This is a genomic window from Idiomarina sp., from assembly GCF_048265525.1.
In the GTDB taxonomy this organism is placed as follows: domain Bacteria; phylum Pseudomonadota; class Gammaproteobacteria; order Enterobacterales; family Alteromonadaceae; genus Idiomarina.
Genome location: NZ_JBLXBI010000003.1, coordinates 230,193 through 287,863, shown reverse-complemented (window position 1 = coordinate 287,863; position 57,671 = coordinate 230,193). Strand labels below are relative to the sequence as shown.

The window sequence follows — 57,671 nt, the reverse complement described above, 5'->3', positions numbered from 1 at the left end:
GATGGGCAACACGATATTGAAGAACTACATGCAATGGGCGTCGACGGTATTTTTACCAATCACCCAAGTTATGCGCAAAACGTTGTTGCCGGCCTGACCACTGCCGGCAACGAACCTATTCTTCATTATTAACGCCGCAGACCATCAACTATGATGGTCTGGGTAATCTTCCTGTAAAGACTCCAGCTTACGCGTAATTGCCATAGGGGAGCTGGTATTCTTCGCTAGTGCAATATACAGAGCAGGAATCACAAATAACGTCAAAAACGCTGACACGGCAACTCCGGCAAAAATAACCGTACCAATAACCATACGGCTTTCTGCTCCCGGACCAGAGCCCAGAATCAATGGCATGGCGCTCATTAAGGTCGTGAAGGCTGTCATCACAATAGGTCGTAGACGCTGCTGTGCGGCCTTAAGCACCGCTTCTTTGAACTCCATACCAGAGTCACGCAACTGGTTCGCAAACTCAACAATGAGAATACCGTTTTTCGCGGCCAGACCTATAAGCATCACAATACCTATCTGACTGTATATATTAATGCTCATTCCGGTTACATACAGCGCCAGTAAAGCCCCAACTATAGCCATTGGCACAGCCAGCATAATAACCAATGGGTGAATAAAGCTTTCAAACTGCGCTGCCAGAACCAGGAAGGTGATGACCAATGCCAACCCGAAAACAAAGACGATTGAACTGCCACTCTCTTTGTACAGTTGAGACTCACCTTTGTAATCAATTGAAACGTCTTCCGGCAGTTTTTCCTGCACCACGCCTTCCAGATAGCTTAATGCTTCACCCAGTGAATAGCCTTCAGCCAGATTCGCCTCAATGGTGACACTCCGCATGCGGTTGTACCGGTTCAGCCGGGCTGACGTCGCCTGCTCAGTAATGCTTACAAGGTTAGAAAGCGGAATCAATTCATCACTTTTGCGTGAGCGAACATAGATATTATCGATAGCGCTGGGGCTACGGTAATCCGCTTTCTCACCTTCCAGCATCACGTCATACTCTTCGCCCCGGTCAAGGTAGGTTGTCACTCGTCTCTGACCTAACACAGACTGCAAGGTAATACCAATGTCCTGCACCGACACGCCCAGGTCGGCAGCACTGGCTTCATCTACCTGAATTAATAGCTGTGGCAGAGTTTCTTTATAATCACTGTCCAGATTCTGCAACCCGGGGTTCGTAGAGGCTTCTTCTATCACAATGTCACGAAACTCCGCTAAGCGCTCATAGGTATTCCCCTGCAACACAAACTCGACTGGCCGGCCGCCTCCGCCACTAATGCCGCTACGCATAAAGGCGAATGCCTGAACGCCGACAACCGAGTCCAGCTGAGAGCGCATTTCTTCCATAAGATCAAAACTTGACCAGTCGCGCTCATCAAACGGAACAGCGCCAACAATGGCAATACCTGCACTACCACCCCAGCCTGGCGCACGAACAATCAAACGGTCAATCTTGCCTTCATCAATGTAAGGCAGAAGAATTTGCTCTATTTCATCCATATGTCTGGAGCTGGACTCAAAACTTGCTCCTTCGGCACTGCGCACCTGAATGTAGAAAGTACCTCGGTCTTCAGGTGGCGCAAACTCCTGGGGAATAAAGCTGAATAATCCGAACGCAACAACGCCCGACATCACCACCAGCACTATCGCCATCATGGGGCGCTTCACGCTTTTCTCAAGCACACGGCGGTAGCCTTGTTCCAGCCAGTTGAAAGTGGCATCAAAAGCCTTGCCAAATTTACTGGTACGCTCTTTTTTACTCAGTATTTTAGAGCTCAGCATTGGTGTTAACGTCAGTGCGGCAATACTGGAGAAAGCAACCGCTGCGGCTATGGCAAGAGCAAACTCAGTAAACAGCTTACCGATATTTCCGTCTAAGAAAGCCAGAGGTACAAATACAGAAATCAGTACCAGAGTCGTCGCAATAACCGCAAAGCCTACTTCTCTGGCCCCACGGTAAGCCGCCAGAATAGGAGGCTCTCCCTCCTCTATACGGCGGTAAATGTTTTCCAATACCACAATGGAGTCATCAACCACCAGACCAATTGCCAGTACCAGCGCCAGCAGGGTTAACAAGTTGATGGAAAAGCCCAGCGCAAATAGCACCATGTAGGAAGCGATAATAGCCACAGGTACTGTCAAGGCCGGCACTATGGTTGCCCTTATATTCCCTAAAAACAGGTAAATAACGACAATAACCAGCGCCATCGCCACAGCCAGAGTGTTATAAACTTCATCAACTGAGCCCTGAATGAATATCGATGAGTCGTAACTGGGTGCCAGGTACATGGTTTCAGGCAGGGTTTCCTGAATTTTTTTCATTTCCCGGTGAACGTTCTTCACCACGTCCAGGGTGTTACCTTTCGACTGCTTAATGACACCCACACCAACCATGTTAACGCCGTTACCACGGAAGTCGGTTTTATCATCTTCTGCACCCAGTTCTACCCGGGCAACCTCACCCAAACGGACTAAATAACCATCGTCGCCTTGTCGTATCACCAGGTTTTTAAAGTCTTCCGGCGATAGATAAGCACGCGCCATACGAACCGAGAATTCTCTGTCCGTTGACTCGACTTCACCCGCCGGCAGCTCAACGTTCTCTTCACGCAAACGGCTAACAATGTCAGTTACCGTTACCTGCCTTGCGGCCATTGCATCACGATCCAGCCAGACGCGCATGGCATAACGACGATCGCCACCAATGACGACCCGCGCAACACCGTCGGCAACCGAGAGGCGGTCAACGATGTATCGTTCCGCATAGTCAGTCAGCTCCAGAATCGACATGCTCTCACTGCGCAGGTTATACCAGACAATGGTACTTTCATCGCTTGACGCTTTTGACACTTCGGGTGGGTCAGCTTCTTCCGGCAGATTATCGAGCACCCGTGAAACACGTTCACGAACGTCATTTGAGGCTGCATCGATGTCGCGAGTCAGATTAAATTCAATGCTGATACTGGAGCGTCCGTTACTACTACTGGAGCTGATGTTTTTAATGCCTTCTATGCCGCTAATGCGGTCTTCGACCAGTTGTGTTACCTGAGTTTCGACAACTTCGGCAGAGGCTCCGGGGTAGTCTGTATCAATAGAGACTATGGGACGGTCAATGTCCGGGTATTCGCGCAACGGCAGCATGGTGAAAGCCACGATACCGAAAACCACCAGCAGAATATTCAGTACGGTTGCAAAAACCGGACGTTTAACAGAAAGGTCAGACAGCAACATGACTTAACCTCCCTGCACAGAAACAGGTACACCGTCACGAAGGCGAACAATGCCTTCTATAATGACTTTTTCTCCCGGCTTAAGACCGTCAGTAATTTCTACGATTCCCGGCTTACGACGGCCAATGGTCACTTCTTTTTGACGCGCCCGGTTATCTGGCGTTAACACATAAACATATTGTCTGTTCTGAATAGGAATGAGCGCTTTTTCCGGCAACAACAGAGCTTCATCAATGCTTCGTAGCAAGGTAATTTGCAAAAGCATCCCCGGACGCAGACGTTCATCATCATTGTTAATTTTTGCCCTGACTTTTACTGATCGCGTTACCGGATCCACACGAGAATCAATGCTTGAAATACGCCCAATAAATTGCTCGCCCGGATAAGCCCGGCTGCGGGCTATCACTTCCTGATCTACCGCAATACTGGCGAAGTAACGTTCAGGAACGCTGAAGTCGACTTTGATAGGCTTGATATCATCAAGAGTTGTAAATACATCACCCGGGCTGACCAGAGAACCTGCGCTTATTTCGCGAATGCCTACTCGGCCTGAAAATGGCGCATAAATCTTCATTTCTTTTAAAGTTGCTTCAGCAACTTCTAAGTCAGCCTGAAGTCCATTAACTCGTACTTGCTGTTCATTAAACTGTTGTTGCGAGGCTGCATTACCGCGACGTAATTCGGTTACCCGTTCCAACTGACGTTTGGCTTCGTCTAAGCTGAATTTGAGCTGCTGCACACGAGCCACTTCTTTACGCGCATTTAGCTCAGCCAGCAGTTGTCCTTGCTCAACTAAGTCACCGCTTTCAAAATAGATTTTTTCGACAACGTCCTGAGTTTGCGCAGTAATACGAACCGTTTCATTGGCCATGGCGGTGCCTAACGCTTCGATAGTATCGCGGAACTCACTAATTTCAGCCGTCTGAATTTTAACCGGAACTGCCTGTTCCTTCCCTTCTTCCACCTTAGTTTCGGGCGGAAACCCAAACAAATACACAGCTGCCGCAATCAGGACAACGACAACAATAGTAATAGGGTTAATCCAGGAACGTTTCGCCATGCTTACCTCTAGGTTCTTAGTACAACGGTTTTAACATAGACCATTGTACGCAAAACACCGCCCGAAGGCGGTGCACTTAACGAGGATTCTGGCGGTTTAATCGCAAATTCAGTCGTTTGAATGAAATGCCGGGCTGTATTTATGAATAGCTTCAATAAAAGCAGCGGCATGTTCAGGATCTACTTCGGGATGAATTCCATGCCCCAAATTGAACACATGACCAGTACCTGAGCCATAGCTTTGTAATATAGTTTGTACTTCTTGTTCAATACGCTCTGGTTTTGCATAAAGCACGCTGGGGTCCATATTGCCTTGCAGAGCAACTTTACTGCCAACACGAGCTCTGGCATCGGATAAGTCAGTGGTCCAGTCCACACCTAATGCGTCGGCACCGCTGGCAGCCATAGCTTCCAGCCATTGCCCGCCATTTTTGGTAAATAAAGTCACAGGCACTTTACGTCCGTCAGCTTCGCGCGTAAGGCCTGCCACAATTTTTTCCATATAAGCCAGTGAGAATGCCTTGTAGTCACGTGGCGATAAAACGCCGCCCCAGGTATCGAATATCATGACCGACTGCGCACCTGCGGCAATCTGTGCGTTCAGATACTGAGTAACGGACTCAGCCAGAACATTCAGCAACGTATGCATAGCTTCAGGGTCAGCAAACATCAGTTGCTTCACTTTGGAGAAGTTTTTGGTGCTGCCGCCTTCAACCATGTAGGTCGCCAGTGTCCACGGGCTGCCAGAGAAACCAATAAGTGGCACACTACCATTCAGTTCGCGACGAATAGCACGGACAGCGTCCATCACGTAACCCAGCTCGTCTTCCATATCGGGCACAGCCAGGTTTTTAATAGCGGCCATGCTGCGCACAGGGTCTTTAAACTTAGGGCCTTCGCCGGCTTCAAAATATAAGCCCAGACCCATAGCATCGGGAATGGTCAAAATATCACTGAAGAGTATAGCGGCATCCAGGTCGAACCGGCGCAACGGTTGCATGGTTACTTCGCAGGCAAGCTCGGTGTTCCGGCATAATGACATAAAGTCGCCAGCCTGCCCGCGCACTTTTTTATACTCAGGTAAATAGCGTCCAGCCTGACGCATCATCCAGACGGGCGTGCGATCAACAGGTTGTTTTGCTAATGCACGAAGGTAACGATCATTTTTAAGCGCCGGAGCGGTCATAGCGAATCCAATTATTTATCAACATCAATGCCCGGCATTTTATCAGTCCGCAGGCATTGGCTCCATGAAAACTTATGCTTACCTCTTTTGAGATAGGTCAATCAACGTTCTTGCTATGGTCCCTTCAGGCGGAATATCCGGCAGGTCGTCAAAAGCAAACCAGTCGCCTGTCACTAATTCGTGCGGATCAATATGCAGTTCGCCCTCTGCCCAGTCTGCGGTGTAACCCATCATTAGCGAATGAGGAAAAGACCAGGGCTGGCTTAAATGATACTGAATGTTCTTAACGCGAATGCCGGCCTCTTCATAAACCTCGCGCTCTAACGCCTGCTCCAGACTTTCGCCAGCTTCAACAAAGCCTGCCAATATAGAGTGCAAGCCGGGTTTATGGCGCTTACCCTGAGCCAGCAGAATTTTGTCATCTTTGCGGATAGCCACAATAATGCATGGCGACACGCGCGGATAACAACGGTGCTGGCACTGATTACAATGCATTGCCAGCTCCCATTCTATGGTTTGCATACGGGCACCGCAGCGGCCGCAAAAGCGATGAGTATTCAGAAAGTCACTGAATTGCCGGGCTCTGCCTGCCATCGCAAACTTTTCCATGTCATCCACGGTAAGTAATTGCCGTAAAGGCGCGAACTCTCCACCAATGAACTGCTCGTCCATATAGTCGGCCATAATTAAATAACAGCTGCGCTCCCGCAGTTCACCTATTTCCACTACCCGGTAGTCATTTAAGTCTGGAAAGCCTAAATCTTGTAAGCAGCCAAAAGGGACTTCTCCGCTTTCATCCAGAAAGAGATGGTCAGAGCTCACCACAAACCACCAGGCAGGTTCATCAGCCGCCGGTTTTGAATACAAAGTCGCCATATTAATCCCGCGTATCAAATGCGTTTGGTTTTCTGTAAAATCAGTTGAGTTCTAATGCTTCTGAATTTACATTAGGTACTGAAACTATAGACGGAGAGTATCATGTTAAGCCGTAATGAGCAGGCAAAAAAGCGCTGGGGCGGCGCTCATAAAAGTATCGACCTATGGCTATCCGAGCGCCAGGACTTACTGGTAAATTATTTTAAACTTGCCGCGCTCCCGCCTTATGAAAGCATTCGCTCGGGCTTACCCGAAGTCACTGATATCCGTAATTTTTGCGGTCAATTGGTCGACTATGTCTCAAGTGGTCACTTTGAAATTTATGATCAAATTGTGCGCGAAGCTTCATCTCAGGGAAACTCAGTTGATGATTTAGCTGACGAATTATTCCCTTTAATTTCTGACACCACTGAAATTGCATTAGATTTTAATGATAGATATGGCGAGATAAGCTCAACTGACCACTGTGAAACCTTCGATAGAGATTTATCGGCACTGGGTGAAGCACTGGAGTTGAGAATGGAGTTTGAAGATAAGCTTCTCCACCATTTAGACGAACATAATTTAATAACGGCTTAAGCTAACTTTTATTGAATTTATAAAGACGCCGGCATTTCGCCGGCGTCTTTTTGTATAGATGAAAGCGCAACGGAACTTATTCGTTATCCAGTTCGTCTTTTTGTACGTTAAGCAATTCAACAGTAAAAATCAGCGTTGAATTTGGTGGAATTTGGCCATCACCCAATTCACGATCACCGTACGCCAGTTCAGATGGGATCACGAAACGGTATTTAGCACCTTCCTTCATCAACTGCAGACCTTCAGTCCAGCCTGGAATAACGCGGTTTAGCGGAAATGATGTTGGTTCGCCACGCTCATATGAGCTGTCAAACACTTCGCCATTAACCAGCGTACCTTCGTAATGAACTTCTACCATGTCGGTTTCTGCCGGGCTAACACCGTCACCCTCTTCAAGAACTTCATACTGAAGACCAGAGTCGGTTGATTGCACACCCTCTTTTTTCGCATTTTCCGCTAAGTAGGCTTTCCCTTCCTCAGCGGCTTTTTTACCCAAAACGTTCTGACGATGTTCCATGACTTCTTCGCGCATAGCGTTCAGGATTTTTTCAGCTTCTTCTTCACTCAGTTGAGGGTCACCTTTAACCGCATCGACAAAGCCGGCAATAACAATGTCACGTTCCAGCATATAGTCCGCTTCTTCCTGGCGGTCCAGGTTACGCGCAATAAATCCACCAACAGAAGAGCCTAAAGCGTAAGCCTGCTTGTCTTTCTCTGTTTTTAATTCCGTATCATTCGCCGGAAATTTTTCTTGCGAGCAAGCAGTCAGTACCAGCGCGATGGCTGAAATAGCTAACGGCTTTATCAGTTGTTTCATCGTTTTCTCCAATTATCGTCTTGCATCCTTTCGGACTATGCCATAATAGTGTTATCTAACAGAACCATACTACACAACCACAAGGAACTTGCCTATGCCTTTTCTCAAGCTGTGCGGTGCGTTTATGTTGCTGGTTGTACTCACCGGTTGCCAACCTGCACCGGAGAAGGTCAATAAAACAATTCACGCTGAAAACGGCACTTACGCCGCTGATATTTCAGACGACGGCCGCTTCAGTCTGGTGTCTACAGACGAGACGGGGTTGCTGCTGTGGCCACGTTATGCCACCAATGCCAAGTACCAGTGGCAACATAATGAAAACGACGTCTCTCAAATTATCGACGTTGATATTAGTGCCGACGGCGAAGTCGCAGTTGCTGCATCGCGTAAAGAATTTTCCATGTGGGATATTAATAGCGGTGAAAACCTGGGTTTCTGGCAAATAGGTTCGGGTGATATACAAAAACTCGTGGTCAGCAAAAAAGGCGGGACTGTGGTTCTGGGCAAACGGGACGGTACACAAGTTGCGTTCAATCCGGCATCGGGTCGGCGTATTGAGTTTTATGGTCATACCGAAAGTATTAACGTTCTGGATATTTCGCCCAATGGTTTTTATGTTCTGAGCGGTTCAAACGACCATTCGGCTATTCTGTGGGATACCCGCAGCGGGCAAATTGTGCACCGCTGGCCGCTGGAAGGACGTATAACACAAGTTGCCCTGCACCCTGAAGGCCATTTTGCCTTCACTGCCGATGCAACAGACAACGCCATTATTCGTTCACTACCCGATGGCGAAACCGTTTCGGAATTAAAATTCATGGAGCGCCATAAGATTTTTAGCGCTGCGCGCTTTAGCGCATCAGGTAAGTATCTCATTACCGGATCTCCATCACGTAAAATCTCAATCTGGGACACGGCAACAGGAAAACAACTCTCGAATTGGCGAGTAGACTTACGCGATGGTGGCCGACCCAGCAACGCGGCGGTATTATCCGTGTTGTTCGACGAACAAGAGCAAATGGTTATTAGTGAGAGCTCTGCAGGTCTTGCTGAGTGGTGGAATATTGATTTAACAGGTAGTAAAGAATGACAGTAGAGAAGATAGAAGCGCAATTGACTAACTTGGAAATGCAGCTAACGTTTCAGGAAGACACTATTCATTCATTGAATAAACTGGTTACTGAGCAGACTCAACAAATGAGTGAAATGCAAAAGCAAATTCGCTGGTTAGGAAAGCGCATAAAACAAATACAGGAGAATCAGTCGACTGACTCAGATCCAGCAGACGAACCACCCCCTCCTCATTATTAAAGCGTTGGGTTTACCTTGACCTTAGTAAATCAGGTCAGTATAACAACTGTTCTTATTTAGTTTGCGAGAATGTTATGTCATCAAAGCACCCGATTATTGCCGTTACCGGCTCATCAGGAGCAGGAACAACCACCACCGGCCAGGCCGTACGCCATATCTTTCGCTCGTTAGATGTGAGTGCAGCTTTTGTGGAAGGTGACAGCTTTCATCGCTACTCTCGCCCTGAAATGGATTTGGCTATTCGCAAAGCTCAGGAACAGGGTCGTCATATCAGTTATTTTGGTGCCGAAGCCAATGACTTTGACCGGTTAGAATCCTTATTCCGCTCTTATTCACAAACCGGCAATGGCAAAGTACGTCGTTATTTACACAGCTTTGATGATGCCGTGCCCTATAATCAGATGCCCGGCACTTTCACGCCCTGGGAAGAGCTCCCTGAAAATACCGATGCGCTTTTCTATGAAGGCCTGCATGGCGGTGTTTGCGGTGACGGGTACGATGTAACTCAGTATGTCGATTTATTAATCGGCATGGTGCCCATTGTTAACCTTGAGTGGATCCAGAAGTTGATTCGCGATACATCAGAGCGGGGCCATTCACGTGAAGCGGTTACCACCAGCATTATTCGTGGCATGGAAGATTACATTCACCATATTGTTCCGCAGTTTTCGCGTACTCATATCAACTTCCAACGAGTGCCTACGGTTGATACGTCCAACCCTTTCAGTGCCAAGGATATTCCGTCACTGGACGAGAGCTTTGTTGTTATTCGTTTTCGGGGTATTAAGAATGTCGACTTTCCGTATTACCTGCAGATGATAGACGGTTCGTTTATGTCGCGTACCAGCACTCTGGTTGTGCCCGGCGGGAAAATGGCCTTAGCCATGGAGCTGATTCTGACACCACTGATAGAACAAATTATGGAAAGGAAAAACCAGGTTCGCCGTCAGGTTGACTGGATATCAAGTAAGTAACTACTCACCAACTAGCCAACGGCTGTGAAAATTAGCGCCTTTGTCCTGAGCCAGAGTCTTGCACAAGACAGGTAACAGATGCTCGCTATCCTGCACCACGCCATAAGGCGGATTAACCCAGAGAAAACCACAGCCGTGGAGCCCTTTTCGCTCATCGTTGGTGCGTATATTCAGTTCCATGATCAGAGTCTTAGGCAGACCAGCCAAAGCGCCAACATCACGGTGAAAAGCAGCCGTTTTTAATTCATCTTTAATCGGGTACCAAACCGCAAAGCTACCGCTTTGCCAGCGTTTTAAGCCCTGTTCAAGCGCGCTGACCACATCGTCAAACTCCGTGGTGTTTTCAAAAGGCGGGTCAATAAGTACCAACCCGCGCTTTTCAGCTGGGGGCAGTTGCGCACGCACAGCCTGATAACCGTCCATAGGGGCCAGAATTTGCACTTGTTTGTGCTGACCCAAAGGTGTGTTTTTAAGGGTTTCCGCGTCTTCTTTATGCAGTTCACAAACAACTAGCCGATCATTTTCACGTAAAAATTCAGAGGTTATGACTGGTGAGCCGGGGTAATACCTAAGCTTATCTTGCTCTTCGTTTAATTTACGCACGGAGTTTAAGTAAGCGGCGGCTAAAGGTTCTTCAGCTGACTGCTCAGCAAAACGGACAATGCCCTGTTCAGCTTCGGCGGTTCTTACTGCCTGATCGCCTTGCAAATCGTAGTAACCGATACCGCCGTGGGTATCGAGTACAAAGTAGGGCTTATTCTTTTGCTGAAAATACTCCAGCGCACGCGCCAGAAGCAAATGCTTAAAAACATCGGCAAAATTGCCGGCATGAAAAATGTGTCGATAATTCAAAGATCAGTCGTCTTGTTGAGGAAATTCAATACGGTAACTGTGGGTAATATTAACCGAAGCTTCCAGCATTTTAGCCACCGAACAGTACTTGTCGGCCGACAGTTTCACCGCACGCTCTACGTGCTTTTCGTTGATATCCGTACCCACGACCACGAACTCAAGGTGAATGTCGGTAAAAACCTTTGGTACTGAATCGGCACGTGTTCCTGACAACTCACAATAGCAGCGCTGAAGGTTCTGCTTAGCTTTTTGCAATATACTTACCACATCAACAGACGCGCAACTTCCCGCGGACATTAGTACCATTTCCATAGGACTCGGGGCTTTACCGGGGCTGTCACCATCCATAACCACCTGATGACCACTATCTGAGGTAGCTACAAAAGTCATGCCGTCTACCCAGGTGACCTTTGCATTCATGCTATTTGCTGACATTGAAGATCCTTGCTGAACTCAATAAAAGACTACAGTCGGTAACTTTGCAGACGCTCATCGAAAAGGTTTTTTACCAGACCGACAAACTCATTAATGAAGGCTTCCTGCTGCGGAGTCGGGTGTGTATCCAGAACTTTGGATAGCACTTCTTCTAAATCGTAAACGATAGCATCCGTTTCCCGGACAATATCCAGCCGCACAGCCTCATCAAGCTCATTCTGCTCAAACACTGCCATCATACTTTCTGACAGGCGTTCTTCCATAAAGTCGCGCAAAGTGTAATCCGCAGTTTTTGCGCTGCTACTCTGTTCAGTGAAGACCGGTAACTGACCTGTCAGGTACTGGATTAGCTCAATGTATCCGTCTGTTTCAACTATCATCGGTTTCTCTTTGTCACGCGGCCAGGCAACCCATACGCTGCCCAGCCACTAAACTAGCACAGATTGCGATTAAAATTTAAGCCCTGGCGCTAAACTCTCAGGTAAGCTCATGCTGTCAGCTTCCACAGAGGCAACCGGGTAAGCGCAATAATCCGCCGCATAATACGCACTAGCACGGTGATTACCGCTTGCACCGATACCACCAAAAGGCGCGGCACTGCTGGCACCAGTAATCGGCTTATTCCAATTCACAATACCTGCGCGAATGTGTTTAAAGAAGTAACGATAGGTTTCCTCATCGTCACACAAAACACCGGCAGACAGACCATAACGTGTGTTGTTCGCTTCTTTGATAGCCACATCGATATCTTTAAAGCGATACACTTTCAGTAATGGTCCAAAATGTTCCTCGTCCGGTAAATCCTCAACTCCGGTTACATCCACAATACCCGGAGTGACAAAACCTTTCTTCGAGTCAGCCTGCTTCATACGAACTAATGACTTAGCTCCTTTATGCAACAGCTCATTCTGTGCATCGACCATTTCGCCCGCAGCTTTAGCTGAAATCATAGCACCCATAAATGGCTGCGGATCAGCTTCGTAGTCGTCGACCAGAATATTCTCGGTTACTTCAATGAGACGTTCCAGTACAGCACGGCCTTGCTCTGAATCTTCTATAAACAAGCGGCGCGCACAAGTGCAGCGTTGACCAGAGGTAATAAAAGCCGATTGAACAATGTTATGAACCGCGGCATCAATATCAGCCACATTAGTCACCAACAATGGGTTATTGCCGCCCATTTCCAGTGCCAGAATCTTATCCGGACGACCACCAAATTGTTTATGCAACAAGTGGCCGGTGTTTGATGAGCCAGTGAAATACAGACCATCAATTTGTGGGTGCGCTGACAATGCTTTACCCGTGTCGACTTCGCCCTGAACCAGGTTGAGAACACCCGCCGGGATGCCTGCTTTTTCCCATAACTTCACGGTTTCCTGAGCCACCATAGGGGTCAGTTCGCTTGGCTTAAATACCACGGTATTACCCGCAATAAGCGCCGGTACAATGTGCCCGTTAGGCAAATGTCCCGGAAAGTTATAAGGGCCATAAACAGCGACCACACCGTGCGGCTTGTGGCGGATAAAGGCTTTTGCGCCCGGCATGTCATTTTCCACGGTACCGGTACGTTCATGGTAGGCTCGTTCTGAAATAGCCACTTTACCCATCATAGCGCCAACTTCGGTGCGGGTTTCCCAAACGGGCTTGCCGGTTTCTTTGGCCATAGTACGAGCCAGGTGCTCTTTATTTTCTTCCAGCAATTCAGAGAACTTTTGGCAGATAGCCAAGCGTTCTTCAACACTGCGGCCAGACCAATCCGGAAATGCCGCCCGTGCTGCCAAAATGGCTTTTTCAACCTGAGTTTCACTGGCAGCTTCGCCACTCCAGATAACTTCGTTTCGTGCTGGATCAATCGATTTGAACAGCTGGCCTTCACCAGCTTCCCAACAACCGTCAATAAATTGAATACTGTTCGTCATACAAATACTCCTGCTTAGAGTGCAACAATGCGGGCTTCATCGCCGCTTTCTAAATGCATTGCCTGGGCTTGTTCTGTCGTCAATATGAGTTCGTCTGCACCGGCCGGTAAAGACAGTTTGGTTGCACGGAAGTTCTTCAGCTGCGTGTTGCAGACAATATGAGGAATGCCTTCATCTTCCGCTGTAGATTCGCTTACAGTTACCGTCACTAAACGACTGTTACGGACACTGTTAAGATTACACACTTCGGCTTCAACTGTTGGCCCTGCATCAAAGATATCGACGAACCCGCGGAAGCGGAAGCCTTCAGATTCCAGCAATTTCAGTGCCGGCCGGGTATTGTCGTGAACTTTACCGACAACCGCCTGTGCTTCTTTACTCAACAAGTTAGTATAAATAGGGAAGCGAGGCATCAGTTCAGAAATAAAGACTTTATCGCCAATGCCGCTTAAGTAATCGGCTTTAGGAAAGTCCATTGAGAAAAAGTTCTCTTCCAGCCAGTTCCAGAACGGCGAATCTCCATTGTCATCTGAAACACCGCGCATTTCGGCTATTACCCAGTCGCTGAAACGCTGTTTAAATTCTGCTAAAAACAGCATACGGAAACGAGACAAAGTACGTCCGTTCATGTTGTGCCGGTAAGGTTCGCGCAAAAATAGGGTGCATAGCTCAGAAACACCTGTGTAGTCATTACACAAGGTTAAGGTTTCCAGCGCATTATAAATATTGAGCTTTTCTGAATGATGCACAACTTTACCCAAACGGTAATGCCAGAAGGCTTCATTCAAACCCACCGCAGCTTCAATACCACTGACACCTGCAATAGTACCGGTTTCGGTATCTTCCATAACAAACAGGTAGCTTTCATCGCCCGGTGTTTCAACGGTATCTTTAGCGAATGCTTTTTGCGCCGCATTAATGCGACGCTCCAGCAGCGACTGGTCTACCGGTAAAGAAGTAAAACCATGACCGGACTCAATCGCACACTGGTATAACGCTTCGTAATCTGACGGCTTAATGGGTCTGATTAGCAACATAAAACAGCCTCAGTTATTGACCGACGACCTGAGCAACAGCTTTTTCAAAGCGCTGCAGGCCTTCTTTAACGTCTTCTTCAGAAATAACCAGTGACGGGGTAAAACGCACCACATTAGCACCGGCAATCAGTACCATCACGCCATGCTCCTGACCGGCCAGCAAGAAGTCGCGCGCACGCCCTTCGTACTCTTTATTCATTGCCGCGCCAAGCAATAAGCCCTGACCTCGAATTTCGCTGAACACGTTGTATTTTTCATTAATTGCGGCCAGTTGCTCTTTGAACCATTGCTCACGTTGCTTCACGCCGTCCAGCGTTTCTTTAGTATTCACAACATCAAACACTGCTTCTGATACAGCGCATGCCAGTGGGTTACCGCCGTAAGTACTACCGTGTGTACCCGGCTTAAGATGCTCCGCAATTTCAGTTGTTGTTAGCATAGCGCCGATAGGGAAACCGCCGCCCAAGGCTTTTGCTGAAGTCAGAATGTCCGGCGTCACACCCAGCTGTTCATAAGCATAAAGGCTACCGGTACGGCCAAAGCCAGTTTGTACTTCATCAAAAATCAATAACGCGTCGTTTTCATTACACAGTTCACGTACTGCTTTAACGAATTCTACGTCAGGGCTTACTACGCCACCTTCACCTTGCAATGGCTCCATCATTACGGCGCAAGTTTTATCGGAAATCAGTTCTTTTAGCGCGTCGATGTTGTTGTAATCCACATGCTCAATAGCACCAGGTTTTGGACCAAAACCGTCAGAGTAAGCTGGCTGGCCACCCACGGTTACGGTAAAGAAGGTGCGCCCATGGAAACCTTTAGTGAAAGCAATAATTTGTTGCTTATGCTCACCGTGCTTTTCAATTGCCCAGCGACGCGCCAGCTTTAATGCCGCTTCGTTAGCTTCAGCACCCGAGTTAGCGTAGTAAACGCGATCAGCAAAGGTGGCTTCGGTTAATTTCTTCGCCAGACGAATTGCTGGTTCGTTGGTAAAAACGTTACTTAAATGCCACAGCTTCTGGCTCTGTTCCTGCAGGGCTGACACCATCGCAGGGTGGCAATGACCAAGACAGTTCACAGCGATACCGCCAGCAAAGTCGACATACTCACGACCTTCCTGATCCCAAACGCGAGCGCCTTCTCCTTTGACAGGAATCATCGATGCCGGGTTGTAGTTTGGAACCATTACATCATTAAACATTTCACGGTTTACTGTCTTATTGTCTGTCATTACTCTCGTCCTTATCGCCTTAGCGAGTTAACAAAGGTGTCAACAAATTCATCTCTAAAAGTAGCCAGCTATTATGCCAAAATTTGTGCAGTTTGTCTGTGATAATTCGGTTATAAATCCCTAAACCCGAGGGGTTGCGCTTTTCTTGCATAAGATACGAATAGTTATGCTAATGCATACTGAAACCATGAATCTTTAGTCATTATTTTTTAGGCCACGAAAATGTGTTCTCTGAATTAACATTTAACTACGCAGAATTACATTGATTTTTAACTGGTGTTAATTTAGCCTGATTTATTGAATAAATGTTCGGCAACAGAAGACGTTATGGAAAATCAGACTCCGCCCTTGAACGCCTCATCTCAACCCCAGTTAAAGCTTACCTATTTACGCCCGGGCGACGTAATTGATGTTGAGTTTTCTTCGGCGACAAAGGTGCGCACCAAGCTTCAGGTTGTGGGCTTTGATACCGGTAACTATTTATTGTTGAAGCAGCCGAATCCGCGCACCGATGGCAGCTACGCCGATGTGTTATATGAAGGTAACCCGGTTATTGTTCGCTTGGTTTTAGAGGGAGAAGCGGGTGAGTGCCTGGCTTTTAAAACAAAGATCCGGGCCGTCTCTAATATTCCTTTCCGGTTGCTGTACCTGGATTATCCAAAACAAATAGAGAATCGCGCATTGCGGGCACAACGCCGTGTACGAACTCATATTCCAGTTGATGTTACTGCTGATGGCAGTCAGACGAAAAGCAAGAAGAAGTTAGCCAGTGGCGTTATTGTCGATATCTCTTCTGCCGGTTGTCGAATTGTGTTTAAGGCGCAGAACCAGACGGGTAATGTCACTCATATGAATATAAAAATCAGTATAGGGTCAGGTTCCCAGAAAGACCCTCTGACCCTTTCAGGTCAAATTATGAATCAACGCAAAGAGCATGCAATGGTAAGTGTTGGCGTGCGCTTCACCGACGAAGAAGCGCATATCAGTAATGTGTTCGACCATTTATTAATCGACACCGAGTTTGAGTGCTGAAGCTTCTATTCCGGCACAACAATTGGTGGGCGTTTTAAGCTCACATTGTGCAAGCGAGCAACAGTTTCTGACGTTATTGAATGCTTGTTTAGCAGGTGTTTACCCTCTTCCAGGCTGGCAAGGTCCACTTCGCGCAGCATTCTGAATTCGCAATAAGCATTGGCCTGAGCTAAGGCTTCCGCGTATTCAGAGTCATAGCCTTTGTCTTTCGTTTTGCTTTGCGTAAAAGCCAATAAGTGTTTGCTTACCGGAACACGCTTTAACCCCCAGCCTTCAGCAACCAGGTAACTTACGTCTTTATCCTTTTCCAGCATTAAATCGCGCAGAAAGCGCTCATCCGGAGTCAAGGTGACAATAGTATTGTGGCGCTCTGGTGACTTATCGTTAACGCTTTGCATAGCGAATTCACGCTGCACATCATCAAATAAACGCAAATACAGCTTGGTTAAGGCTATTTTCCCCAGCTCATGGAACATACCAATGGTATAGGCTAAAACCGGATCTCGCAGGTTACGCTCTACCGCAATATTGTGCGCAGCAATAGCCGTACCCAGCGAATGCTCCCAAATTTTCCGACGGAATAAAGTGAACGGTTGCGTGGCCGGCGGCAGCCAGTTTTGCATAATATAAGCAGGAGCCAGCAGGCGTAGGTTTTCTGTGCCAACAAAACTCATGGCCACCCGAAGGTTATCAATTTTCATCTGCTTATTCCGATCAATAAACGGTGGTTGATTGACCGTACGGATTAACCCCGTATGAAACCAGTCCATACCTTGCACAACGGACTCAATCCGGCGCATAGAAGCGGCTTTCATGCTAAGCGTATCGAGCAATTCAGGTAGCTTTTCAGGTAGTGGGATCAAGCGCTCGCGTATGTAGTCACCATCTTCGATGGTTTTCAACGCACGATGATAAATCTCTTCATGCAATTCATCAGAAATACGATCGGCGTAACGTTGACGCGCCTGCGCTTTGCGATCGCGCTCTTCGTAATTCAAACGCTCCACTTCTAAAAGCTTACGTCGCTGCTCATGCTCTTCGTCGTCGGTACCATCTTCTTTTGAGCGAGTTTTACGCGCAAACGGGAAGCTTATCAGATAGTTGATAAAGCGTTTTTCTAAGCGCAGAGCGGGGTCATTACTACCGCCTTCTGTGGTACCCGCAAAAAAGTGGAACATGTTACCTCGGTATTAGCTGAACTGCGGCAGTATTATGTTGAATAAGCAGAGAAAATACTACTTACTGATTATCGTATATAACGTAAAAAATTCGCTAACAGATTATGTCCTTGAGCTGTCATAACAGACTCAGGATGAAACTGAACACCAAACAGCGGCAAATGCCGGTGCCTTATTGCCATAATCTCGCGCTGGCCTTTTTCGGTTTCTGTATCGGCATCAATGACAAAATCTGCTGATAAGCTTTCAGGAGAAACAATCAGGGAATGGTAGCGGGTCACTTCTAAAGGGTTATTTAGCTGTCGGAATAGTCCCTCGCCGGAGTGTTTAATTACACTGGTTTTCCCGTGCATAACTTTTTCTGCCCGAACAACGTTTGCACCAAAAACCTGTGCCAATGCCTGGTGACCAAGACACACACCTAATATTGGCAGCTTAGTTTGAAAGTGCTCAATAGCAGCCAGAGATATCCCCGACTCGTCAGGAGTACAGGGACCCGGCGATATAACAAGCGCCTCAGGAGCTAACTGTTCTATGTCGGTAAGGGTTAATTCATTGTTCCTGAAAACACCAACGTTTTCGCCTAATTCCCGAAAGTAGCGTGCCAGATTGTGGGTAAATGAGTCAAAGTTATCAATTAAAACAATCATACTGCTAGGACAGCCGCTCGCTTAGCCAGTCTTTAAAATGGACTGGCCGGGCAAAATAGAATCCCTGCAATAAATCAGCACCATTTTCTTTCAGCAATTTAACCTGAGCTTCAGTTTCTACGCCTTCGGCTACCGAAGAAACCAATAGAGATTTAGTCATATTCAGCATAGCCAACAGCAGCCCCATGTGTTTGTCATTCACTTCCGCCAGTTGAACAAACTCCCGGTCTATCTTTAGCTCGCCTATTGGCAGTTGCTGAATGCGCATGAAATTAGAATACCCGGTACCAAAGTCATCAATAGAAAATACGACGTCGAGCTCGGCAAGCCGCGACATTGTTTGCTCAACTATTTCAGGGTCAGCCAACAATAAGTTTTCGGTAATTTCAATGGTCAGTTGATTCAGCGGCGCATCCTGTTCGGTAAATATTTTCTGTACCGTCTCGACATAATCGTCTTGTAAAAACTCAATCGGACTGACATTCACAGCTATGCGATCGTTAAGCCCTTTATCGCTAAGCTGCCGCACAACGAAAGCGACCTGACTCAGCAATTCTTTAGCCATAGGAATAATCAGCTTAAAACGCTCCGCAATCGGGATAAATTGATCTGGAGGAATGATCTCCCCGCCTTCATTGCGCCAACGCATTAGAGCCTCTGCACCACGAACAACACCGTTGGTATCCACTTTAGACTGCAACCAACATTCGAACTGCCCTTTACCCAAAGCCGCTCGTAAGGCCACTTCGGTTTTGGCATCGGTTACAACTGAATTAGATATTTCTGCTCTGTATACCGCAACTTTATCCCGGCCACTATGCCGTGCATTAGACGTTGCCGTATCGGCTTGTGACAGCAGTCCGGACGCGTTTTCATTGCCTCCACTTAAACTGACACCAACACTTGCAGTGAGGTAATGCGTCTGGAACGCCGTTTTAAAGGGCTCGCGCAGTACGCCATGAAGCTCGTCAATAATAGCCAGGCTGGTCTCGGTGGAGTCCTGCATAACCCCCACCCAAAATCTGTCACCAAGATCTCTCGCTATCCAGCCCGAATCGCCAACTGTTTTTCTCAGTCGCTGTGCAATTAACTGAATAACACGGTCACCTTCATCGTGTCCGTGAATTGTATTAACGCGGTTAAAGTAATCAATATTAACGGCTGCGACAGCAATGGGTAATTGGCTGTCAATGCGTTTCTCAACCAGATCAAGAAAACGGTGACGATTTGGCAACCCCGTTTGCTCATCGAAGTTTGCTAAATATTCCAGCTTACGGGCATTTTCTTTTTGCTCGGTAATATCCCGTATAACGCCGACATACTGCGTTTCACCAGAATGAGTTATCTCGGTTACCGCCAAATCAATAGGAAACACTTCTCCGGTTTTGCGCTTCGCCTGAACTTCGCGGCCAATACCAATAATGCGTGCACGACCTGTTTTTTGATAAGCACGAATGTAACGGTCATGTTCCCGGGCATAAGGCTCGGGCATTAACACGCTGACATTTTTACCTTTCACTTCAGCGGAACTGTAACCGAACATGCGCTCAGCCGGCGCACTAAAATTAATAATAATGCCGTTACTGTCGATGGTAATAACCGCATCCAGTAAGTTGTCCAGTGTGCTGCGTAAGGTATTGGTTTGCTCTTGTAACTGCTGCAAACGGTACTTTTTAATCGTAATATCCTGAATTGCACCAAATAGTGCCATGTCACCATTTTTCAGCGTTCGGGTAATGCCTGTAATAGCAACCCAGTGAATTATTCCGCTTCTGTCTTTAAGACAACTTTCTGCTGACCAGCTATGGTGATTTTGAAAACTTTGCTCTACCAGTTGTTCAATATTTTCACGGTATTCAGGAAGGTGAAACGCCATTGCCTGTTCATAGGTAATGGGTTCATCCTGGGCTACACCATGAATTTCTCTTAACTGAGGGCTCCAGTATAAGTCTCCGGACGCGGGTTCATACCAAAAGCTGCCAATGTTTGCCATAGTTTCAACACTGGTTAGCAACTCCTTTTCACGCTGTTCCGGAGATTTATCTGCCATAGTTAAATTTATCCCGGGTAAGGTACAAAACCTACCGCTTTATAAACATCTGACAAAGTTTTTGCTGAGGCTTCACGTGCCTTATCAGCGCCTTGTTTCATGACCTGCTGCAAAAATGCCTGATCATTACGCATTTCGTGATACCGCTGCTGTATCGGTTCCAGCATGGCCACCACAGATTCCGCCACATCTACTTTTAAATGCCCGTACATTTTGTCTTCGTAGTCCGGCACAAGCTCGTCTATCGACTTACCGGTAGCGGCTGACATAATGCTCAGCAAATTCGAGACACCCGGCTTTTCTTCCTGATTAAAGTAAATGCGCGCCTGCTCATCAGAGTCAGTAACGGCTTTCTTTATTTTCTTCAGAATCTTCTTCGGTTCTTCCAATAAACCTACAAAGTTATTCGGGTTATCGTCCGACTTTGACATTTTCTTAGTCGGCTCCTGCAATGACATGACCCGCGCACCGACTTTCGGAATCATTGGCTCCGGAATCGTAAAAATATCGCCATACAAATTATTAAAACGCTCAGCAACATTACGCGTCATTTCCAGGTGCTGCTTCTGGTCATCGCCCACCGGCACTTCATTCGCCTGGTACAACAGAATGTCTGCCGCCATTAGCGCCGGATAAGTGAACAAACCCGCATTAATATTACTGGCGTGACGCTGAGACTTGTCCTTAAACTGAGTCATGCGGTTCAGCTCACCCATTTGCGTGTAGCAGTTAAGCACCCAGGCTAATTGAGAATGCTCCGGCACGTGCGACTGAATAAACACCGTACTCTTTGCCGGGTCAAGACCACAAGCCAGATACAAAGCCAGTCCATCAAGGGTTGCCTGCTGCAGTTTTTCAGGCTCCTGCCGTACAGTAATGGCGTGCTGATCAACCAACATAAACTTACAGTCGTGAGTGTCCTGCATCTTAACCCACTGACGTAATGCGCCAATATAATTACCAATAGACAACTGTCCCGACGGCTGACAACCACTTAACACAATTGGTTTCGACATTACTGTTTCCTCTAAAAACCTGTTACCGCAGCGATTTCATCGCGCATTGTCTGGATGACACTGGCGTAATCATCCGCATTAAAAATAGCTGAACCAGCAACGAACATGTCCGCGCCAGCTTCTGCAATTTCACCAATATTTGAAACCTTAACACCGCCATCCACTTCCAGACGTATGTCGCGGCCACTTGCTTTAATTCGTTTACGCACCGCTCTGAGCTTCTCAAGCGTTGACGGAATAAAAGACTGCCCGCCAAAACCCGGGTTAACCGACATCAGTAAAATGACATCCACTTTATCCATAACATGATCAAGGTAATGCAGCGGTGTTGCTGGGTTTAGCACTAAACCCGCCTGGCAACCCTGTTCGTGAATAAGCTGTAAAGTCCGGTCAACATGGTCGGATGCTTCCGGGTGGAAAGTAATGATAGAAGCCCCGGCTTCGGCAAAATCAGGAATAATACGGTCAACAGGCTTAACCATTAAATGCACGTCAATTGGCGCTTCAATTCCGTAATCACGTAACGCTTTGCATACCATAGGACCTATCGTCAGGTTAGGCACGTAGTGGTTATCCATCACGTCAAAGTGCACGACATCGGCGCCAGCATTCAATACCGCGTCAACTTCCTCACCTAACCGCGCGAAGTCCGCAGACAGTATCGACGGTGCAATTAGTGGTTTCATTGTTCGTTTTCCTGACCTATTTCAAAATGATGCTTATTGTAGCAGTTAACCCATGACAAAAAAATTCGCAATGATGACTAGAATTTTTACAAAATCGCTGATAAATTAGTCAATCAAGACTTGAGAGGGACTTTCATGCGATTACTCACAATAATAACGTCACTGGCATTAGCTGCGTTTACTGCGCTTGCTATTGTGAGTCCTTCCTCGCTCGTTGCTGAGCAAAACGCCACCCAGCGCTGCCAGCAGCTTGTCACTGAAATGGAACCCAGTAACACCTCTGTTGAGTGTCAGTTAGCTGCAGAGCAAGTAACATGGTTTAGCTGGTTAAAAGGCGACAGCCGTTCCGTACAATTTCACTTCTTCGACTTGATTGAGTTAATCTCAAGTTCAAGCGACAGCAACAAAAAACATTATCAAAACGAATACACTGATTAATGTCTGAATCTACCGAAAACAAAACCTCTAAACCAGGTGTCTTTAGTATGGTTATGAGTGTGTTGGCGGCATTTTTAGGTGTGCAAACAGAAAAAAACCGCCAACGAGACTTCCAGCATGGTAGTCCGAAAGCCTACATCATCATTGGCGTTATTCTTACTATTTTATTCGTGTTTGGTTTAGTCGGCCTCGTCAACCTGGTCATGGCTATCGCAGCCTGATGTGAACATCAGGCTGTTATGCCACTATGACGTAACAAAGCTTCGGCATTCGGTTCGCGACCACGAAATTCCTGGAATAAATCTGCGGCTTTACGGCTGCCACCACGTTCCAGAATGACATGTAAAAAGTCTCGCCCGGTTGCGGCGCTGAATATGCCTTCCTCTTCAAAGCGTGCAAACGCATCAGACGACAGCACTTCAGCCCATTTGTAACTGTAATAACCTGCCGCATAACCACCAGCAAAGATATGACCAAAGCTGTGCTGAAAGCGGTTGTACTCCGGTGGAATACGTACCGAGGTTTGTTGACGCACTTCACTCAGAATTTCACTAATACGCGCACCCGTGTTCTCGTCAAACTCATGGTGAATACGCATATCAAACAGCGAAAATTCCAACTGTCGCATCATTTGCATAGCCGACTGATAATTGCGCGCAGCCAGCATTTTCTCCAGCAGCTCCTGTGGCAGCGGCTCACCGGTTTCATAGTGTCCGGATATTAATGCTAGTGCTTCGGGTTCCCAGCACCAGTTTTCCAGGAATTGACTCGGCAACTCAACAGCGTCCCACTCAACACCGTTAATACCAGACAAACCAGCGGTATCGACCTGAGTTAACATGTGGTGCAAGCCATGACCAAACTCATGGAATAATGTCAGCACTTCATCGTGAGTAAAGAGTGCAGGCTTACCACCCACCGGCTTACTAAAGTTACAGGTTAAAAAGGCCACCGGGTTTTGCAATTTGCCGTCGGCGTGCACTCTGCGGCCGACAAAGTCCGCCATCCATGCTCCGCCGCGCTTGCCTGAACGCGCGTAAAGATCCAGATAGAAACTGCCTCGCAAATGTCCGTCGGCGTCGTGAATGCGGAAGAATCGCACATTCTCATGCCAGGTTTTTACGTCTTTTTGCTCGCTAACCGTCATGCCAAACAGGCGCTTAACCACCTCAAACAAACCGTTCAGCACATGTTGCTCAGGAAAGTACGGACGTAATAATTCATCAGAAATAGAATAGCGCTGCTGTTTTAACTGCTCACTAAAGTAAGGAACATCCCAGGCTTCCATTTTCTCCACACCTTGCTCTGCAGCAAAGGTTTCAATTTCAGCATACTCGGCTTTCGCCTGTGCTTTAGACTTATTGGCAAGATCCTGCACAAAATCTAACACCTGCTCCGGCGACTCGGCCATTTTCGTCGCCAGCGACATTTCGGCAAAGTCGTTAAAACCTAACAGCTCCGACATTTCATGACGCAAAGCCAGAGTTTCGTTCATAATCTCAGAGTTATCGAACTCCCCGCCATTAGGCCCGGTTTCCGACGCACGGGTCACAAAAGCCTGGTACATTTCCTTGCGCAGCTCCCGGTCTTCGGCGTACAGCATTACCGGCAGATAACTTGGAATATCTAAAGTGAACAACCAGCCTTCTTTTTCCTGGTCTGCTGCAGTTTCTTTTGCAGCTTCTTTGATACTTTCCGGCAAACCAGCAAGGCGGCTTTCATCAGTAATCAGGCAAGTCCATGCATGGGTGGCATCCAGCAAGTTGTTGCTGAAGGTTGAAGACAAGTCAGACAGCCGCGATGAAATTTCAGCATAACGTTTCTTTTTATCTTCAGGTAAGTCCACACCCGACAAACGAAAGTCACGTAAGGTGTCGTTAATGAGCTTTTGCTGCGCTTCGGTCAGCCCTGCAAATTCGTCACTTTTACGCAGTGCCTGATAAGCGTCAAACAAGCCTTTGTGCTGTCCTACATAGGTCGCGTAGTCAGACAACAATGGCAGGCAGCTGTCATGCGCTTCACGCAGTTCTGGTGTGCTTACTACCGAGTTCAAATGCGAAACCGGCGCCCAGACATGCTCAAGCTTTTCATCCGCATCGGTCAAAGGTTCAATCATACCATTCCAGCTAAAATCACCACGCTCCAGTACTTCATCAATGGTTTTTCGAGCATGCTTTATGCACTCTTCAACAGCGGGTTGAATATGTTCGGGTTTAATTTGCTCAAAGTCCGGAAGCTGGCTCTGTTCTAATAGCGGGTTATGGCTCATTTTTACCTCAATTTTTCTAAATGCTTACAGTGGATATTGGGGCTTTGCGCTAGTCTTCAACCACGCTTATGTGGTTTCCTGCGTTTTTTACGGTATTATCAGTTCGTTAATAAATCAGAATAAAGGTAAATGTCATGTCTGACACCTCTTTTCGATCTTTGCGCTTATTGGCCGGATTAACGGCCATTATCACCTTAAGTGCCTGTAGTAACCTGGGTGGACAATCCACTGCGGACTCTGGCGAAGCTGAAGTAACAGGCGTTAGCCAGCTGACAGCGGAGAAAATTTTCGCCAGTGATACCTTCAGTATTGACCGCCCGGCGCCAACCCGCTGGCTGGAAGACGGTTCAGGTTACACGACTTTAGAGCAGTCCGGTTCGGCAGATGGCCGCGATATTGTTCGTTACCACCCGGAAACCAACGAACGCACGGTTTTAGTCAGCGCGAAACAGCTGACACCCGAAGGCAAAAGCAAAGCGCTGGATATTGCCGACTACGTATGGTCAGACGATGGCGAGAAAGTACTTATTTTCACCAATACCAAGCGTTCGTGGCGCACCCATACTCTGGGCGATTACTGGGTGCTGAACCGCAACAACAACGAATTACGCCAACTGGGTGGTAATGCGCCCGAGTCGACTTTGCAGTTTGCCAAGTTTAATCCGCAAGGTACAAAAGTCGCGTTCGTTATGCAGAACAACATTTATGTGCAGGATCTTAGCAGCTTCACTGTCAGCGCGCTGACCAGCGACGGCAGCGACACTATCGTTAACGGAACCTTCGACTGGGTTAACGAAGAAGAGTTTTTCCTGCGCGACGGTTTCCGCTGGAGTCCGGATGGCCAGCACATTGCGTACTGGCAGCTGGACACCGAAGGCACACCAGTATTCACCATGATCAACAACACCGACGAACTCTATCCAACGTTAAAAGAGTTCCCCTACCCGAAAGTAGGTGAAACTAATGCCGCTATGCGCATTGGGGTAATGCCGGCCAGTGGCGGTCAGACAAAATGGATGAATATTCCCGGTGACCCTCGCCAGCATTACCTGGTGCGCATGAACTGGGCAGGCAACAGCGAAAAACTGTTAATTCAACAACTGACCCGCAAGCAGCACATTAACCGTGCCTTTATCAGTGATATTGAAACCGGCCGTAGTCAAGAGCTGTTACGCGAAAGCACCGACTCGTGGGCTGAGTATGTCGACGACATTTACTTTTTAAATGATGGTCGCGAATTTACCTGGTTAAGCGAGCGCAGCGGTTACCGTCATATTTACCGGGTGCAACGCGACTCGGGCAGAACCACCGCCATTACCCGCGGTAACTGGGACGTGGTTGAAGTACTGCGGGTAAACGAAGAAAACGGCTGGGTCTATTTTATTGCATCACCGGAAACACCTCTGGAGCGTTACCTGTTCCGCGCCAGCTTAGACGGTAGCGGTCGCTTAGAGCGCCTTACACCGGACATGGACGGCACCCACAGTTACAGCATTTCACAAGACGCAAAATACGCTGAACACACCTTTAGTTCGGTTAACCAGGTTCCGGTTACTAATATGATTTCACTGCCGGATCATGAGGTGATTCGTACGGTGGTTGGCAATAACGAGGCACAGCGGGCAGTTGAACAGGTACAGAAACAACCGGTTGAATTTTTCCGGGTGGAAGCTCGTGACGGTTTAGAGCTGGACGGCTACATTATGAAGCCAACTGACTTCGACCCCAGCAAAGAATACCCTATTTTGTTCTACGTTTACGGCGAACCCTGGGGACAGACGGTTGCTAACCGCTGGGGCGGCTCATTGTATTTATGGCACACCATGCTGACACAGCAGGGCTATATTGTTGCATCTATTGATAACCGCGGCACCAAATCACCACGCGGCTTTGACTGGCGCCGTTCTATTTACAAGAACCTGGGCGTTGTTACCGTACGCGATCAATACGATGCGCTGCAACAAATGCTGGAACGCTGGGACTTTATTGATGAAAGCCGTGTAGGCATTTGGGGACACAGCGGCGGCGGTTCACAAACCCTGAATGCGTTATTCCGTTACCCGGATAGCTACCACATGGGTATGGCGCTGGCGCCGGTACCCGATTTAACGCTGTACGACACCATTTATCAGGAGCGTTACTCTGGTTTACTGCCCGAGTCAGCCGAGCGTTATAAAGAAACCTCAGCCATTACGCACGCTGAAAACCTCGAAGGCGACTTACTGTTAGTGCACGGTACGGGCGACGACAACGTTCACTTCCAGGGCAGCGAGCGCCTGGTCAATGAGCTCATTAAACACGGTAAGCAGTTTGAGTTTTTCGCTTACCCGAACCGCTCTCATGGTATTTACGAAGGTGAAGGTACAACCCTTCATTTACGCACCATGATGACCGAGTTTGTAAAAGAGAACTTACCAGCCGGCGAACGCTCGTCATCTGAGTAATGAACTGATCTTTCGATTACCGCTATCGGTATAAAAAGCATGACAACCCCGTGTCTTTATTTGCAAGATACGGGGTTTTTATTCAAGATATCCGCAGTTTTTGAATTAAGTACAGGAGTTAAGCAATATGACCAGACATTATGACTATCTTGCGATAGGCGCAGGTAGTGGCGGCATAGCCTCAGCCAACCGCGCAGCGATACGTGGCGCAAAAGCCGCGGTTATTGAAGCAAAGGCCGTTGGCGGCACCTGCGTAAACGTAGGCTGTGTTCCCAAGAAAGTCATGTGGTACGGCGCTCATATTGCTGAAGCCATAAAGTACTCACCTTCATACGGTTTCGAGCTGGAGCAAAAAGGTTTCGACTGGGCCACTATGGTTAAGAACCGCGAAGCGTATATTGAGCGCATTCACGGTGGTTACCATCGCGGCTTTCAGGGCAACGGTGTAGAGTTTATTGAAGGCTTTGCGAAGTTCGTTGACCACAAAACAGTAGAAGTTAACGGCGAAAAAATTACCGCTGACCATATTACCATTGCCACCGGCGGGCGCCCCATGATCCCCGAAATTCCGGGTGCTGAGCATGGTATCGACTCCGACGGCTTCTTTGCCCTGACGGAACAGCCTAAAAAGGCCGCCGTTATTGGAGCCGGCTATATTGCGGTGGAAATTGCCGGTGTCTTCCATGCCTTAGGCACTGACACTCATTTAATGGTACGCCGTGACCGCCCTCTGCGCAGCTTCGATAAAGATATTACCGATGGCTTGCTGGAGCGCATGAAGCAGGACGGCCCTGAACTTCATACAGAAACCACCGTTCGTGAAGTGGTTAAGCAAGACGACGGTACATTAACCCTGCACTTTGAAGGTGGTCAGACAATGGACGGCGTCGACTGCTTAGTCTGGGCTATAGGCCGCGTACCATCCACCGATAAAATTAACCTGGAATGCACCGGTGTAGAACTGGATAGCGAAGGCTTTATTAACGTCGATAAATTCCAGAATACCAACGTACAAGGTATTTACGCTGTAGGCGATAATACGGGTGCCGCAGCGCTTACACCGGTTGCTATAAAAGCAGGACGCTTACTTGCGGAGCGCTTGTTTAACAACATGCCGAACGCGCACATGGACTTTGAAAACATTCCGACCGTTGTATTCAGCCACCCAACCATTGGCACCGTTGGTCTGAGCGAGGAAGACGCTAAGCTCAAATTCGGTGAAGACAACATTACTGTGTATAAGTCATCGTTCGCAGCCATGTACAATGCCGTTACCCCGCACCGTGCTCTTAGTTATTTCAAGCTGGTATGCCATGGTAAAGAAGAGAAGGTTGTAGGCATTCACGGTATTGGTGAAGGCATGGACGAGATATTACAGGGCTTTGCCGTTGCTCTGAAAATGGGGGCAACGAAGGCCGATTTAGACTCTACGGTTGCGTTGCATCCGACTAGTGCTGAGGAGTTTGTTACCCTGAAATAGGGAACTTCAAACTGATTTCAAAGTAAGCTTTTAAGAGCATTCTGAAAGCAGCCGACAACGGAAACTCTTCGGTTGAACGCTGCTTTCAAATTGCTCAAAAAACCAATCAGTGGATTTAAGGTGCCAAATTAGGGGGCGAATCTAAGATTGGTAGGTAAAAAAGCGAGGCATAATTGAGCCATAAATCTTCAACGAAGATTAGCTCATGGCTCAATTATATCGCCACAAACAATTCAGACTTTACACAGACGTTCGCGTTGTTGACGGAAAAGTTCGTTTCTCTGGTGGAAAAACAACGGATCAGATGTACTTCCTTCGAGATAAAAACGGTGCCACAGTCGATGTGGCATTGGATTACTTCACATTCCTTATTCTTGTTCGAAACCTGAAGAAATTTGGCTCTGAGGCAAATGCCATTAAGCGCTTCTGGAGCTTTCTAGAGGGAAATCAAAAACGCAAAAGAACCAAAATACTCAAAAGCAGGACTATCTCCTTAAAACGAGACATAAAAAAGCTAGAGGCTGAAAGCGAGGTGCTGACATCGGAAAATGAACGATTACAAACTGAGTTTGATAAATTGAGTTTTGAATTCAAGCTTGTAGTGCGTAAAAAAAAGAACTTCAGGGTGAACTAAATATTAGCGAAGATTCCCGGAAACAGGCAAACCGGAAGATTGCTGAGTTGAAGCGCAATAAAGTTGTTCTGTTGGATTAACAGAACTAGAATTTTGATTTTTACCTTCTTTAAAACATTGCAATTTGAAACTGTTTTTCACCAAGACTCGCGTATATAAGCGAATAAGCTGTTTACTCTAAATAGCTCCAGCTGAACTGGAATCTTAGGAATCGTATCCATTACTGAAAACGTAAACTCTGGACTGAGCTTTTTATCTTTTACGAAACCTAAATATAGATTAGCAAGATATAAAGCTGCCAAAGACCGTAAAACGTTTTCTAAATTTGCTCTATTATAAAACTCCTTCCGCTGATGCTTTACTTTATTGTGACTACTCCACCACTCTGGAGTGATACTGTTCTTCCAAGACTTCCATGGCGTAAAACTTAAATCAAACTTGCAGCAAATAACTTCTTGGCTGTTAAAGTCTTTCAGTTCGTTCACAATAATTTTTCTATAAGCATTTATGTTGTTCGCATTAAGCTCTGGAGATATTTCCTTGCATAGCTCCTTTAATACCACATCAATTTCCGAACAAATTGATAAGTACAGCCTAACCATTTCAATTGAGTATGTTGAGAAGTTGCTCTCAGTAAACTCTACATAGCGGGATAACTTATCAACATCCGACTCTAGAGCAAAGAAATAAGGCCAATACGACTGCATAGTGTTAACAACTCCTGTAACCCTTAAACCGCTAATAAGATGGCAAAATTTCGTTAACCACTACAGCATGATAGCACCTCTAATTAGGTGGCCAAATTTAGTTTGCCACTACAGAAGTAACTTTAATAGTTATTATATTAATTTGAACCTACATATGCTAAATTTAACTCTTTCGAAGAACAAAAAGCCGACAGACCTGCACTTCATAAAGAAAAATAGCCTATGAATTTCACAAACAAGAAAATTACTGGTAAATTTATAGAACTCAAATCAATTACAATGGAAGATATACCTCTAATACATTTAATTTATCAAGATGAAAAAACAACTGAGCAAGCGAAGTACTACTATAAAATCAGTATTGATAAGATTTCAGATATATATAGGAAGCGAATTGAATCTTCTAAAGAAGGATGTAATATAGACCTTCTTATTCGTAAAAAGAGCAATCAAAAAGTAGTTGGAACCTGTACGCTTAAAGAGATAGACTTCAAAAGTATGTCAGGTGAGTTTGGTATAATGGTTCATCACAAGTTTTGGGGAAGTAGAGTCGTTATAGAATGTTTTTTTCGATGTTTTGATTTTTTTTACGAAACTCTTAAATTAACTAAAATTAAAACAGCAGCCTTCACTACTAATAAACGATCACTTGCTCTTATGCAACACTTGGATATTCCCCTTCATTCCATTAAAAAAGATGTTATGGTTTTAGAGGGCGAACATAAGGACGACGCCTGCTATGTTATTACTATCGAACAATGGCCTAAGATTAAAGATTATTTAAAAAAACTATTATACTCGTAGAGATTAATAAGGTTTATTGCGGCCTAGATTCACTAGGTGTAAAAAGTTACCCAAATTTTACTTTATTCAATTTTTTTAATTTCATCAAAATGACGCTTTTTTGGATTGTAAAACATCTCGATAAAATTAAATTGTGCTCTTTCATGAACGCCAGATAATCAGAGCTGCCATATTGGCTGCCCTGATCGCTGTGCACCAACACTTTCTCTTTCGGGCGTCGCTGATAAACGGCCATGAGCAGTGCACTGATAACCAAGTGTTTATCCATTGACCAGCCAACAACGCGTCTGGAAAACAAGTCGATAACCGTTCCCACATAAAGAAAGCCCTCGTAAGTCCGCACGTAGGTAATGTCCCCACGAGGTATTTGGCGTTTTAGGGTTAAACTGCCGTTCAATTTCAACACCCGGCACATGGCCGAAACAGAGAACTGATTTTGGTGATCACGGATAAAGGCGTACTTTACTCGGACTCGCCTGCAAAGTACTTTGCGGTCTTTTTTAATATATCCCGTTCCTCCTTAACGCGTTTTAGCTCAGCCTCAAGCTTTGCTATGCGCAGTTATTCATCGGAGGACTGATTGGTTTTATTATCCTGACCGTATTTAGCACGCCAGTCGTAAAGTGACTTGACGGAAATGCCCAGACGATCAGCGACGTCCCTTAATTTCGCCCCTATACTAAAAGTATGCTTTAACTCTCACAACCTGTTACAAAATAGTCAACAAATAATTAAATATCCCCCTCAACAAGCAGGGTAGTCCTCGTTATTATATTGAGGTCATTTTTTAAGGGATATTTTTATGAAGAAGTTATTACTCGCAAGCTCTATTAGCTTCGCTCTTTTAGCCGCAGGCTGCAGTCAGCCAGTTACCGAAACCAGCACCTCCCAAAACGCCGTTGCCGGCGAAGTCATTAAAAGCCCAAACGATGAGCGCGAGTATCGCGTTGTGACTTTGGATAACAATGTTGAAATTATGTTGGTTTCTGATCCAAGCACAGATAAATCAGCTGCCGCTTTAAGCGTTGGCGTTGGTTTATTGCAGGACCCGGAAGCTCAACAGGGGCTGGCACATTATCTGGAGCACATGTTGTTTCTGGGAACCGAAAAGTATCCTGATACCAACGAATACAGCGAGTTTATGAGTAATAACGGCGGTAGTCAGAATGCCTCTACCTGGCTGGACGTCACAAACTACATGTTTAAAATTAATAACAGCTCCTATGATGAGGCTTTAGATCGCTTTTCTGACTTTTTCAAAGCGCCAAAGCTGTACCCTGAGTATGCAGACAAAGAGCGCAATGCAGTGAATGCCGAATGGTCAATGCGCCGTGAAATGGACTTTTTCGGTCAGTTTAAATTAGGTCGCTTATTGTTGGGTGAACACCCTTCCAACCGTTTCCTTATTGGTAACCTCGACAGCCTGAGTGACAAAGAAAACAGCGAGCTGCATAAAGAAACCGTAGATTTTTACAATCGTTTCTACTCAGCCAACATTATGAAAGTTGCCATGATAAGCAACCGCTCGTTAGAAGAGATGGAAACCTTAGCTCGCAAACACTTTGCCAGTATTGAAGACGACGGTATTGATGAGCCTGAAGTCGCGGCTCAAATTAACTTCGACGACGTCGGCAAGAAGCGCATCCATTATGTGCCAAATGAAGACGTGAAGCAGCTGAAACTGGAATTCATTATCAATGACAATCAGGATCAGTTTGCGGTTAAGCCCAACCGCTATGTCAGTTACCTGCTTGGCTCAGAAATGCCTGGCACGCCAGCACAACAACTCAAAGCTGCAGGCCTTATTGCTAACTTAAACGCATCGGCAGAACCCACTTTTTACGGCAACTACGGTGTAATGGCAATTGATGTTGAGCTCACTAATGCCGGCATGCAACAGCGTGAAGAAATTGTCGCGCTTATTATGCAATACATAGATAAAGTCCGCGCTGAGGGCGTTGATGAAAGTTACTTTAAAGAAATAAAAACCAGCCTGAGTAACAACTTCCGTTTCTTAGAAAAGGGCGATGAGTTCAGTTATGTTTCATCTCTGGCTCAGACAATGCAAAACTACCCGGCTGAGTACGCTATCAGTGCACCTTATGAATACCAGCAGTTTGATCCTGAAGCCATCCGTTCGGTACTGTCGCAACTCACACCGGAAAGATTGCGCGTTTGGTACATTAGTCAGGACGAGCCACACGACAGCGAGCTCGATTTCTACGAAGGTAAATACAAGGTTGTTGATATCCCGCAAGAAGAAATAGCGAGCTGGGATAACGAACCTAAAATGGCAATTAACTTGCCTAAAGTGAACACCCTGTTGCCTGAGAGTTTTGCAATTAAGCAGAACGACGCTTTTGATAAACCAAAAGTGGTTATCGAAGAGGAAGGCATTCAGGTATGGCAATATCCAAGCCAGTTATACAGCGACCAGCCGCGCGGCGTTTTTTATATTCAAATAAACAACGACGCACCGATTAAAAGTATAAAGGCGGACGTTTTAACCGCTTTATGGCGCGATTTATACAATATGAATGTTAGCGCCCTGGATACTGAAGCAAATATCGCGGGTATGAACCTCAACCTTAACGATGGAACAGGACTGTCATTGACGGTATCCGGCTTTACCGATAAACAACCGCAGCTACTTGAGCGCGCTATTGATAACTTGAGATTTGACGTAGAAGAGCGAGCCTTTAAGCAAGCGGTGGATCGTTATGTCAGAGAGCTGAAAAATAAAGGGCAGGAATTCCCAATTTACCAAAGCTTTGACGCATACGGGCAGTTGATTCGGGAAGGAGGGTTTAACCAAACTGACTTAATTGAAACTGCGCAAAGCCTAACTCCGACCGACTTGGCTAACTTTATCGACACCCTAATGGGTAATAACGCCATTCGCGTGTTTGCTTTTGGTAATTACGATAAGTCCAACCTGGAAGAATCTGTTGATCGTATTCAGGCCAGCTTACCCGAAGACCGGAAAGTCACTGACTTTAAAGTGGCTCAATTCTGGAAGCCTGAAACTGGCAAGTCCATTGTATTGCGTCGTGACCTGGACGTGGCTGACGTGGCGGTGGTTGATGCACACATTCACCCTCAACCGGGTTTTGCCACCCTAGCGGCAGGAACGGTTCTGCAAAGTCACTTCCGTACTGTAGCTTTTGATACCTTGCGTACAGAAGAGCAGCTGGCCTATGCGGTGGGCTCTTTCGCACCGAACCTGGATAATTACGCAGGTTTTGGCCTGTACATTCAAACCCCGGTTAAGAATGTTGTCGATATGCAGGAACGCTTTGATAGTTTCAAAGAAGAATATTGGGAAGACCTAAAGGAAATGACGCCTGAAGAGTTCAATCAAATCAAACAAAGCACCTTGATTACATTGAACGAACAGCCGAAGAACTTGAAGGAAGAAGTTTCCCCATTCCTGGCTGATTTGAGCTTGCAGCGCTTTGAATTCAACAGCAAAGAACAGTTAATTGATGCCGTTGAAAACGTAAGCCTTGAAGACGCCAAAGCCTTTTATCAGCAAACCATGTTAAACCCCGATGCCGCGCGTATTTCGGTACAGCTACGCGGCACTAAGTTTGCAGAGCAACCCTACGCGGAATTGCCAAACCAGAAAGTCATTTCCGATTTGGCAGAGTTTCACCAGGAGATGGAAAAGCAGTAATAATACTTAATACGGAGCAACCTCTTTATTGAGGTTGCTCGAATTTCAAAACTCAAACCACACCTTGTTCCAGCATGGCGTCGGCAACCTTACGGAATCCGGCAATATTTGCGCCAAGAACTAAATTATTAGGATGCCCGAACTCTTCGGCGGTGCGCTTCGCATCTTGGTATATATTACTCATAATGTCTTTGAGTTTTTCATCCACTTCCTCAAAGTCCCAGCGCAACATACTGGCATTCTGAGCCATCTCTAACTGGCTAGTGGCGACACCGCCTGCGTTTGATGCTTTGCCCGGACCATAACCAACGCCACTTTCAATGAAGAGCTCGACCGCGGCCTGAGTGGTAGGCATATTTGCCCCTTCCACTATGTACTTGCAACCGTTCTCCAGAAGTGCCTGGGCATCTTTTTCGGTCAATTCATTTTGAGTCGCACAGGGGAAAGCAATATCGGCTTCGTAGCGCCAAACGCAGTGACCTTCTTCGGGGTAATCGTCCTTAGACGTATATTCCGCATCCTCATGAGTTTCAAGGTACTCTATAAGTCGCCCGCCCTGTTCTTCTTTTATCCGCTTAACCAAGTCAAGGTCAATACCGTTATCATGGTAAATGGTTCCGCTGGAGTCACTGCAACTGATCGGTTTAGCTCCCAATTCATACAGCTTTTCCATAGCATGAATAGCAACATTACCTGATCCTGAAATCAAGCAACGCTTTCCGTCCAGCGAGTCATCCTGGTCATCCATCATGCATTGCGCGAAATAGACAACGCCGTACCCTGTCGCCTCTTTTCTAACTTGAGAGCCGCCCCATAATTCACTTTTTCCGGTTAAGACACCATCAAAACGATTGGCCAGGCGTTTATATTGACCAAAGAGGTAGCCAATTTCCCTTGAGCCCACACCGATATCTCCCGCAGGAACATCGGTATGAGGACCAATGTGGCGATACAGTTCACTCATAAACGACTGGCAGAAACGCATAATCTCCGCGTCCGACTTGCCTTTAGGATCGAAATTGGCGCCGCCTTTGCCGCCGCCAATGGGTAAACCGGTCAGCGCATTCTTAAATATTTGCTCAAATCCAAGAAACTTAACAATACCGGCATTAACACTCGGATGAAAACGCAGCCCGCCTTTATAAGGCCCCAAAGCGGAGTTAAACTCTATTCTGTAGCCTTTATTCACATGAATTTTACCGCCGTCATCCATCCAGGGGACACGAAACATGATTTGTCGCTCAGGCTCAAGCAGCCGCTCAATAATAGAGTGTTCCCGATACTTAGGGCGTTCTTCCAGCAAAGGTTCTATCGATTCAAGTACATCCTCTACCGCTTGATAGAACTCGACTTGCGCCGGACTGGTTTGCTTTAGCTTTTCGATGGTTTCTTTTATGTAGCTCATTGAGGTATCCGTTATTGTTAAAGGCGCATGCATGCTTATTAATAACGTATTTTAGAAAGTTTAGATCGCCCCAAATAAAAAACCCGGAGACAAAGCCTCCGGGTTACAAGTACTTTCTAGAATCAAAACTAAAACGATGATCTCGCTCCTAAATAAAATTGGAATCTAGCGTTATCCCAGATTGCCACCCAGTTCGAAAGCCGATTTGATGAGCATATCGACCTATAGCAAATTGACTGACACAGAATATTGAACATCACCCTCGAATATTCAGATTTCGTCTGACCACTACATTAGTTACATCTAATCCACACTCTTTCACTACGACATGAGCCAGGGATTACATCGCCCTCTACAGTTACTACTTCACGATTAAAAAGAGGGATATCACCACTATAACTATCGCATTTGGGTGCTGGATTTACGGGCTCTTCTGGCCACGAGTCGTCCCAATTAGGATCTGTTGGTTCCTCAGGCTCTTCACAAACATCAAAAGGCCGAATATATAGTTTAGCGTCACAAGACACATTCCCCGAATAGGTGACCCTTTCATTAACGATATAACCACCAAGATCCCCCCATAACTTCCCACTAAAGTTACATTTAGTTTCCTGCGTCTCCGGGTAGTTATCACAAACTTGAACTGTTTTGTAGTAACCATCTACGTCTGGAGCCGCACACCAATCCGCAGCGTATGAAGAATAAGTAAAAATGAAAAAGGCTATGAAAGCTATTATTTGTTTCATATTTCCCCCTAAAATATATCTCGAAAGTTTACTTCTACAACAAATTCAGAAGCCTCAAACACACAAAAAGAACTTTTAATATATAAAACTTTGGTAAAAAGTAAAGTTTGTAATAATGTTAAAAACATTAGTAGTATAAATAATTCTTACGAGACTTACTAAAAATCAAGAGAGGGAAATAAGAAATTACTTGTAAATCATTGCATTAAATAGTACTAACTGACGTAATGTAAAATGGCTACCGTAATCAACCGAACTGCTTTTGGAATACAACTTTTTCTTAACAATCAAGCTAAAGATCGACTTTATACAATAGTATTTAGCCACTATTTCAAAATCCCCCGGTTACGCCCAGCTTTTTTCGCAGAGTAAAGATTCTCATCAGCACGTTTCAAAATGCTATCCGCAGTATCATCAGGTTCCTTTAAAGTAGCACCTAAACTGATAGTGACTTTGACCGTTTTACTCTGCTCCTTTTTCCCTCGCGATTCTTTGCCTTTTGTCTTGCTCTCCGGCCGCGAAGGCTCTCTCAATTTAAGCGGGTAATTAGCGACCTTGCTACGAACGCTTTCCAGAGAACTTTTTAGCTTTTCTTCGTCGTTGTGGAAAAACACTAAGGTAAATTCCTCACCGCCATAGCGGTAAGCCTTAAACCCGCCGTGCTCTTTTAAAATACTGCCTAACAACCGCAACACCTGATCACCAACCTCGTGTCCATAGCGGTCATTAAACTTTTTAAAATGATCAACGTCGAGCATGCAAACGGCACTGCGTTTGCGTAAGTGTTGTAACTGACTCATCAACGCACGCCGTTGCGGCAGCCCGGTTAGTTCATCAATGTAAGCCAGCTTCAACATTTGGTCGGCCAACGCCAGCAATAAGCCTGCGCTGGCTGCCAAAGCGGCCCAGGTGGAGGCTTGCTGGTACTGCACGGCCAACAAAAAGACCATAAGAGAAAGCCAGGCCGCCCAATGACTCCAGGCAAAAGCAGAAGCGCTTTTATAGAGCAAATAAGTTGCCCAGACTCCGCCCATGGCGACTGTCCAAATGAGCAGCCCAATAGCAAACGAGCTTTGTTTCCAGTCAGGTAAAGTCAAAACCTCGGCAGGGTTCAATAAAGCGAAAGTCTGAGCGACTGGCGGCAGCAATAGCGATAAAGGCAATGTTGCTAAAACAACAAATATCAGTATGCCTTTTCCGGTTAGTAGTACTGGCTTTTTCAGGAAGGTCAGGAGCAAGACACTAATCGATAGCCACACGGGTAGTGCATCATACAGTTGGGAAACGTCTTTCTGCGCCAGCGGTTGCTGTAAACCGAGCTGAATCGTGGCATAGATACCACCCACCCAGGCGCACCAATAAAACCATTGCCATTGCCGAAAGAAAGCGGCAACCAAAAACACCAGCCCTAATGCTGCTGAGACAGTTCCGGGAACTGAAAGCGAGACAGACGTAAGCCACTCAGGAAAAAACCAAACCATAAGAGCCCAGATAATTGCCGGTAACGCCGCGAAAAAGGTCAAGTTCAACTCCCTGCTAATAAACGGTCTAAATGATCCGCAAAGTTTTTGCGATCCACATTCGACAACGGTGGCGGACCACCAGACTGAATACCGCTACTGCGCATGGTGTCCATAAAATCTCTTATGTTCAGCCGCTGTCGAATATTATCGGGAGTGAAGAGCTCCCCCCGGGGGCTTAATGCTTTAGCGCCTTTGTCTATCACTTCAGACGCCAGCGGAATGTCACTGGTTATGATTAAGTCGCCCGCTTCACAGCGCCGGACTATTTCATGGTCTGCCACATCGAAACCACTACCTACCTGCACCATATGAATAAATTTAGATTTAGGTGTTTGAATGCGTTGATTAGCCACTAAGTAGAGGTGCAGTTGTTTTCGTTGTGCCGCGCGAAAGAGAATTTCCCGTATTGCCACAGGGCAGGCATCGGCATCAATAAATAAAGTCATTGCTAATAGTCCACGCATCTATATTAGAGTAAAAGGTTATAAGCCCAATGCCTTGTAATGTGCTCAGTACGCTATCATTTAATGGTTACCAGCAAAGCTTATCAATAATTGCTTCAGGAGGCACTCTATGACATTACGTATTGGCGATACTGCACCGAATTTTACCATTGATACCACACAGGGTTCGATAGAATTCCATGACTGGGCGAAAGGCTCGTGGGTATTTTTCTTCAGCCACCCGGCAGACTATACGCCAGTTTGCACAACGGAAATGGGACGTACAGCACAGCTTGCCCCGGAATTTGAAAAACGCAATGTGAAACCACTAGGGTTATCTACCGATACCGTAGAAGCTCACAAAGGCTGGATTAATGATGTTAACGACACTCAAAATACCGTACTAGAGTTTCCTATCGTTGCCGACAAAGATCTAGAAGTAGCGCAGCTTTACGACATGATCCATCCAAACGAAAGCGCCACGGCAACAGTACGTTCTGTTTTTATTATCGACCCAAACCAAAAGGTTCGTTTAATCATGACGTACCCGATGACTGTCGGTCGTAACTTCAATGAAATTCTACGCGTTATTGATGCTCTGCAAACGACTGACCGTGACGAAGTGGCCTGCCCGGCTGACTGGCTGCCCGGAGACTCTGTCATTATTCGTCCGACGGTTAGCGACGAAGACGCAAAAGAAAAGTTTCCACAGGGCTGGAAAACCTTACGTCCGTATTTACGGTTGACCGATATTAAGTAATCAAAAAGCAGCTATGCTGAGTGTAATATGACGCTCAGCATTTACTGTTGACCAGCTAAAGTAAGCCTGCTTAGCTTCCGATAATGGGTAACACGACTTCGGTCACAAGCTATCTAGAGGCACGATTATGAGCTGGTTTAACAACCTTACATTTCGGTACAAATTATTACTTCCTATTGTATTACTGGCCTTAGTGCTTATTGGTATTGCTACCGTCAGTACCATGAATTTTAAATCCGTTGCTAATAGCGTTGATGAAATAGCCAGTGAACACTTACCCGGCCTTAATTACTTACTGCAAGCGGATCGCGACCTACATCAGGCTCTGGTAGCAGAAAGAACCTTACTCTCCGTTCCACCCAGTTCGTCCAAGAAACAAGAACTTATCGACACAGTCAATGAGAACCTACAGCAAGCATCTCAAAGGGTAGAACGATTTTTAGCTCTCACTTCAAGTGCCGAAGAACGTCAAATGGTTGCTGATTACAAGCAAAAAAATGAGACCTGGGTCGCAACCACTAAGCGAGTAATAGAGCTTCATGGTCAAAACCGGGTTGAAGAAGCCATTAGTTTAAGTGAGCAGCAAAGCGGCCCTCAGTTCGAGACCATGCGTGATGTGCTTGACCAACTAGAGCAACGCAAAGAGGAAGCTGCACTCAGTCAGTCCGACATTATTGACGAAGTCATCAGTCAAAGTAACTGGACAGAGATGGTTGTCCTGACCATAGGTTTAGCTATCTGCGTATTGCTGGCGTTATTCTTTCCACCATTAATTACCAGGCCATTGAACTTAATGCTTGAGCGTTTTGAGGATATGGCTAAGGGCGAAGGCGATTTAACCGCGCGCGTTAACCTGAACCGGACGGATGAACTGGGCAAGGTGGCCGACGCTTTTAATGCTTTTGTCGAAAAGCTGCAGCGCATTATTACCAAAATTAATGAAATGACCGAGCAACTGGCAACATCGTCAGAAGAGCTTTCCAGCATTTCAGAAGAGTCTAACGAAAGTATCAGGAAGCAGCACGAGGCGGTTGAGCAGGTGGCAACAGCTATCCATGAAATGTCGACCACAGTGGACGAAATAGCCAAAAGCGCCAATGACGCAGCGACTTCTGCGAAAACAGCTGACGATCACACCAAACAGGGTCGCGATGTCGTTAAATCGACAGTCGATGCGATTCAGAGTTTAGCTAACCACGTGAATCAAACATCTCAAACCATTTCTAAGGTAGCGGAAGATAGCGACAACATAGGTAAGGTGTTGGATGTTATCGGTAGCATAGCTGAACAAACAAACTTGCTTGCGTTAAACGCGGCTATTGAATCTGCACGCGCAGGGGAACATGGCAGAGGCTTCTCTGTTGTCGCCGACGAGGTCAGAACCTTAGCCAGCCGCACGCAAAAATCAACCCAGGAGATTCAGGAAATGATTGAGCGTTTACAAACAGCAACTCATGAAGCTGTCCGCTCAATGAACACTGGTAAGGAAGAGGCGGATCACACGGTCGAAAGAGCAAGGAATGCTGATGAGTCACTTCAGGCTATAACTTCAGCGGTAGCAGAAATTAATGATATGAACAGTCATATTGCCAGCGCGGCTGATGAGCAAAGCTCAGTTACAGAGGAAATTAATCAGAACATTAATACTATCAGCAGTATTTCAGATCAGTCCGCACAAAGTTCGGCTCAGGTGAAAGAGTCCAGCGAGAATTTGGCTGAGTTGTCTGCCAACCTACAACAGGAACTCCGCCAGTTCCGAATCCGTTAATGTTCGTTTTCGAAAGATTGCTGGCGTTCTGCCCATTTGAGCAGTTCGCCCAGCGGCTTAGGCTTACTGAATAAGAACCCCTGCATAAAGTGGCAGCCATGCTCGACTAAATAAGCACACTCTTCTTCCTTCTCTACGCCTTCAGCGACAGTTTCAATACCTATGCCTGCAACCATGCTCAGAATACCGCAGGTAATAGCGGCGTTATGCGAGTTCTCATGAATATTTTCAATAAAGCTGCGATCAATTTTGAGCTTATTTACCGGCAACATATTTAAATAACGCAAACTGGCAAAACCACTACCAAAATCGTCAATAGCCACATCCAAACCCAGGTCTCGCAATTGCTGCAATAACTCAGCAATACGCTGAGTGTCATTAACTAATACATTCTCTGTAATTTCGACGGTGATCTCGCCGGGTTTAATATCAAACTGTTCGAGTATCGCTTTGGTTTTACTGACAAAATCTTCACGATAAAACTGGATAGGCGAAAAGTTTACCGAAACAGATTTTATACCGTACCGCTTAAGCTGCTGCAGGTCTCGACAAGCTTGCTTTAACACCCATTCGCTAATTGGAATGATTTGCCCTGTGCGCTCAGCAACAGGAATAAAGTCTGCAGGAGAAACGTAGCCTTTGGTAGGATGCTGCCAACGAATGAGCGCTTCAGCTCCGGCAACTTTACCTTTGTCGGTCATAATGGGTTGATAAAACAGCTCAAACTGCTCTTGCGCAAGCGCTTCCTGAATTTTAGTCCGCAATGCCACCTTGTAGCCTAAGCCTTCATCAAGGTTTGCGGAATACCAGCAAACAGAGTTCCCCCCGCGTTTTTTCGCTTCGTACATAGCAACATCGGCACGTTGAGTAAGCTCCATAGGGTGTTTAAATTCAATATCATTTGCTGAAACACCAATTGCTGCCGATAAAGAAACCTCGACTTCGCCAATCCGAAAAGGCTGTTCAAATACCGCTAAAATTTCCGCGCATAACGCATTAACTTGCTCAACAGCACTCATATCCTGAATAACGGCGACAAACTCATCGCCACCGAAACGACAAAGTAAATTAGGCTCCGAAACTACCTGTTGCAGACGTTGCGCCGTCTCAATTAAAACCTCGTCTCCCAGGTAGTGTCCCAGGCTATCATTTATAGGCTTAAAGCCATCTAAATCGATAAAGAGGACGAATATTGACGCGTCACTCTTATTTTCCTGCAGCTGTTGTAGTCGCTGCTCCATTGCACTGCGGTTTACCAGGTGCGTTAAGCTGTCGTGAGAAGTGAAAAATTCTAACGCTTCCTCCCGCTGAATTCGCTCGGTAATGTCCTTAGCTATGCCGTGTACGCCGGTAATCTCGCCATCGATAATAATAGGAATATTGGTTATCGCTAAGTCATGAAGCTGACCCGTCTGGTCTTTTACTTTTATCTCGTAGGACTGAGGAATACCGGCTTTAGCCGCTTCAAAGTGCTCTGAGGTTCTTTTCTGATCACTTTCAGGCACTGCCAGCTCATAATGTTCACCCAGTAAGTCCTCTTCTTTAAGCAATAAAAGCTCACAAACTGAACGATTAACGCTAGTGAAGTTGCCTTCTAAATCGAGCATAAACACAGCATCAGGGTTGTGAGTAAATAGTGAACTTTGACTCTGTTCAAGACGAGCTTGTTTCCTTCTTTGCTCCTCCTGCTCAATGATGAGAGCCACCAAGTCACGATTACGGATAATAATTTCCAGTTCAGACCCTAATGGCACTCTCGGCTCTGAAAAGTAAATTGCGAAAGTTCCAATAACGTCACTGTCAGAGGTTGCAAAAATAGGGTGGGACCAGCACGCCACTAGACCTTGCTGGTCAATTAGCGACCTAAATTGACTGAAACGTTCATCCTTTCTCATATCAGCAACCAGCACGGGCTCGCCGAGCGCTGCGGCTGTACCACAGGCACCAACACCGTCCGCTATGGCTAAGCCGTCTAAGGCTTGATTATAAGATTTAGGCAGGGAAACAGAAGCGGCGGTTGATAAGGTTTGTGTTTTTCTATCAACTGCCATAATGGAGCACATGGCACCATCAATTTGGGACTCAATGAGACGACAGATGCCCAGCAGGCGGTTTTCAATATCCCGATGCCGGGCTAACGAGTTAAACGCTTCATAATGCGACTGAATTAAGTAATTTGTGCCTTGGTATTTCTTTTCCGCTCTTTTCCGGATCACTACGACAAAAATTGTCGCAGCAATCAGGACAAGGGCTATGCCTGTTGCCAACAGGCTGTATTCCGGTAGGCTATCCTGCATTGGCTCGCTGCATATTTACCGCCTGCTTTATTTAACCCGCTGCACTCGCATGCGGCGATTTGAACCATCACGACCAAAGAAAAATGAATTTAATGCGCCGCGTTCAATATAATATGTATCGTCTTCGTCCCAGGGAAAGTAACTAGCGCTGTCGGTCTGTTTCCAAATTTGGCCATTACCAAGTTCGATACGCCATTTTTTATAAGGTCCTTGCTCTTTCGACGCAACTTCGACCTCAATTCGGTCAAGCTGGCCTTCCTCTTTATCTTTATGCTCCATACCAAAGGTTTGCTCTGAAGAAGAGCTGTTGCGCTTCTTAGCTGCCTGTTGAGCCCTGGACTTTTGTTTTTCAGCCTGAGCTTTTCCTCTGGCTTTTCCTTCTGCTTGCTTCGACTCACCCTGAGATTTCTTAGCAAGACTGTCATAACATACCAGTCGCTCCAGCGAGTCTTCAATCCCTGCACATTGCTGTAACGCCTCTTGTTGTGCATTAACACTGCCCGCCGCCAACAATAAGGTTGCCCCTAGTAATGTTTTGTACATACATCGTTCCTGTTTTGTTTTATTTAATAACGTAATGTAAGAGTATCGCCTTTTTGCGTTAACTCAAATTCCTTCAAAGCACTCATGCCCAAAAGTATGACATCCCCATCCATCCCGGGAGTGATAGACGCCGCGACATTCGTTAGCTTAATTTCACCCAATTCTAATCTATCAATTTCTGTTCTATAAGTTATAACACGTCCGTTCGCTGTTTGAGACATACCCTGGCGGCCTTTACGCAAGCCCAGTGCTTTAGCCAGATTTTCAGGAACAGCAACCAGTGTCGCCCCGGTGTCCAACAAGAAAGTCACAGGCTGACCATTCACTTTACCTTGTGCCACATAGTGACCCATCCGGTTTTGCTCCAGCACAACGGTGACCTGCCCGTTATCGACATGGCTTTGCACCTGAGAGTTCGGGTTAAACTGTTGCTGCAACTGGTCTTCAAAAAACCAGACCAACATGACAAGAGCCAGCCCCCAGGCAATAAACATAAAAGGTTTGCCGAATGAAGTCGTACGCGCCAAGTTAATCTCCTTTAATCATCATAGGGCAAACTTTGCTTTTTTACCTGCTCGGCTCTTTGCTGTCGCTGTTCGGTTACGTCTTCAACTGACCAGCCTTGCAAATTATTTTCAATAAGTTGGCTTAACGCATCAATATGCCCACTTTCAGCATTCAGAGCTGAAATGTATTCGTATCGCTCGCCGCCACTTTCCATAAAGTATTCACGGTTTTCTTCACCAATTTCTTCTACAGTTTCTAAGCAGTCAGAAGAGAATCCCGGACAAAAGACCTGAACCGATTTTACTCCTTTACCAGGAAGCGCTTTCATTGTCATATCGGTGTAGGGCTGCAACCATTCTTCGCGGCCAAAACGTGACTGAAAAGTCGTCAGATACTCGTCTTTTCCAAGCCCCAATCGCTCTGCCAGTAAGCGCGATGTTTTGTAGCATTCGCAGTGGTAAGGGTCACCATTTTTCAGATAGCGCAACGGAATCCCATGGTAGGAAAACAGCAACTTATCAGCCCGCCCATGAGCGTCCCAGTGTTTTTCAATACGCTGTGCAGCGGCTTCGATAAAAGGTGAAAAATCGTGATAGTGAGTAATAAAACGGAGTTCAGGCAACCAGCGGCGTTTGGTAAAGTCTTTCGCCAGAGCATCAAAGGTTGAGGCCGTAGTCGATGCCGAATATTGCGGATACAAAGGCAACACCAGTAGTTTGCGAACGCCTTTTTGCATCATCTTCTCAACCACATCGCCAAGAGCCGGATTCCCGTAGCGCATGGCAAAATCCACCACAATGTTGTCGCCCCAGGTTTGTTTCAGTTTTGCCTCAATAGCCGAAGCCTGGTCTTGCGTATGAAATAATAAAGGTGAGCCACGATCCGTCCAGACGGTCTTATAAGCTTCGGCTGAGCGTTTAGGCCGAAAGCGCAAAATAACCCCATTCAAAATTAAAAACCAAAGTAAACGCGGCACTTCAACCACTCTGGGGTCGGATAAAAACTCTTTTAGATAAGGCTTCAGGGCTTTTTTTGTTGGAGCTTCGGGAGTTCCCAGATTAGTGACCAACACCCCAATTTTGTCCGCCTGCCCATGAGAAAAAGCCGGGCTTCCTTGATATTTCATTTTAAGTTACCTTCTAACAACACGATTAAGTGCAAAATTTACGTAAGTTTTAACGGCTTCGATCCCTATTTGCAAAAAAATCACGCTACACTCAACCGATGGATGCTATCGAAAACAATATGTTGACGCGCCAATGACAGAAAACTCGAAGACGCAACAATGGTATCAGAAACTAGCCAGTTCCCCCCATGCGTTGATACTTCTATTTTTTCTGTCTGCCCTGGAAGCAACTTTACTCCCCATAGCCTTAGAGTTGGTGTTGGTACCTTACATGGTACTTGAACGCAAGCGCATATGGTTGGTTTCGACTGTTGCTTTAGCGGGGTTCTTAGCCGGTGCTATTGGTGGTTATTATATTGGCTTTGCCTTATTTGATAGCGCTGGCGAATGGTTTATCAACTACCTGTCCATTCAGGACTACTATAAAGAATTCCAGGAAACTCTGAGCGAAGACGGTTTTATTGCTATTTTTCTGGTCGGTGTTACCCCCGTTCCCTTCCAGGTTGCCATGTTGGCCGCAGGTGCTGGAGATTACCCGCTCTGGTTATTTCTTTTGGCCGCAGGTGCAGCGCGGGCCTTACGTTATTATGTATTAGCGCTTATCGTTTTATGGTTAGGGCCTTATACTGAGCGCCTATGGGGTAAATACGCAGGTCCTGTCGGTTGGTCCATTCTCATTGTGGCGGGAACTATGTTATTACTAATGCAATTTTTGTAAGTATCTAAGGTACCAATGTTCCTACTCATTGTTTTTGCTGTTATCGCCATTGGCGTTTCATTTATTTGTTCGGTTTTAGAAGCCGCTATTTTGTCGGTTACGCCAAGCTACATCGCCCAGCTAAAAGAGTCTCGGCCTAAAACCCATCAACAGTTACGCAAGCTAAAAGATTCTATCGATAAACCACTGGCGGCTATTCTGACGCTTAATACGATAGCCCATACCGCAGGCGCCGCGGGAGTTGGAGCACAAGTTGGAGTGGTCTTTGGTGACGGCTACCTGGGAATAGCTTCAGCGGTCATGACGCTGCTTATTCTGGTGCTATCAGAAATTATACCGAAAACCATAGGTGCCAAGTTCTGGCGTGGGATAGCTCCAATTCTTCCTCCGGTACTGAACTTTATGATTTTATCCCTGAAGCCGTTTATCTGGCTTTCCGATCAAATCACCAAACGCATTGGCAGCGGAGAAGCAGACATTGACGTTCGCTCTGAAATTAAAGCTATGGCGACCATTGGTCATGAAGAAAAAGCGTTAGATGACGACGAACGCCGGGTCATTCTGAATATTCTCGACTTACATGAAATTCGGGTACGTCAGGTCATGACTCCAAGAACAGTTTGTGAATCGATTCGACCAGATTTAAGCATGGCGGAAGTCGGCGAAAGAATTAGAAAGTTGCCTTTTTCCCGATACCCGGTTATTGACAATGACGAAGAGCCACAGGGTATTGTTTTTCGTAGTGATATCCTTGATGCTGACGAATCAGATTCACTGAAAGACATTGTACGACCGGTAGAGATCGTCACGGAAACAGTCAGTGTCGAGGCTTTAATGAGCCACCTGCTTAAAGAGCGTCAACACATGGCGTTAGTTTATGACGAACACGGCAGTTGGCTGGGACTCATTACCCTGGAAGATATTATCGAAACCATACTGGGCACCCCCATTATGGATGAAACCGATAACATTGCCAGTTTACGCCGTTATGCTCGTCAACGCTGGGACAAACGGCTCAAGCGCGACCCAAAGCAGGCGCAAAGCCAGCAAGGTAATGATTAAGCGAAATAATTGGTCAAAGCGCTGGTCAGTAATTTTTTTCAGCCAGTGCAGTCCAACCCAGGTGCCGGCAAAGCCGGCCGCTATCATTGCCAATACCAGAGGTAGCCAGTCCTGAAATACAAACCCGGCCATGCCAAACACCAGCGCTTTAGGCGCGTGCTGCATGGTCATTACTGCCGAAAAAGTCGCAACGGTTTGCATTCGCTGGCTAAACCGGGCTTTTACAAAAGCGGCCACCAGTGGTCCTGAAGCACCAACAAAAAGAGAAATAAAGCCGGTAACCAAGCCACCACCGACCAAGCCAGCCCGACCGCGAAAGCTTTCCGGCAACTTAGGCCCCCAGGTTAGCCAGATTAAAAATAGCGCGATGGTAACTTGCAGAAAATGTGTCGGAAGCTGAACCAATAATAAACTGCCAATAAAAGTGCCTAACAAACCAAAAGGCACAAACCAGGCAACGGTTGGCCAATGAATGTGTTTCCAGGACAACCCGGTTCGGCCAACATTAGACCCCATTTGCACTAATCCATGTACCGGAATAACCGCGCTACCGGGTAATACCAGAGCCATCACACCAATCAATACCGCGCCTCCGCCAGCGCCGGCCACGGCTGTTAATAGCGAGGTTGCGGCCGATAAGAGTACCAGACCATAAAACAAGGCTTCGTTAATCATGCTTTCTTACTGCTCCCTGAGTCCCTGATTTGCGCTGATCGGGATCAAAACGGTATAATCCGCGCGATTTACTTATCCGCAATTTAATTAATGGCTCCGGATTTACGTTCCGGACCGCTGAAAAAGGTAACATGATATGTATATTTGTGCGGCATTGTATAAATTTGTTGAGTTAAATGACTATAAAGAGCTCCGCGAACCTCTCTATCAAACGCTTATTGCAAACGATGTAAAAGGCACTCTGCTGTTAGCCCGAGAAGGCATTAATGGCACCATTTGCGGTACCCGCGAAGCCATTGACAACGTTTTGAATTACTTACGTTCCGATGAGCGTTTTGCCGATATTGAACACAAAGAATCCCCCAGTGACGAGCAAGCTTTTTATCGCACCAAAGTAAAGCTGAAAAAAGAAATTGTCACCCTGGGCGTTGACTGGGTTGACCCTAAAAGCTCGGCCGGTACTTATGTCGATCCTGAAAAATGGAACGACCTGATTGCCGACCCGGAAGTGCTGGTTATTGATACCCGCAACGAATATGAATACGCCGTAGGAACCTTTGAAGGCGCCATTAACCCTAAGACCGATACTTTCCGCGAGTTTCCGGAGTACGTGAAGCAGCATCTGGATCCGGAAAAACATAAGAAAGTTGCTATGTTCTGCACCGGCGGTATCCGCTGCGAAAAGTCGACCGCTTATTTAAAAGAGCAGGGCTTTGATGAGGTTTACCATCTAAAAGGCGGAATTCTTAAATATCTGGAAATGATGCCGGAAGACAATAGTCGCTGGAATGGTGAGTGCTTTGTTTTTGACCAGCGCGTTACTGTTAAACACGGCCTTGAGCCGGGTGAATACGACCAGTGTTATGCCTGCCGCATGCCCATTACTGCTGAAGAAATGCAGTCAGAACATTACCAAAAAGGTGTCAGTTGTCCGCATTGCTACGACAAAACCTCGGCAGAGCAAAAAGAGCGATTTGCCGAGCGTGAGCGCCAAATTCAATTAGCTAAAGCCCGCGGCGAAAAACATATCCGCGACGGTAAACTTGAAAGCCTGAGTTGATTTAACTCACAGCACCCCCATACTCCCTATGTAAGCATAAGCTGACAGTTATCGAGTTTAACTGTCAGCGTTATCGATTTTCATCGCTTTATTTAACCCTATGATTCAACTATGGTTAAGGCATAACGATGATAAAGGAGGGTTTATGAAACAGTTAAGCGTTATTGGTTTAGACCAGAAAAAAGCAGAACAACTTGCTGACAAGCTCAATGAGCTACTTTCAAATTACCAAGTTTTTTACATGAATGTTCGCGGTTTTCACTGGAATATTAAAGGCGAGCGTTTTTTTGAACTGCACGCTAAATTCGAAGAAACCTACGACGATTTACTACTGAAAATTGATGAAATTGCAGAGCGTATTTTAACTTTGGGTCAGCGCCCTCAGCATGCTTACTCAACTTACATCAAAAACAGCGAAATCGAAGAAGTTAAAGACGTACACGACGGTCGTGCCTGTGTAGCCAATATTCTGGATAGCTATCAGACCACCATTCGTTTGCAGCGTGAAATTCTTGAAATTTCTGATGAAGCAGGCGATGAAGGGACGAACGCATTGATGAGTGATTACATCAAGGAACAGGAAAAAACAGCCTGGATGCTGACGTCTTACATGGGCAATTAATTGTCCAAAGTAACAATAAAAAACGCCCCGATATTCGGGGCGTTTTTTTATGTCGATAACAATTAGAAAGTGTAATTCAGCCGAGCGTAGTAGTAACCACCGTTAATACCGAACGGGAAGGTCTCCCAGCCATATTTAAAGCCCGCATCAGAAAATGGTGAACCTGCACTGCCCCATTCATCCGGGTAAGTATCAAACAGGTTATTAGCACCAATACGAACGTTTAAACTGTCAGTAAAGTCGTAGCCGATAGAAAGATCCGTCAACCATTTACCACCCCACTCATGGCGGACACCAGTAAAGGCCTGACCTTCTACGGCCCCAAAATAGTTGAAGGCTAAATTGACGTTCCAGGCGTCACGAGTCCAGTCACCGCTTAACGTTGCTTTCTCACTAGGCTGGCCCTCTTCAAGACGCAGAACTTGAGTGTCGTTGAAGATCTGTTCACCCGGAATTAATGAAGAGACCGAATTCACCTGCTCTACATCGGTATTCATAAAGCTCATTGCGGCAGTTAAATTTAAATTGCCATCCATAAACTCAGTCGGGTAAGACGCAATTACATCCAGACCTGTGGTTTTGGTATCAACCGAGTTAGTGAAGAACTGTGCTGCTCCCAGGTTATTATCTTCCAGAATTTGACCAAACTCTGCGCCTACATCAGCCGTGAGCGATTCCGACAACACAATGCGATCATCAATATTGATTTGATAAAAGTCCATGGTCAGATCGAAACCGTTACTGAAACGCTTTATAAGACCCAGGCTTATGCTTTCAGACGTTTCTTCTTTAAGTTCGTTAATACCAAACTGACGTGCCACTTCATCATCATTGGCAATGGTACCGGTTTCCACCAGAGTGCCATCCACAATATTAGTTAATACCTGACTGTAATAAATTTGCTGTACACCCGGGGCACGAAAGCCCGTCGATACCGTACCACGCACAGAGAAGTCACTGTCGATATCATAGCGGGCAGACAGTTTACCGGAAATATTATCACCGGCTATGTCATAATCTTCATAGCGCAAAGCTCCAGCTAACAGGAAGTCCGGTGTTACATAGTATTCCGCATCGACATAAGCACCATAACTGTCACGGTCAGCGTCTACCGCTTGGCTTGGACTAAAGCCCGGGAAGCCCTGGATGCCAGCTTCTGCCGCGTCTCCGGAAGGCGTTAAAATTTCAACACTTGGATCGTTAGCTCTGCCATAGGACCAAGATACCGGGTCACCTGGGTTAATTTGATAACCGTCCCGGCGCATTTCTAATCCCACAGCCAGATAAAGCAGTTCGTTTGCGATATCAACCGTACCGTTAAAATCTAGGTTGAACGTCGTCTGCTCAAAAACCAACTCGCCGTCAAAGGCTTCTGTTGGTGTTTCTCCGTATATGCCTCCGTCTGGATGAGGCTCATAATACCAACTCGTATTAGCAGAGTTTGATGAACTGAAACCAAATTCATTTTTACCGTAAACCACACTGGCATCCCACAGCCAGGCATTAGGCAGGTCACCGCGAATACCAACAGCCAAAGACTGATCATCCGCTTCGGTCTCTAGCTTTGGCAAAAAGCCATCAGGGTATATTGCTTCTATGGTTCTCGGGTGTCCACGTCCGCGGAAAAAGCCTGAAGAGCCGCCATCGCGATTAGAGATGCCCCCGAAGGCATAAAGCTCTGTAGTTGCACTTAAATTATAGCCGGAGTTAAACCAGGCATATAAGTTTTCTGAATCGGCATCACCAATGTGCAGACGAACTACAGGGTCACCACCAGGAGATGACCAGTCTCCTATCAGCGATGCTTCGGCTGGAGACGCCCGGTTAGTCATTCCCCGGTCACGGTACTCCAGAGTGCCGTTAAAATAGCCATTTTTTGACGTAGTACCAAAGTTAACGCCGACCGTATTAACTTCCCCATCACCCTCGTAAGTTTGACCTATTTCAGCGGAAACACTGCCGCCGTCAGAACTCTTCAGAGTAATATTAATAACCCCGGCAATGGCATCTGAACCGTATTGAGCTGCGGCTCCGTCCCGCAGAATTTCGACACGTTCTACAGCGGTAATTGGAATGGCGTTAATGTCATAACCTGCCGAGCCTTTACCAATGGTCTCCTGAACATTCACCAGAGCTTGTTGATGCCGGCGCTTACCGTTAACCAGAACCAGAACCTGATCCGGGTTGAGTCCGCGCAGTGTCGCCGGGCGAATAATATCAGAGCCATCGGATACTGTGGTGCTCGAAAAGTTAAAAGAAGGCGCACTCATTTGCAGAGCTTTACCGAGTTCGGTCGCTCCTGTATTTACGAGTTGCTCTGCAGAAATAATATCAATTGGCGAAGCCGATTCTGTTGCGGTTCTGCCATTGACCCGCGAACCCAGAGTGACAATGCGCTCCATAGATTCATCAGACTCTGCATTAGCATCCGCTTGTTGCGCAAGACCGGTACCCGGGATTGCTAACGCTGCTGACATTGAAATGGCCAAATACCCAAGTTTAAAAGATGCTCTGCTCATAGTTCTGCCTTACTTTTGTTGTTTTTTTGTTTTAAACGCGACCAGCTTTTTAACAACTACAGACATTTCATTGGCTTGGGAATATGCCAGATGATATAAATCAAAATTTGTAAGGAAACTTGCGGATCTGACAGAGTGCTTTATATTGATAGTTGTAAACACAACAAAAGGAAGACTTTATGACTCGTATCGTAGGTATTGTTCTATTAGTTGTTGGCGCTATTTTATTGTATTTCTCATATGAGGCCTCACAATCAATTGCCTCTAGCGTATCAGAAGTGGCGACAAATGAACCAACTGACAACACCATTTGGTATTTAATTGGTGGTGTTGCAGCAGTCATTGTTGGTCTTTACGCGGTTATTCGCGGAAAATAACCTGGTAAATGTGGTTAGCCAGACGTGTCACCTGATACGTCTGGCAGTCTTAAGGCTGTAAGGGTAGCGAGTATGCCAATAGCTCCCAGTACCCATAAAACAGCGGCAACGCCATAAGCAGCATCAACCCAGCCTAGTAACAAGCCAGCTAAAAGTACCACCCCCATCACTGTATTAGACACCGCGGTAAGTTGCGCCCGGTTATCTTGCGTTGCCATATCAACCAGATAGGTTTTTCTGCCTACTCGTGCTCCATGATGCGCAACCGCCGAGCTGAATAAAAGTAATGCAGCAATCCACTGCGCGCCCAACGCCTCAGGTATCCAGTAGTAAAGCGCCAGCGCAGCCGATATTACCAGAGTCGACATAACGGAAGCTGCCGCCATCACATGGTGACTGGCAGAATCGGACCAACGCCCCCAAAAGCGCCCTGCCAACAAACCGGCAAGTCCACTCGCTAGCATTAAACTGCCCAGGCTGGTCAGTTCAGACTCACCTTCGCGCTGAATTAAAACCACAATATAAGGAATAGCAAAAGCGGCGGCGACCAGTAACGCCCGTGAAATGACAAAGTGTCCAAACTGACGATCCTGCCAGAGCAAAGACATCGACTTGAGCGCTTCGGTCAGCGCGTTACCACCGCCCGCGGTGGCACCGGCAACCTCAGGAATGCCCGCATAAAGTAGAGCTGCGGCAAACCAGAGCACAACACCGGCACCCAGTAGCCCAACAAATAGCGAGCGCTGGCCTTCCATATCGGGTGCAAATATAATAACCAGTGCGGTTAACAGCGTGAGTAATCCGGCGGCGGAAGCTGCGACACCGGACATTCGTCCACGGCGCGTTTTAGACACCGTTTTACCGGTCACATCCTTATTCGCCACAGAACAAATGCCCCGCGACAAGCTAAATATTGCCAGTAAAACAACCACAGACCAGCCCAGTGCAGATTCATTTAAGGTTGCTACCGCAAACAGCATAGCCAGCAACGAGACGGCCTGACCAATGCTGCCCGCAACCCAGAACCATTTGCGTACTGGCTGCTCACGGAGCTTTTGAGCAACAAAGAGCTGAGGTAATAAAGCCAGAGACTCCCTTAAAGGCACTAAAGCGCTAATAAACACTGCGGGAGCGCCCAGCGAACTCAACATCCACGGCAACACAAGGCGTGCGCTGACTAAGCTGTCACCCAGTTTGGTCAGAGTTAACGACAACAACATCAAAACGAATGAACGCGGTTGCTCGTTACAGGCAGACTCGGGAATATCCTTGCAGACGCGAGCATCTTCATCTTCAGCTAAGTAGCCGTAAACGCGTTCAGTCAGTTTTTTATCAGTCATGGCAATGTGTTCGCTTTAAGAAAGGTGTCGAAATAGATGCTGCCATACTTTATTCAGCCATTCCACAAACTCACACCATTGTGCCAAACGTTGCCGATCAACTTGATAATGGGTTATTTTTTCGTACTCAGTTATTAAGCGAAACGTCACGTCGTCACTGAGTTCATTCACGACAATTGCACTGGCAATATCAAACAAAGGGTGACCAATACCCGCGTATTCCCAGTCAATAACCCGGATAGGATCCGTCATTAAAACATGATTCATGGATAAATCGTTATGACATAACACCGGATAACTGAGCCAGTCCTCTAACAAGGGTTGCATCGGTGCCAATGTTTGGCTCATTTGCCCGGCAACCGCCGAATTGACCGAACGCAGCTGCTGCAAATAATGCTCGACCCGCTCAGTCATAGACCAGGCCGGAATATCAACTCGTGTATTGTGAATTTTCGAAAGCGTTTCAGCCAGTACGGTGGCTTTAATCAAAGGCGACAGCGTAACTTGCTGTAAAGACGGAGCCTGATAGTAAGGCTGTAAAAGCCAGCCTTGCTTAGCATCGTAATCTAGAACGTCAGGGGCAAGAGCCTGCTGAGCCAGCTCTTTTTGTATAGAGATTTCCAGTTCACGATCAACCGCGAATACCTTTTCATAGCGCCAACGTTTTAGTACATAATCTTCAGTATCTGTTCGCAGTCGTAACGTTTGATTCGACTGCCCGGAAGCCAGCAGCTGTATTTCGCGGGGCCGACCAATCACCCGGCTTCACTCGCAGATTTCAGAGAGATGTCATGACGCCAGCGCCACATAGCATAAACCACCAGTATCAGATAAACCACAAACAACAAGGCGGTGGCAACAAAGCCTTTGCTAGCGTACAAATAAACGTAAACACTGTCTATAACCAGCCAATACCACCAGGTTTCATACGCTTTTTTGGTAACCAGCCAGGTGGCCAGCAAACTGAATATGGTAGTGTAAGTATCGAGCCATACCGCGTCTGCGTCGGTATAAACCGAAAGTAAATAAGCAATGCCTGCAGCCAGAGGAACCAACCACGCCCATTGCAACAGGTGCCAGCGAAGCGGGTATTTCGCGCCATCAGGACTCTCCTTTGCTGCACTTTGCTGACGCTGCCATTGCCACCAGCCATAGCCGGCTAACGCAATGTAGATTGTCTGCAGCAAAGACTCCATATACAACTTACCTTGCCAGAACAAGACAGCGTAAATAGTACAGCTTACCGCCGCCGCAGCCCAGCACCACTGGCGCTGATGCGCCGCCAGCACTAAATACCCCAAAGCCATGACTAAAGCCGTCAGCTCCCAGGGGGAACTGACCATCAACTGCTCAAGCCAGGATTCAAGAGAAGACTCAGGCATTATCCGGCCTTAGGTCTTTATTAATAAACTTACATACCAGAACATTAGAGGGCACGTTCTGAAAAAGCAGCTCCATTTCTTCACCCAGAATGCGCATAACGTCCTGCATTTCACCAAATACTTGCGTACTCATGGTATTGGTCAGAATCGTTAGTTCTGAATGCTGATTTAAACGCTCAATAAAATCTTTAATGGTATCCAGGTAATTTTCAGCCAGTGGATACAGCGACATTTCTACTGAAACTTGCATATTAAGCTCCCTTAAAACGATTTACTGACAGTGATACCAAAGCGACGCGGTTCACCGTATTGGACGTAAGTTTCCGGCACATATTCCTTACGCGGGTCATTACCAAAATAAAAACCGCGAGTTTCGTAGTCTTCATCCGTTAAATTACGACCCCACAAGCTAAAGTGCCAATCCTGATAATGATAGTTCAGCGCAAGGTGCAGCACGGCCATGCTGTCCGCTTTCTGGTTATGCGAGTCGGAGAAGTAAAACTCGTCTTTCGCATCGGCCTGAATCACCCACTGGAAGTTCTCACCTAACCAACCCTCAAAGCCAATATTCAACTGGTAATTAGGCGCCTGCGCTTGCTCCCGCCCGGTCATATCGGTGCCGTCTTCGGTAACAAAGCCTTCAATCTCGGTTTTTAACCAGCTAGCCGAAGCAAAAACCGCCAACCAGTCCGTAAACTGGTTACGAATTTCCGCTTCCAGACCGTAACCTGTGCCTTCAGCGGCGTTCTCAATGTAACCCACAAAAGATTGATCGCGGTTTACCCAGCCCTTGAGCTGAACGTCGTCACGCCAATGGTAAAATGCGCTCACTCTTGAAGTTAAACGACCATCGTCGCTGCTGCCTTTAACGCCAAACTCGGTACTCCAGAGCGTTTCGGGAGCAAAGGTTGAGCGATCTAATAAATAATTTTCTAATTCTTCCAGCCCTTGGTCTTCGGCTTTTCCTAAAGCTTCACCATTAACGCCACCGGCTTTGTATCCGCGTGCCAGAGTCGCGTACAGGTAACTGTCGTCAGAAGCCTGATAACGGACACTGAAATTACCACCCACCATGGTGTCTTCGGGCTCCGCAGTAATACCGCGACTATCCAGGTAGTCATTGTCATAACGTTCTACCCGCAAGCCAGTTATGGTACTAACCCGGTCACTCCAGTGCTGAGTGAACTCACCATAAATAGCAACGTGATTGCTATCATAGTCGCTATTGAAAATGCTTGGCTGGCCTAAGTCCCAGTTAAAATAGTCACGTGTCAGCTGAACCGACTTGTCGTAATAGTACAAACCTAAAACCCATTCGCTATCAATACCAAACAGGCTTTCGGGCTCGTCGGATACCCAACGAACTTCGGCGGTTTTGTCGTCACGGTCGCGGAAGTACGCGTCAAAAGCCGAGTATTCCCAGCCCGGAGCGATACCTTCATAGGTCCAGTCTTCGTCATAAGCGTAGCCGGTGTCTGCATCCAGGTAGTTAACAGACATTTCCAGACGGCTGTTGTCAAAACCCAGGTAACTGAGCTGCAGGCGCAATGCCTGACTTTCTAAGCGGTCAAAACCAGGTTCATCGGATAAGGTTTCGCGAGTATTGTCGAGACTAAACGCATCGTAGCCATTGTCGACATCGTTATAATGCAGAACCGTTTGCAGCAACCAGTCTTTACTGAGCTCGGTATCCAACTTGAAGCGGGCAGAGAGTTCGTCGCGCTGTTCTGTGTCATCACGCTCAAGATAGGTATTTTCAATATAGCCGTCTTGCTGAAACTGACTGACCGAGAAGCGAGCATTACCTAGCACCCCAAGGTTTCCGCCCATAGCGAGGCCGCCCATAACTTCCGAATAATTTCCGGCCGACAACTGAAACTGGCCGTTAAAGTCGCTGCTCGGTGCGGTGCTGTCCAGTAACAGTAGACCAGCCATAGCGTTCACGCCAAAACGTCCACTTTGCGGACCGCGAAAAACTTCCACCTGATTAATATCAAACAAAGACGCAGCACTGCCTAAGCCGCTGTAATCAATGCCATCAATTATCAAGCCCACAGACGGTGTGACCGGATCAACAAACTGAGAGCGCTCACCAATACCACGAATTTGAATAAAGCGGGCGGTAGAAGTACCACCAGAGAAATTCACGTTGGCGAAACTGTTCAATGTGTCCTGCAAATGCTGCGAGTGACGCTGCTGCATCGCGTCTTTATCGA

53 protein-coding genes and 2 pseudogenes (2 of these 55 cut by a window edge) are annotated in these 57,671 nt (G+C 46.6%); 20 read left to right on the top strand and 35 right to left on the bottom strand.

Going from position 1 to position 57,671, the window contains the following annotated elements; genetic code table 11:
• Positions 1-132: the 3' portion of a glycerophosphodiester phosphodiesterase gene (locus ACN0TF_RS08965; protein ID WP_034822597.1), read on the top strand. It extends 597 nt beyond the left edge of the window; the window shows 132 of its 729 coding nt (coding positions 598-729); the start codon falls outside the window, past its left edge; the stop codon is at positions 130-132.
• 12 nt (positions 133-144) lie between these two features.
• Here the strand turns inward: ACN0TF_RS08965 and ACN0TF_RS08960 are convergent, their stop codons facing one another.
• The 4 genes from ACN0TF_RS08960 to nudC form a co-directional block, all read right to left on the bottom strand.
• Positions 145-3,243: an efflux RND transporter permease subunit gene (locus tag ACN0TF_RS08960; protein WP_417441646.1), complete on the bottom strand. Its 3,099-nt coding sequence runs from the start codon at positions 3,241-3,243 to the stop codon at positions 145-147.
• A 3-nt stretch (positions 3,244-3,246) separates the two neighbouring features.
• Positions 3,247-4,302, bottom strand: a complete 1,056-nt coding sequence (locus tag ACN0TF_RS08955; RefSeq protein ID WP_417441645.1) for an efflux RND transporter periplasmic adaptor subunit — start codon at positions 4,300-4,302, stop codon at positions 3,247-3,249.
• A gap of 108 nt (positions 4,303-4,410) precedes the next feature.
• Complete coding sequence (hemE, locus tag ACN0TF_RS08950) at positions 4,411-5,487, bottom strand: uroporphyrinogen decarboxylase (protein WP_417441644.1); 1,077 nt, start codon at positions 5,485-5,487, stop codon at positions 4,411-4,413.
• Positions 5,488-5,565: 78 nt separating this feature from the next.
• Positions 5,566-6,363 (bottom strand): NAD(+) diphosphatase, encoded by a 798-nt coding sequence (gene nudC, locus ACN0TF_RS08945; RefSeq protein WP_417441643.1) that lies wholly within the window; start codon positions 6,361-6,363, stop codon positions 5,566-5,568.
• Positions 6,364-6,465: 102 nt separating this feature from the next.
• Between nudC and rsd the strand changes: the two genes are divergently transcribed.
• A complete protein-coding gene (gene rsd / locus ACN0TF_RS08940; protein ID WP_417441642.1) occupies positions 6,466-6,942 on the top strand; it encodes a sigma D regulator in 477 nt (158 codons plus the stop codon).
• Between the two features lie 76 nt (positions 6,943-7,018).
• Here rsd and fkpA read toward each other — a convergent pair whose 3' ends face one another.
• Positions 7,019-7,759 carry an FKBP-type peptidyl-prolyl cis-trans isomerase gene (gene fkpA / locus ACN0TF_RS08935; RefSeq protein ID WP_417441641.1) on the bottom strand — a complete coding sequence of 247 codons (741 nt, stop codon included), beginning with the start codon at positions 7,757-7,759 and terminating at the stop codon, positions 7,019-7,021.
• Positions 7,760-7,853: 94 nt separating this feature from the next.
• On the opposite strand from fkpA, the gene ACN0TF_RS08930 reads away from it, so the two are divergent.
• The 3 genes from ACN0TF_RS08930 (at position 7,854) to ACN0TF_RS08920 (ending at position 10,044) form a co-directional block, all read left to right on the top strand.
• Positions 7,854-8,849 carry a WD40 repeat domain-containing protein gene (locus ACN0TF_RS08930; RefSeq protein WP_417441640.1) on the top strand — a complete coding sequence of 332 codons (996 nt, stop codon included), beginning with the start codon at positions 7,854-7,856 and terminating at the stop codon, positions 8,847-8,849.
• The gene (locus ACN0TF_RS08925; RefSeq protein WP_417441639.1) at positions 8,846-9,070 is read left to right on the top strand and encodes a SlyX family protein; all 225 of its coding nucleotides are present in this window, start codon (positions 8,846-8,848) and stop codon (positions 9,068-9,070) included. The genes ACN0TF_RS08930 and ACN0TF_RS08925 overlap by 4 nt, the downstream gene beginning before the upstream one ends.
• Positions 9,071-9,144: 74 nt before the next feature.
• Positions 9,145-10,044: a phosphoribulokinase gene (locus ACN0TF_RS08920; RefSeq protein ID WP_317497574.1), complete on the top strand. Its 900-nt coding sequence runs from the start codon at positions 9,145-9,147 to the stop codon at positions 10,042-10,044.
• On the opposite strand, the gene ACN0TF_RS08915 is transcribed toward ACN0TF_RS08920, so the two are convergent.
• From ACN0TF_RS08915 to ACN0TF_RS08890, 6 genes are all read right to left on the bottom strand, one after another.
• Entirely contained in the window at positions 10,045-10,896 is an 852-nt protein-coding gene (locus ACN0TF_RS08915) for a 23S rRNA (adenine(2030)-N(6))-methyltransferase RlmJ (protein WP_417441638.1), read from the bottom strand. It lies immediately after the preceding gene.
• A 3-nt stretch (positions 10,897-10,899) separates the two neighbouring features.
• The gene (locus ACN0TF_RS08910; protein WP_417441637.1) at positions 10,900-11,331 is read right to left on the bottom strand and encodes an OsmC family protein; all 432 of its coding nucleotides are present in this window, start codon (positions 11,329-11,331) and stop codon (positions 10,900-10,902) included.
• A gap of 29 nt (positions 11,332-11,360) precedes the next feature.
• The gene (locus ACN0TF_RS08905; protein ID WP_417441636.1) at positions 11,361-11,711 is read right to left on the bottom strand and encodes a DUF3802 family protein; all 351 of its coding nucleotides are present in this window, start codon (positions 11,709-11,711) and stop codon (positions 11,361-11,363) included.
• Positions 11,712-11,780: 69 nt separating this feature from the next.
• The gene (gene astD, locus ACN0TF_RS08900; RefSeq protein WP_417441635.1) at positions 11,781-13,250 is read right to left on the bottom strand and encodes a succinylglutamate-semialdehyde dehydrogenase; all 1,470 of its coding nucleotides are present in this window, start codon (positions 13,248-13,250) and stop codon (positions 11,781-11,783) included.
• Between the two features lie 14 nt (positions 13,251-13,264).
• A complete protein-coding gene (gene astA / locus ACN0TF_RS08895) occupies positions 13,265-14,287 on the bottom strand; it encodes an arginine N-succinyltransferase (protein WP_417441634.1) in 1,023 nt (340 codons plus the stop codon).
• A gap of 13 nt (positions 14,288-14,300) precedes the next feature.
• The gene (locus tag ACN0TF_RS08890; RefSeq protein ID WP_417441633.1) at positions 14,301-15,518 is read right to left on the bottom strand and encodes an aspartate aminotransferase family protein; all 1,218 of its coding nucleotides are present in this window, start codon (positions 15,516-15,518) and stop codon (positions 14,301-14,303) included.
• Between the two features lie 327 nt (positions 15,519-15,845).
• Here ACN0TF_RS08890 and ACN0TF_RS08885 point away from each other — a divergent pair, with 327 nt between their 5' ends.
• Positions 15,846-16,550, top strand: coding sequence for a flagellar brake domain-containing protein (locus ACN0TF_RS08885; protein WP_417441632.1), 705 nt, complete (start codon positions 15,846-15,848; stop codon positions 16,548-16,550).
• A gap of 5 nt (positions 16,551-16,555) precedes the next feature.
• Here ACN0TF_RS08885 and ACN0TF_RS08880 read toward each other — a convergent pair whose 3' ends face one another.
• The 5 genes from ACN0TF_RS08880 to rpe form a co-directional block, all read right to left on the bottom strand.
• Positions 16,556-17,728, bottom strand: coding sequence for an HDOD domain-containing protein (locus ACN0TF_RS08880; protein ID WP_110013402.1), 1,173 nt, complete (start codon positions 17,726-17,728; stop codon positions 16,556-16,558).
• Positions 17,729-17,796: 68 nt separating this feature from the next.
• Positions 17,797-18,378: an anthranilate synthase component II gene (locus ACN0TF_RS08875; RefSeq protein ID WP_417441631.1), complete on the bottom strand. Its 582-nt coding sequence runs from the start codon at positions 18,376-18,378 to the stop codon at positions 17,797-17,799.
• A gap of 4 nt (positions 18,379-18,382) precedes the next feature.
• Complete coding sequence (locus ACN0TF_RS08870; RefSeq protein ID WP_417441630.1) at positions 18,383-20,428, bottom strand: EAL domain-containing protein; 2,046 nt, start codon at positions 20,426-20,428, stop codon at positions 18,383-18,385.
• A gap of 8 nt (positions 20,429-20,436) precedes the next feature.
• Positions 20,437-21,444, bottom strand: a complete 1,008-nt coding sequence (gene trpS, locus ACN0TF_RS08865; RefSeq protein ID WP_417441629.1) for a tryptophan--tRNA ligase — start codon at positions 21,442-21,444, stop codon at positions 20,437-20,439.
• 11 nt (positions 21,445-21,455) lie between these two features.
• Complete coding sequence (gene rpe, locus ACN0TF_RS08860; RefSeq protein WP_417441628.1) at positions 21,456-22,130, bottom strand: ribulose-phosphate 3-epimerase; 675 nt, start codon at positions 22,128-22,130, stop codon at positions 21,456-21,458.
• A 135-nt stretch (positions 22,131-22,265) separates the two neighbouring features.
• On the opposite strand from rpe, the gene ACN0TF_RS08855 reads away from it, so the two are divergent.
• The gene (locus ACN0TF_RS08855) at positions 22,266-22,568 is read left to right on the top strand and encodes a hypothetical protein (RefSeq protein WP_253618159.1); all 303 of its coding nucleotides are present in this window, start codon (positions 22,266-22,268) and stop codon (positions 22,566-22,568) included.
• Positions 22,568-22,789 (top strand): DUF2970 domain-containing protein, encoded by a 222-nt coding sequence (locus tag ACN0TF_RS08850; RefSeq protein WP_253618161.1) that lies wholly within the window; start codon positions 22,568-22,570, stop codon positions 22,787-22,789. The genes ACN0TF_RS08855 and ACN0TF_RS08850 overlap by 1 nt, the downstream gene beginning before the upstream one ends.
• 8 nt (positions 22,790-22,797) lie before the next feature.
• Here ACN0TF_RS08850 and prlC read toward each other — a convergent pair whose 3' ends face one another.
• Positions 22,798-24,837 carry an oligopeptidase A gene (gene prlC / locus ACN0TF_RS08845; protein ID WP_417441627.1) on the bottom strand — a complete coding sequence of 680 codons (2,040 nt, stop codon included), beginning with the start codon at positions 24,835-24,837 and terminating at the stop codon, positions 22,798-22,800.
• Positions 24,838-24,971: 134 nt separating this feature from the next.
• Between prlC and ACN0TF_RS08840 the strand changes: the two genes are divergently transcribed.
• The 3 genes from ACN0TF_RS08840 (at position 24,972) to ACN0TF_RS08830 (ending at position 29,395) form a co-directional block, all read left to right on the top strand.
• A complete protein-coding gene (locus tag ACN0TF_RS08840; protein WP_417441626.1) occupies positions 24,972-27,281 on the top strand; it encodes a S9 family peptidase in 2,310 nt (769 codons plus the stop codon).
• 127 nt (positions 27,282-27,408) lie between these two features.
• Positions 27,409-28,761 carry a glutathione-disulfide reductase gene (gene gorA, locus ACN0TF_RS08835; RefSeq protein WP_417441625.1) on the top strand — a complete coding sequence of 451 codons (1,353 nt, stop codon included), beginning with the start codon at positions 27,409-27,411 and terminating at the stop codon, positions 28,759-28,761.
• A gap of 205 nt (positions 28,762-28,966) precedes the next feature.
• Positions 28,967-29,395 (top strand): hypothetical protein, encoded by a 429-nt coding sequence (locus ACN0TF_RS08830; protein ID WP_417441624.1) that lies wholly within the window; start codon positions 28,967-28,969, stop codon positions 29,393-29,395.
• Positions 29,396-29,532: 137 nt separating this feature from the next.
• Here ACN0TF_RS08830 and ACN0TF_RS08825 read toward each other — a convergent pair whose 3' ends face one another.
• Entirely contained in the window at positions 29,533-30,102 is a 570-nt protein-coding gene (locus ACN0TF_RS08825) for a hypothetical protein (protein WP_417441623.1), read from the bottom strand.
• Between the two features lie 222 nt (positions 30,103-30,324).
• Between ACN0TF_RS08825 and ACN0TF_RS08820 the strand changes: the two genes are divergently transcribed.
• Positions 30,325-30,906, top strand: coding sequence for a GNAT family N-acetyltransferase (locus tag ACN0TF_RS08820; protein ID WP_417441622.1), 582 nt, complete (start codon positions 30,325-30,327; stop codon positions 30,904-30,906).
• 127 nt (positions 30,907-31,033) lie between these two features.
• On the opposite strand, the pseudogene ACN0TF_RS08815 reads toward ACN0TF_RS08820, so the two are convergent.
• Positions 31,034-31,304 (bottom strand): annotated as a pseudogene (locus ACN0TF_RS08815) (DDE-type integrase/transposase/recombinase); the annotation flags it as partial.
• 163 nt (positions 31,305-31,467) lie between these two features.
• Positions 31,468-31,587, bottom strand: a pseudogene (locus ACN0TF_RS08810) (transposase); the annotation flags it as partial.
• Between the two features lie 121 nt (positions 31,588-31,708).
• On the opposite strand from ACN0TF_RS08810, the gene ACN0TF_RS08805 reads away from it, so the two are divergent.
• Complete coding sequence (locus ACN0TF_RS08805) at positions 31,709-34,582, top strand: insulinase family protein (RefSeq protein WP_417441621.1); 2,874 nt, start codon at positions 31,709-31,711, stop codon at positions 34,580-34,582.
• Positions 34,583-34,634: 52 nt separating this feature from the next.
• On the opposite strand, the gene gdhA is transcribed toward ACN0TF_RS08805, so the two are convergent.
• From gdhA to ACN0TF_RS08785, 4 genes are all read right to left on the bottom strand, one after another.
• Positions 34,635-35,987: an NADP-specific glutamate dehydrogenase gene (gene gdhA / locus ACN0TF_RS08800; RefSeq protein ID WP_417441620.1), complete on the bottom strand. Its 1,353-nt coding sequence runs from the start codon at positions 35,985-35,987 to the stop codon at positions 34,635-34,637.
• A 293-nt stretch (positions 35,988-36,280) separates the two neighbouring features.
• On the bottom strand, positions 36,281-36,733 hold the full coding sequence (locus ACN0TF_RS08795) for a hypothetical protein (protein ID WP_417441619.1): 453 nt from the start codon (positions 36,731-36,733) through the stop codon (positions 36,281-36,283).
• A 326-nt stretch (positions 36,734-37,059) separates the two neighbouring features.
• The gene (locus ACN0TF_RS08790; RefSeq protein WP_417441618.1) at positions 37,060-38,256 is read right to left on the bottom strand and encodes a GGDEF domain-containing protein; all 1,197 of its coding nucleotides are present in this window, start codon (positions 38,254-38,256) and stop codon (positions 37,060-37,062) included.
• Between the two features lie 2 nt (positions 38,257-38,258).
• Complete coding sequence (locus ACN0TF_RS08785) at positions 38,259-38,702, bottom strand: YaiI/YqxD family protein (protein ID WP_114982459.1); 444 nt, start codon at positions 38,700-38,702, stop codon at positions 38,259-38,261.
• A gap of 127 nt (positions 38,703-38,829) precedes the next feature.
• On the opposite strand from ACN0TF_RS08785, the gene ACN0TF_RS08780 reads away from it, so the two are divergent.
• Together ACN0TF_RS08780 and ACN0TF_RS08775 are read left to right on the top strand one after the other, a co-directional pair.
• Positions 38,830-39,459 carry a peroxiredoxin gene (locus ACN0TF_RS08780; RefSeq protein WP_417438999.1) on the top strand — a complete coding sequence of 210 codons (630 nt, stop codon included), beginning with the start codon at positions 38,830-38,832 and terminating at the stop codon, positions 39,457-39,459.
• Positions 39,460-39,586: 127 nt separating this feature from the next.
• Positions 39,587-41,227: a methyl-accepting chemotaxis protein gene (locus ACN0TF_RS08775; protein ID WP_417441617.1), complete on the top strand. Its 1,641-nt coding sequence runs from the start codon at positions 39,587-39,589 to the stop codon at positions 41,225-41,227.
• Here ACN0TF_RS08775 and ACN0TF_RS08770 read toward each other — a convergent pair.
• The 4 genes from ACN0TF_RS08770 to hemH are packed head-to-tail and all read right to left on the bottom strand — an operon-like array spanning position 41,224 to position 45,700.
• Positions 41,224-43,524, bottom strand: a complete 2,301-nt coding sequence (locus ACN0TF_RS08770) for a putative bifunctional diguanylate cyclase/phosphodiesterase (protein WP_417441616.1) — start codon at positions 43,522-43,524, stop codon at positions 41,224-41,226. The genes ACN0TF_RS08775 and ACN0TF_RS08770 overlap by 4 nt on opposite strands.
• A gap of 27 nt (positions 43,525-43,551) precedes the next feature.
• A complete protein-coding gene (locus ACN0TF_RS08765; protein ID WP_417441615.1) occupies positions 43,552-44,067 on the bottom strand; it encodes a hypothetical protein in 516 nt (171 codons plus the stop codon).
• A gap of 23 nt (positions 44,068-44,090) precedes the next feature.
• On the bottom strand, positions 44,091-44,594 hold the full coding sequence (locus tag ACN0TF_RS08760) for a retropepsin-like aspartic protease family protein (RefSeq protein ID WP_417441614.1): 504 nt from the start codon (positions 44,592-44,594) through the stop codon (positions 44,091-44,093).
• An 11-nt stretch (positions 44,595-44,605) separates the two neighbouring features.
• Complete coding sequence (hemH, locus tag ACN0TF_RS08755) at positions 44,606-45,700, bottom strand: ferrochelatase (RefSeq protein ID WP_417441613.1); 1,095 nt, start codon at positions 45,698-45,700, stop codon at positions 44,606-44,608.
• Between the two features lie 133 nt (positions 45,701-45,833).
• Here hemH and ACN0TF_RS08750 point away from each other — a divergent pair, with 133 nt between their 5' ends.
• Both ACN0TF_RS08750 and ACN0TF_RS08745 read left to right on the top strand, forming a co-directional pair.
• On the top strand, positions 45,834-46,418 hold the full coding sequence (locus tag ACN0TF_RS08750; protein WP_417441612.1) for a YqaA family protein: 585 nt from the start codon (positions 45,834-45,836) through the stop codon (positions 46,416-46,418).
• Between the two features lie 15 nt (positions 46,419-46,433).
• Complete coding sequence (locus ACN0TF_RS08745; RefSeq protein WP_417441611.1) at positions 46,434-47,480, top strand: CNNM domain-containing protein; 1,047 nt, start codon at positions 46,434-46,436, stop codon at positions 47,478-47,480.
• Here the strand turns inward: ACN0TF_RS08745 and ACN0TF_RS08740 are convergent.
• A complete protein-coding gene (locus ACN0TF_RS08740) occupies positions 47,397-48,155 on the bottom strand; it encodes a sulfite exporter TauE/SafE family protein (protein ID WP_417441610.1) in 759 nt (252 codons plus the stop codon). The two genes, ACN0TF_RS08745 and ACN0TF_RS08740, sit on opposite strands and share 84 nt — an antisense overlap.
• 136 nt (positions 48,156-48,291) lie before the next feature.
• Here ACN0TF_RS08740 and ACN0TF_RS08735 point away from each other — a divergent pair, with 136 nt between their 5' ends.
• Entirely contained in the window at positions 48,292-49,215 is a 924-nt protein-coding gene (locus ACN0TF_RS08735; protein WP_417441609.1) for a rhodanese-related sulfurtransferase, read from the top strand.
• Positions 49,216-49,360: 145 nt separating this feature from the next.
• Entirely contained in the window at positions 49,361-49,837 is a 477-nt protein-coding gene (locus tag ACN0TF_RS08730) for a Dps family protein (protein ID WP_417441608.1), read from the top strand.
• Positions 49,838-49,899: 62 nt separating this feature from the next.
• Here ACN0TF_RS08730 and ACN0TF_RS08725 read toward each other — a convergent pair whose 3' ends face one another.
• Complete coding sequence (locus tag ACN0TF_RS08725; protein WP_417441607.1) at positions 49,900-52,356, bottom strand: TonB-dependent receptor plug domain-containing protein; 2,457 nt, start codon at positions 52,354-52,356, stop codon at positions 49,900-49,902.
• 179 nt (positions 52,357-52,535) lie between these two features.
• Between ACN0TF_RS08725 and ACN0TF_RS08720 the strand changes: the two genes are divergently transcribed.
• Entirely contained in the window at positions 52,536-52,733 is a 198-nt protein-coding gene (locus ACN0TF_RS08720) for a DUF3185 family protein (RefSeq protein WP_417438994.1), read from the top strand.
• A gap of 14 nt (positions 52,734-52,747) precedes the next feature.
• Here the strand turns inward: ACN0TF_RS08720 and ACN0TF_RS08715 are convergent, their stop codons facing one another.
• The 5 genes in view from ACN0TF_RS08715 to ACN0TF_RS08695 are tightly spaced (at most 15 nt apart) and all read right to left on the bottom strand, a layout consistent with a single transcriptional unit that may run on beyond the window.
• On the bottom strand, positions 52,748-54,073 hold the full coding sequence (locus ACN0TF_RS08715) for an MFS transporter (protein ID WP_417441606.1): 1,326 nt from the start codon (positions 54,071-54,073) through the stop codon (positions 52,748-52,750).
• Between the two features lie 15 nt (positions 54,074-54,088).
• Positions 54,089-54,832: a phosphotransferase gene (locus ACN0TF_RS08710; RefSeq protein ID WP_417441605.1), complete on the bottom strand. Its 744-nt coding sequence runs from the start codon at positions 54,830-54,832 to the stop codon at positions 54,089-54,091.
• Complete coding sequence (gene pnuC / locus ACN0TF_RS08705) at positions 54,829-55,455, bottom strand: nicotinamide riboside transporter PnuC (RefSeq protein ID WP_417441604.1); 627 nt, start codon at positions 55,453-55,455, stop codon at positions 54,829-54,831. Before pnuC ends, ACN0TF_RS08710 begins: the two co-directional genes overlap by 4 nt.
• Positions 55,448-55,705, bottom strand: a complete 258-nt coding sequence (locus tag ACN0TF_RS08700; RefSeq protein ID WP_153850104.1) for a YkoF family thiamine/hydroxymethylpyrimidine-binding protein — start codon at positions 55,703-55,705, stop codon at positions 55,448-55,450. Before ACN0TF_RS08700 ends, pnuC begins: the two co-directional genes overlap by 8 nt.
• 11 nt (positions 55,706-55,716) lie before the next feature.
• A protein-coding gene (locus ACN0TF_RS08695) for a TonB-dependent receptor (protein ID WP_417441603.1) crosses the window boundary here: on the bottom strand, positions 55,717-57,671 show its 3' portion. It continues 175 nt past the right edge of the window; 1,955 of the gene's 2,130 nt are visible here — the last part of the coding sequence; its start codon lies off the right edge, out of view; its stop codon occupies positions 55,717-55,719.

Excerpts from the sequence above, each read along its gene's own strand:
- ACN0TF_RS08730 (WP_417441608.1), top strand. The coding sequence starts at position 49,361 with ATGAAACAGTTAAGCGTTATTGGTTTAGACCAGAAAAAAGCAGAACAA.
- ACN0TF_RS08825 (WP_417441623.1), bottom strand. The coding sequence starts at position 30,102 with ATGCAGTCGTATTGGCCTTATTTCTTTGCTCTAGAGTCGGATGTTGAT.
- fkpA (WP_417441641.1), bottom strand. The coding sequence starts at position 7,759 with ATGAAACAACTGATAAAGCCGTTAGCTATTTCAGCCATCGCGCTGGTA.
- ACN0TF_RS08960 (WP_417441646.1), bottom strand. The coding sequence starts at position 3,243 with ATGTTGCTGTCTGACCTTTCTGTTAAACGTCCGGTTTTTGCAACCGTA.
- ACN0TF_RS08910 (WP_417441637.1), bottom strand. The coding sequence starts at position 11,331 with ATGTCAGCAAATAGCATGAATGCAAAGGTCACCTGGGTAGACGGCATG.
- ACN0TF_RS08885 (WP_417441632.1), top strand. The coding sequence starts at position 15,846 with ATGGAAAATCAGACTCCGCCCTTGAACGCCTCATCTCAACCCCAGTTA.
- ACN0TF_RS08715 (WP_417441606.1), bottom strand. The coding sequence starts at position 54,073 with ATGACTGATAAAAAACTGACTGAACGCGTTTACGGCTACTTAGCTGAA.
- ACN0TF_RS08770 (WP_417441616.1), bottom strand. The coding sequence starts at position 43,524 with ATGCAGGATAGCCTACCGGAATACAGCCTGTTGGCAACAGGCATAGCC.
- ACN0TF_RS08855 (WP_253618159.1), top strand. The coding sequence starts at position 22,266 with ATGCGATTACTCACAATAATAACGTCACTGGCATTAGCTGCGTTTACT.
- ACN0TF_RS08820 (WP_417441622.1), top strand. The coding sequence starts at position 30,325 with ATGAATTTCACAAACAAGAAAATTACTGGTAAATTTATAGAACTCAAA.
- rpe (WP_417441628.1), bottom strand. The coding sequence starts at position 22,130 with ATGAAACCACTAATTGCACCGTCGATACTGTCTGCGGACTTCGCGCGG.
- prlC (WP_417441627.1), bottom strand. The coding sequence starts at position 24,837 with ATGAGCCATAACCCGCTATTAGAACAGAGCCAGCTTCCGGACTTTGAG.
- nudC (WP_417441643.1), bottom strand. The coding sequence starts at position 6,363 with ATGGCGACTTTGTATTCAAAACCGGCGGCTGATGAACCTGCCTGGTGG.
- ACN0TF_RS08850 (WP_253618161.1), top strand. The coding sequence starts at position 22,568 with ATGTCTGAATCTACCGAAAACAAAACCTCTAAACCAGGTGTCTTTAGT.
- ACN0TF_RS08795 (WP_417441619.1), bottom strand. The coding sequence starts at position 36,733 with ATGAAACAAATAATAGCTTTCATAGCCTTTTTCATTTTTACTTATTCT.
- ACN0TF_RS08840 (WP_417441626.1), top strand. The coding sequence starts at position 24,972 with ATGTCTGACACCTCTTTTCGATCTTTGCGCTTATTGGCCGGATTAACG.
- ACN0TF_RS08740 (WP_417441610.1), bottom strand. The coding sequence starts at position 48,155 with ATGATTAACGAAGCCTTGTTTTATGGTCTGGTACTCTTATCGGCCGCA.
- ACN0TF_RS08765 (WP_417441615.1), bottom strand. The coding sequence starts at position 44,067 with ATGTACAAAACATTACTAGGGGCAACCTTATTGTTGGCGGCGGGCAGT.
- ACN0TF_RS08930 (WP_417441640.1), top strand. The coding sequence starts at position 7,854 with ATGCCTTTTCTCAAGCTGTGCGGTGCGTTTATGTTGCTGGTTGTACTC.
- hemE (WP_417441644.1), bottom strand. The coding sequence starts at position 5,487 with ATGACCGCTCCGGCGCTTAAAAATGATCGTTACCTTCGTGCATTAGCA.
- hemH (WP_417441613.1), bottom strand. The coding sequence starts at position 45,700 with ATGAAATATCAAGGAAGCCCGGCTTTTTCTCATGGGCAGGCGGACAAA.
- ACN0TF_RS08700 (WP_153850104.1), bottom strand. The coding sequence starts at position 55,705 with ATGCAAGTTTCAGTAGAAATGTCGCTGTATCCACTGGCTGAAAATTAC.
- ACN0TF_RS08735 (WP_417441609.1), top strand. The coding sequence starts at position 48,292 with ATGTATATTTGTGCGGCATTGTATAAATTTGTTGAGTTAAATGACTAT.
- ACN0TF_RS08870 (WP_417441630.1), bottom strand. The coding sequence starts at position 20,428 with ATGGCAGATAAATCTCCGGAACAGCGTGAAAAGGAGTTGCTAACCAGT.
- pnuC (WP_417441604.1), bottom strand. The coding sequence starts at position 55,455 with ATGCCTGAGTCTTCTCTTGAATCCTGGCTTGAGCAGTTGATGGTCAGT.
- astD (WP_417441635.1), bottom strand. The coding sequence starts at position 13,250 with ATGACGAACAGTATTCAATTTATTGACGGTTGTTGGGAAGCTGGTGAA.
- gorA (WP_417441625.1), top strand. The coding sequence starts at position 27,409 with ATGACCAGACATTATGACTATCTTGCGATAGGCGCAGGTAGTGGCGGC.
- ACN0TF_RS08830 (WP_417441624.1), top strand. The coding sequence starts at position 28,967 with ATGGCTCAATTATATCGCCACAAACAATTCAGACTTTACACAGACGTT.
- ACN0TF_RS08720 (WP_417438994.1), top strand. The coding sequence starts at position 52,536 with ATGACTCGTATCGTAGGTATTGTTCTATTAGTTGTTGGCGCTATTTTA.
- ACN0TF_RS08925 (WP_417441639.1), top strand. The coding sequence starts at position 8,846 with ATGACAGTAGAGAAGATAGAAGCGCAATTGACTAACTTGGAAATGCAG.
- ACN0TF_RS08785 (WP_114982459.1), bottom strand. The coding sequence starts at position 38,702 with ATGACTTTATTTATTGATGCCGATGCCTGCCCTGTGGCAATACGGGAA.
- ACN0TF_RS08780 (WP_417438999.1), top strand. The coding sequence starts at position 38,830 with ATGACATTACGTATTGGCGATACTGCACCGAATTTTACCATTGATACC.
- trpS (WP_417441629.1), bottom strand. The coding sequence starts at position 21,444 with ATGTCGAAACCAATTGTGTTAAGTGGTTGTCAGCCGTCGGGACAGTTG.
- ACN0TF_RS08750 (WP_417441612.1), top strand. The coding sequence starts at position 45,834 with ATGACAGAAAACTCGAAGACGCAACAATGGTATCAGAAACTAGCCAGT.
- ACN0TF_RS08745 (WP_417441611.1), top strand. The coding sequence starts at position 46,434 with ATGTTCCTACTCATTGTTTTTGCTGTTATCGCCATTGGCGTTTCATTT.
- ACN0TF_RS08955 (WP_417441645.1), bottom strand. The coding sequence starts at position 4,302 with ATGGCGAAACGTTCCTGGATTAACCCTATTACTATTGTTGTCGTTGTC.
- ACN0TF_RS08880 (WP_110013402.1), bottom strand. The coding sequence starts at position 17,728 with ATGTTCCACTTTTTTGCGGGTACCACAGAAGGCGGTAGTAATGACCCC.
- ACN0TF_RS08725 (WP_417441607.1), bottom strand. The coding sequence starts at position 52,356 with ATGAGCAGAGCATCTTTTAAACTTGGGTATTTGGCCATTTCAATGTCA.
- ACN0TF_RS08805 (WP_417441621.1), top strand. The coding sequence starts at position 31,709 with ATGAAGAAGTTATTACTCGCAAGCTCTATTAGCTTCGCTCTTTTAGCC.
- astA (WP_417441634.1), bottom strand. The coding sequence starts at position 14,287 with ATGTTGCTAATCAGACCCATTAAGCCGTCAGATTACGAAGCGTTATAC.
- ACN0TF_RS08875 (WP_417441631.1), bottom strand. The coding sequence starts at position 18,378 with ATGATTGTTTTAATTGATAACTTTGACTCATTTACCCACAATCTGGCA.
- rsd (WP_417441642.1), top strand. The coding sequence starts at position 6,466 with ATGTTAAGCCGTAATGAGCAGGCAAAAAAGCGCTGGGGCGGCGCTCAT.
- ACN0TF_RS08905 (WP_417441636.1), bottom strand. The coding sequence starts at position 11,711 with ATGATAGTTGAAACAGACGGATACATTGAGCTAATCCAGTACCTGACA.
- ACN0TF_RS08775 (WP_417441617.1), top strand. The coding sequence starts at position 39,587 with ATGAGCTGGTTTAACAACCTTACATTTCGGTACAAATTATTACTTCCT.
- ACN0TF_RS08890 (WP_417441633.1), bottom strand. The coding sequence starts at position 15,518 with ATGACAGACAATAAGACAGTAAACCGTGAAATGTTTAATGATGTAATG.
- gdhA (WP_417441620.1), bottom strand. The coding sequence starts at position 35,987 with ATGAGCTACATAAAAGAAACCATCGAAAAGCTAAAGCAAACCAGTCCG.
- ACN0TF_RS08920 (WP_317497574.1), top strand. The coding sequence starts at position 9,145 with ATGTCATCAAAGCACCCGATTATTGCCGTTACCGGCTCATCAGGAGCA.